Below are 55725 nucleotides of genomic sequence, written 5' to 3'. Positions count from 1 at the left end.
GATGTAGATGCGATTATTGGTACTAATCCAAACACTGGTGAAGAGGAATCTCGTAAGCCAAATGTTGATTCTCCTTTTTCGTCTTTAGCTTTTAAAATTGCAACAGATCCTTTTGTTGGTCGTTTAGCATTTTTTAGAACTTATTCAGGTAGTTTAGAGGCTGGTTCTTATGTTTTAAATAATCGTTCTGGTAAAAAAGAGCGTATTTCTAGAATGTATCAGATGCACTCTAATAAGCAGGAGCCTATAGATAGAATTGAAGCTGGAGATATTGGAGCTGCAGTTGGTTTTAAAGATATTAAAACTGGAGATACTTTAACAGATTTAGATCATCCTATTGTTTTAGAGTCAATGTCTTTCCCTGCACCGGTAATCGGGGTAGCGGTTGAGCCAAAAACTAAAGCAGATGTAGATAAGATGGGTATGGCTTTAGCTAAATTAGCAGAAGAAGATCCAACTTTCCAAGTTAAGACAGATGAAGTTTCAGGACAGACTATTATTTCTGGAATGGGAGAGCTTCATATTGAAATCTTGGTAGATCGTCTAAAGAGAGAATTTAAAGTAGAGGTGAACGAAGGTGAGCCTCAAGTAGAATATAAAGAGGCTGTTACTAAAACTGCTCAACATAGAGAAGTTTATAAAAAGCAATCTGGTGGACGTGGTAAGTTTGCTGATATTGTTTTTGAGATGGGGCCTGTAGATGAAGATTTTGAAGGTGAAGGTCTTCAGTTTGTTGATGAGATTAAAGGGGGTAGAATTCCAAAAGAATTTGTTCCTTCTGTTCAGAAAGGTTTCGAAGAAGCTATGAAGAATGGTCCATTAGCAGGATTTAAAGTAGATACACTTAAGGTTGTTTTGAAAGATGGGTCATTTCACCCGGTAGATTCAGATCAATTATCTTTTGAGTTGGCTGCAAAAATGGGATTCAAGTCTGCTGCTAAAGCTGCTGGAGCAATTATCCTAGAGCCTATTATGAAGAATGAAGTGGTTACTCCTGAAGAAAATATGGGTGACGTTGTTGGTGATTTAAATAGAAGAAGAGGTCAAGTAAGTGGTATGTCGGATAGATCTGGTGCTAAAGTTGTTAAGTCTGAAGTGCCATTATCAGAAATGTTTGGTTATGTTACTACATTAAGAACATTATCTTCTGGTAGAGCAACATCTACAATGGAATTTTCTCATTATGCTGAAACTCCTTCTAACATTGCGGCAGAAGTGATTAAAGCATCTAAAGGGGCAGCTAACGAATAAAATAAGGAAAATGAGTCAAAAAATTAGAATAAAATTAAAGTCTTACGATCATAATTTAGTAGACAAGTCTGCTGAGAAGATTGTAAAAACTGTAAAGACTACTGGAGCAGTGGTTACGGGTCCAATTCCATTACCAACTCATAAAAAGATTTTTACAGTACTTCGTTCTCCTCACGTTAACAAAAAGTCTAGAGAGCAATTTCAGTTAAGTTCTTATAAAAGATTACTTGATATTTATAGCTCATCATCAAAGACTATTGATGCGTTAATGAAGCTTGAATTACCAAGTGGAGTAGAGGTAGAGATAAAGGTTTAAGTATATCTTCTAAGAAAATTTCTTAGAAAAACATGTCCTGAGCTTCGAGCGAGGGAAAAATGGAAAGTATATTCAGGGCAGGATGTATTTTCGTGCCCTGAATTTTTTAAATAAATTTTTAATTAATAATTATTATGTCTGGGTTAATAGGAAAAAAAATCGGAATGACCAGCATTTTCGACGAGAACGGGAAAAACATCCCTTGTACCGTTATTCAAGCTGGGCCATGCGTAGTTACCCAAGTCAGAACCAAAGAGGTTGACGGGTATGAAGCAATTCAACTTGGTTTCGATGACAAGACAGAAAAGAGTACTACTAGTGCCGAAAAAGGTCACTTTAAAAAAGCTGGTACTGTTGGAAAGCGTCGTGTTGTTGAATTTCAAGGATTTAAAACAGAATTGAAATTAGGAGATGAAGTTACTGCTGAGCATTTTCAAGAAGGTGAATTTGTAGATGTTTCAGGTACTTCTAAAGGTAAGGGTTTTCAGGGAGTTGTAAAAAGACACGGCTTTGGTGGTGTTGGTCAAGCAACTCACGGTCAACATAACCGTTTAAGAGCTCCTGGTTCAATTGGTGCGGCATCTTACCCTGCAAGAGTATTCAAAGGAATGCGTATGGCAGGAAGAATGGGTGGCGATAAAGTAAAAGTACAAAACCTTAAAGTGTTAAAAGTAGTAGCAGATAAAAATCTACTTGTGGTTAAAGGATGTGTTCCTGGCCATAAAAACGCTTATGTAATCATTCAGAAGTAATGGAAGTAGCAGTATTAGATATTAAAGGAAAAGAAACAGGTAGAAAGGTTACTCTTTCTGATTCTGTTTTTGGAGTAGAGCCTAATGAGCATGCTATTTATTTAGATGTTAAACAATATTTAGCTAATCAGCGTCAAGGTACTCACAAGGCTAAAGAGCGTGCAGAAATTACTGGAAGTACTCGTAAGATTAAAAAGCAAAAGGGTACAGGTACAGCTCGTGCAGGTAGTATTAAATCTCCTATTTTTAAAGGTGGAGGTAGAGTTTTTGGTCCAAGACCAAGAAACTACAGCTTTAAATTAAATAAAGGTTTAAAGAGGCTTGCAAGAAAATCTGCACTAAGTCAAAAAGCAAAAAACAGTGAAATTTTAGTAGTAGATAGTTTAAATTTCGACTCTGCAAAAACTAAAAATTTCATCACATTATTGCAAGACCTTGGTATTGAGGGGAAAAAATCTCTATTTGTGTTGGGAGAGTCAAATAATAATGTATATTTGTCATCACGTAATTTAAAGGCTGCTGAAGTGGTAACATCTTCAGAATTAAGTACTTATAAAATTCTTAATGCGAATAATATAGTATTTTTAGAGAGCTCTTTAGAAGGAATTGAATCGAACTTGAGTAAATAAACGTTATGAGTATCTTAATAAAACCTATTATTACAGAAAAAGCTACTAACGATAGTGAGGTAAATAATCGTTATTCGTTTGTAGTGAATAATAAGTCGAACAAGATTGAAATTAAAGATGCAGTTGAGTCTGCTTATGGCGTTTCAGTACAGAAAGTTCGCACGATGAATGTCCGTCCAGATCGAAGAACTCGTTATACAAAAACGGGAATCGTAACTGGTAAAACAAGTGCTTTTAAAAAGGCAATTGTACAGTTGGCGGAAGGTGAAACAATTGATTTATATGCTAATCTTTAAGATTAAAAAATGTCAGTAAGAAAATTAAAACCAATCACACCTGGTCAGCGTTTTAGAGTTGTTAATGGTTATGACGCTATTACAACTGATAAGCCGGAGAAGAGTTTATTAGCTCCGAAAAAACGATCTGGTGGTAGAAACAGTCAGGGTAAAATGACTATGCGCTACTTAGGTGGTGGTCATAAGAAACGTTACCGTATTATCGATTTTAAAAGAGATAAGCAGGGTGTTCCTGGAACAGTGGCTAGTATTGAGTATGATCCAAACCGTACAGCTTTTATTGCTTTATTGAATTATCAAGATGGTGAGAAAAGATATGTGGTTGCGCAAAATGGATTACAAGTTGGGCAGAATTTGGTTTCTGGAACTTCAAATGTTCCTACGGAAATAGGTAATGCAATGCCTTTATCTCAGATACCTTTAGGTACAGTTATTTCTTGTATAGAATTGCGTCCAGGTCAAGGTGCTGTTATGGCTCGTAGTGCTGGTGCTTTTGCTCAGTTAATGGCTAGAGAGGGTAAGTATGCAACTGTGAAGCTTCCTTCTGGAGAAACTAGAATGATTCTTGCAGATTGTATGGCTACTATCGGTGCTATTTCTAATAGTGATCATCAATTACTTGTGTCTGGTAAAGCAGGTAGAAGTCGTTGGTTAGGTAGAAGGCCAAGAACAAGACCAGTAGTAATGAACCCGGTTGATCACCCTATGGGAGGTGGTGAAGGTCGTTCTTCTGGAGGTCATCCAAGATCAAGAAAAGGTCTTCCTGCTAAAGGATTTAGAACCCGTTCTAAGACTAAGTCGAGTAATAAGTATATTGTAGAACGTAGAAAGAAATAATAAGATATGGCACGTTCATTAAAAAAAGGACCTTACGTTCACTATAAATTAGAGAAGAAAGTTGCTCAAAATGTTGAGTCTGGTAAGAAAACTGTGATCAAAACTTGGTCTCGCGCTTCTATGATTACTCCAGATTTTGTTGGGCAAACTATAGGAGTTCATAATGGGAAACAATTTATTCCTGTTTATGTTACTGAGAATATGGTAGGTCATAAATTAGGAGAATTTTCACCAACTCGTTCTTTTAGAGGGCATGCTGGTGCTAAAAATAAAGGTAAAAGATAATTGAAGCTATGGGAGTTCGTAAAAGAGAAAGAGCAGAGCAAATAAAAGAAGCTAAGAAGCAAGTGGCTTTTGCCAAGCTGAATAACTGCCCTACTTCGCCAAGAAAAATGCGTTTAGTTGCAGATTTAGTTCGTGGTGAAGGTGTAGAGAAAGCGCTTCAGATTCTTAAGTTTAATAATAAAGAAGCTTCTTTGAGATTAGAAAAACTTCTTCTTTCAGCAATTGCTAACTGGCAAGTGAAGAATGAAGATGCTAGTGTTGAAGATGCAGAGTTATTTGTTAAGGAAATCCGTGTGGATGGAGGTGCAATGCTTAAGAGATTGAGACCTGCTCCGCAAGGTAGAGCACACAGGATAAGAAAAAGATCTAACCATGTTACATTGGTTTTAGGGTCTAAAAATAATACACAAAGCTAGAAAGTAGTATGGGACAAAAAACAAATCCAATCGGAAATAGACTTGGTATCATTAGAGGATGGGAATCTAACTGGTACGGAGGTAACGACTACGGTGATAAATTAGCCGAAGACGATAAGATTAGAAAGTATATCCATGCTCGTCTTTCAAAAGCGAGTGTATCTAGAGTAATTATTGAGCGTACTCTTAAACTTGTAACCGTTACTATCACCACTGCAAGACCAGGTATTATAATTGGTAAAGGCGGTCAGGAGGTAGACAAGTTAAAAGAAGAGCTTAAGAAAATTACAGGTAAAGAAGTTCAGGTTAATATTTTTGAAATTAAAAGACCTGAATTGGATGCTCATTTAGTAGGTGCAAGTGTTGCTAGACAAATTGAGAATAGAATCTCTTACCGTCGTGCAATTAAGATGGCTATTGCAGCTGCTATGCGTATGAATGCTGAAGGAATTAAAATTCAGATTTCAGGTCGTTTAAATGGCGCTGAAATGGCACGTTCAGAAGCTTATAAAGATGGTAGAATCCCTTTATCTACATTTAGAGCTGATATTGATTATGCTTTAGTTGAGGCACATACTACTTATGGTAGATTAGGTGTTAAAGTTTGGATCATGAAAGGTGAAGTTTATGGAAAAAGAGAATTATCTCCGCTAGTTGGTTTATCTAAAAAGCAGGGAGGAAAATCTGGATCTGGACGAGGTGGTAACAAATCACGTCGTAGAAAGTAATTTTTTAAAGAAAGAGAAATGTTACAGCCTAAAAGAACAAAATATAGAAAACAGCAAAAGGGACGTATGAAAGGTCTTGCTCAAAGAGGGCATAGATTATCTAACGGTACTTTTGGAATCAAATCTTTAGATTCAAGTTTTGTTACAGCGAGACAAATTGAAGCCGCTCGTATTGCTGCTACTCGTTATATGAAGAGGGAAGGATCTCTTTGGATCAAAATCTTCCCAGACAAACCTATTACTAAAAAACCTCTTGAGGTTCGTATGGGTAAAGGTAAGGGTAATGTAGAATATTGGGCAGCAGTAGTGAAGCCGGGAAGAATTCTTTTTGAATTAGGTGGTGTGCCATTGGCAACTGCTAAAGAAGCGTTGCGTTTAGCAGCTCAGAAACTTCCGGTAAGAACTAAATTTATCGTTGCAAGGGATTATCAAGAATAATTTGGAAATTATGAAACAATCAGAAGTAGAAAAATTATCAGTAGCTGAATTACAAGAAGAGTTAGCTAACGCATCTAAATCTTTAACAGATTTAAGAATGGCTCACGTAATTACGCCTTTAGATAACCCTGCGCAGTTAAGAACTGTAAGAAGGACTATTGCGCGTTTAGCGACAGAATCGAGAAAAAGAGAATTACACAATAATTCTGCTGAGTAAGGATGGAAAAAAGAAACTTAAGAAAAGAGCGTATAGGTGTAGTAACTAGTAACAAAATGGAGAAATCTATTGTCGTTTCAGAAGTTAAGAAAATTAAACACCCTATGTATGGTAAATTCGTTTTAAAAACGAAAAAGTATGTAGCGCACGACGAGAAAAATGACTGCAACGAAGGTGATACTGTAAAGATCATGGAGACTAGACCTTTAAGTAAAACTAAAAGTTGGAGATTAGTAGAAATAATTGAAAGAGCGAAGTAATTATGGTACAACAAGAATCTAGATTAAGAGTAGCTGATAATACTGGTGCTAAAGAAGTTTTAGCAATTAGAGTATTAGGTGGTACAAAGAAGAGATATGCTTCTGTAGGTGACAAAATTGTTGTTAGTGTAAAAGAAGCAACTCCTAATGGAAACATTAAAAAAGGAGCTGTTTCTACTGCAGTTGTAGTTCGTACCAAAAAAGAAGTTCGCAGACCTGACGGTTCTTATATTCGTTTCGATGATAATGCTTGTGTTTTATTGAACCCAGCAGGAGAAATGAGAGGAACTCGTGTTTTTGGTCCTGTAGCTCGTGAGCTTCGTGATAGACAATTTATGAAAATTGTATCATTAGCACCAGAGGTGCTTTAATACACAAAAGATGGCAAAGCTTAAAATAAAATCAGGAGATACTGTAAAGGTAATCGCTGGAGACCATAAAGGTCAAGAAGGTAAGGTGAAGACAGTATTTATTGAAAAGAATAAAGCAATTGTTGAGGGTGTGAACATGATTTCTAAACATGAGAAGCCAAGTGCAGCCAACCCTCAAGGAGGAATTGTGAAAAAAGAAGCTCCAATACATATATCTAACCTTAGTTTGTTAACTAAGGATGGGCAGACTACTAGAGTAGGTCTTAAAATGGATGGAGATAAAAAAGTGAGATTTTCTAAAAAATCTAATGAAGTAATCTAATTATGAGTTACGTACCAAGACTTAGACAAGAGTATAAAGACAAGGTCATTTCTGCTCTTACCGAAGAATTTAGTTACGAGAATGTGATGCAAGTACCAAAACTTACTAAAATAGTTTTGAGTAGAGGTGTAGGTGCAGCTGTAGCTGATAAAAAACTTATTGATCACGCTGTAGATGAATTAACTACAATTACTGGTCAAAAAGCGGTATCAACTATCTCTAAAAAAGATGTTGCTTCATTTAAATTACGTAAAGGGATGCCAATTGGTGCAAAAGTTACGTTAAGAGGAGATCGCATGTATGAATTTTTAGACCGTTTAATCACTGCTTCACTTCCTCGTGTTCGTGATTTTAACGGGATTAAAGCTACTGGATTTGATGGTAGAGGAAATTATAACTTAGGTATAACTGAGCAAATAATTTTTCCTGAAATTAATATCGATAAGGTGAACAAAATCTCTGGAATGGATATTACTTTTGTTACTACTGCAGAAACAGATAAAGAAGCAAAATCATTGTTAACAGAACTAGGATTACCTTTTAAAAAGAATTAATTATGGCTAAAGAATCAATGAAAGCCCGTGAGGTAAAAAGAGAAAAATTGGTAGAAAAGTATGCTGCGAAGAGAGAAGCTTTAAAAGAAGCTGGAGACTACGAAGCATTACAAAAATTGCCAAAAAACTCTTCTCCTGTACGTTTACATAACAGATGTAAATTAACAGGTAGACCAAAAGGGTATATGAGACAATTTGGTCTTTCTCGTGTAATGTTTAGAGAAATGGCTAATAAAGGATTAATTCCAGGAGTTAAAAAAGCTAGTTGGTAAAAATTTTAATCGGTTGAAGGTTCTTTAATTATAGAAAACCACAACCACAAACAAAAATAGATGAATACAGATCCTATTGCAGATTATTTAACTAGAATTAGAAACGCGGTGGCTGCAAGTCACCGTGTGGTAGAAATACCATCTTCTAATTTAAAAAAGCAAATCACTAAAATATTATTCGATCAAGGATATATTCTTAGTTATAAATTTGATGATGAGGGTACAAGAGGTACTATCAAAATAGCTCTTAAGTATGATAAAGATACTAAAGACTCTGTTATCAAAGAGATACAAAGAATAAGTAAGCCTGGACTTCGAAAGTATGCTGGTGCAGGTGAATTACCGCGTGTATTAAATGGTCTTGGAGTTGCTATTATCTCTACTTCTCACGGAGTAATGACTGATAAGCAAGCTAGAAAAGAAAATGTAGGTGGTGAAGTTCTTTGCTACGTTTACTAAAATTTAAAAGACGAAAACATGTCAAGAATAGGTAAAAGTCCAGTATCAATTCCAGAAGGCGTAACCGTTACTATTAAGGATGGGATCGTTACTGTAAAAGGAAAATTAGGAGAATTAACTCAAGAGTTTAGCGATATCGAGATTAAGATTGAAGATAACGAAGTAATTCTTGAAAGACCTTCTGATAAAAAAGCTTTCAAAGCCAAGCATGGTTTATATAGAGCGTTGATTCAAAATATGGTTGAGGGAGTATCAAATGGTTTTACTAAAGAGCTAGAATTAGTAGGTGTGGGTTACCGTGCAACTAATCAAGGTCAGAAGTTAGATTTAGCTATTGGTTTTTCTCACAATATTGTAATAGATTTGGCACCAGAAGTTAAAATTGAAACAGTTTCAGAAAAAGGGAAAAACCCAATTATTAAACTGACTTCATTTGACAAGCAATTAGTAGGTCAGGTTGCAGCAAAGATTAGATCTTTCCGTAGACCAGAACCATACAAAGGAAAAGGTATCAAATTCGTAGGTGAGCAAATTAGAAGAAAAGCAGGTAAGTCTGCTTAATAAAGTGTAATTATGGCATTTTCAAAAGTAAAAAGAAGAGATAAAATTAGAAGAAGGATTCGTAAGACAATTACGGGTACATCAAGCAGACCACGTCTTTCTGTTTTCAGAAGTAATAAAGAAATTTATGCTCAGTTAATAGATGATGTTAGTGGTAAAACAATCGCTGCTTCTTCTTCTAGAGAAGTTACCGATAAAGGAACTAAAAGCGAGGTAGCTGTTGCTGTAGGTAAAGCTATCGCTGAAAAAGCAAAAGAAGCCGGAGTAGAAGTTATTTCGTTCGACAGAAGCGGATATTTATATCACGGAAGAGTTAAATCATTAGCAGACGGTGCTCGCGAAGGAGGGCTAAAATTCTAAAAGATTATGTATCAAGATTATAAAAATGTAGAGCTTGTTAAACCAAGTGGATTAGATTTAAAAGATCGTTTAGTTGGAGTACAACGTGTAACAAAAGTTACTAAAGGTGGTAGAGCATTTGGTTTTTCTGCTATTGTTGTAGTTGGAGATGAAAACGGTGTTGTAGGTCACGGTTTAGGTAAGTCAAAAGAGGTAGCTGAAGCAATTGCTAAAGCTGTAGAAGATGCAAAAAAGAATTTAGTTAGAATTCCTTTAAATAAAGGAACTTTACCTCACGAGCAAAAAGGTAAATATGGTGGTGCAAGAGTATTATTGTTACCAGCAGCAACAGGTACAGGGGTAATTGCCGGTGGTGCAATACGTGCTGTATTAGAAGCTGTAGGGGTGCATGATGTACTATCTAAGAACCAAGGTTCTTCAAACCCTCATAATGTGGTAAAAGCTACTTTTGATGCATTATTGCAATTAAGAAGTGCAGAGACCGTTGCTAAACAACGTGGTGTTTCATTAGACAAGGTATTTAACGGATAATAATTCAGGGAAATGGGAAAGATTAAAGTTACTAAGGTAAAAAGTGCTATCAATCGCACCAAAAGCCAGAAGCTTACATTGGAAGCTTTAGGCTTAAGAAAAATGGGTCAAACCGTTGAACATGATGATTCTCCAAATATCCTTGGAATGGTAAATAAAGTAAAACATTTAGTTTCTGTTGAAGAAACAAAATAAACGATACGATGGAATTAAATAACTTAAAACCTGCAAAAGGTTCAGTTCGAGCTAACAGCAAACGTATTGGTAGAGGTCAAGGATCTGGTAAAGGTGGTACTTCTACACGTGGGCATAAAGGGGCTAAATCTCGTTCAGGATATTCTAAGAAAATCGGATTTGAAGGTGGACAAATGCCACTTCAAAGAAGAGTTCCTAAATTTGGTTTCAATAACAGAAATCGTAAGGAATATCAAGCAGTAAACCTAGATACTCTTCAAAAGTTAGTAGATAACGGTAAAATTTCTGATACTGTAGACTTTCAAACTTTAGTAGATAATAGATTAGCTACAAAGACAGAATTGGTTAAAATTTTAGGAAGAGGAGAGCTTAAAGCTAAGCTTAAAGTTACTGCTCACAAGTTCACTGCATCTGCTAAAGCAGCTATTGAAGCTGCTGGTGGGGAAGCTGTAACCTTATAATATTCTATAATGAAATTTATTGAAACAATAAAAAACGTTTGGAAAATAGAAGAGCTAAAGAATCGTATATTGATTACTTTAGGTCTTCTATTGGTATATCGTTTTGGTACTCAGATAGTACTTCCGGGTATTGATGCATCACAATTATCAAGTTTAGCAAACCAGACTGAAGATGGTCTATTAGGTTTGCTAAACGCATTTACAGGGGGTGCTTTCTCTAATGCCTCAATTTTTGCATTAGGAATAATGCCTTATATTTCTGCATCTATTGTAGTGCAGTTAATGGGTATTGCTGTTCCATATCTTCAAAAACTTCAAAAAGAAGGGGAAAGTGGTAGAAAGAAAATTAACCAAATTACAAGATGGTTAACTATTGCTATTACTTTAGTTCAGGGTCCTGGTTATATTTATAACCTTTACGGAACCTTACCGGATAGTGCTTTTCTTTTAGGAGATTCAATAAGTTTTGTGGCTTCTTCAGTAATCATTTTAACTACAGGGTGTATTTTCGCTATGTGGTTAGGTGAAAGAATTACAGAAAAAGGTATAGGTAATGGTATTTCTTTATTAATTATGGTAGGGATTATTGCTAGACTTCCTCAGTCATTTGTTCAAGAATGGATATCAAGAGTATCTGGAGCTGATGCAAACGGTGGTCTTATTATGATTCTTATTGAATTATTTATCTGGTTTGCTATTATTTTTGCTTCTGTTATGTTAGTAATGGCAGTAAGACAAATACCTGTTCAGTATGCAAGAAGAAATGCTACTGGAGGTTATGAGAAAAATGTGTTTGGTGGTGCTAGGCAATTTATTCCATTAAAGCTTAATGCTTCTGGGGTAATGCCAATCATTTTTGCGCAAGCTATTATGTTTATTCCTTCTGCAGTTGCAGGTCTTTCAGATTCTGAAACCGCACAGGGTATAACAGCAGAATTTAATAATATATTCGGATTTTGGTATAACCTTGTTTTCGGATTGTTAATTATTATATTTACTTATTTCTATACCGCAATTACGGTTCCTACTAATAAGATGGCAGATGATTTAAAAAGAAGCGGTGGTTTTATTCCAGGTATTAGACCAGGAAGTGAAACTGCTGAGTATTTAGATAGAATTATGTCTCAAATAACTCTACCTGGATCTGTATTTTTAGCATTGATTGCTGTTTTTCCAGCAATAGTTGTTTCCATAGGTGTTCAGCAAGGTTGGGCATTGTTTTTTGGAGGAACTTCTTTAATAATTATGGTAGGGGTAGCAATTGATACCATGCAGCAGATTAATTCTTATTTATTGAATAAGCATTATGATGGCTTAATGAAATCAGGAAGAAATAGAAAAACAGTAGCATAATTATGGCAAAGCAACCAGCAATAGAGCAAGACGGAACGATTATAGAGGCATTGTCTAACGCAATGTTTAGAGTGGAATTAGAGAATGGACATGTAGTAACCGCTCATATCTCTGGTAAAATGAGAATGCACTATATTAAACTTTTACCTGGAGATAAGGTGAAGTTAGAGATGAGTCCTTATGACTTAACTAAGGCTAGAATAACCTATAGATACTAATAAATCTAATAAGTGTAGATTATTCAAAATTTTTTATTACTTTTGCAGTCTGAAAAATTTTGATAAAGTTCTATATTACAGAAACTTTACACTTATCAGAAAAAATAATTAGAGATGAAAGTAAGAGCATCAATAAAAAAGAGAAGTGCCGACTGTAAGATTGTACGCAGAAAAGGGCGCCTTTACGTTATTAATAAAAAGAATCCTAGATTTAAACAAAGACAAGGCTAATTATGGCGAGAATTGCAGGGGTAGATATACCTAAACAAAAGCGAGGAGTTATAGCTTTAACCTATATCTTCGGAATTGGTAAAAGTAGAGCTCAGAAGATTCTAGAAGTTGCCAAAGTAGATGAAAGTACTAAGGTTTCAGATTGGACTGATGAAGAAATTGGAAAAATTCGTGAAGCTGTAGGGCAATATACTATTGAAGGTGAGCTAAGATCAGAAGTTCAACTTAGTATTAAACGTTTAATGGATATCGGGTGTTACCGTGGTATTCGTCATAGGGTAAGTCTTCCGTTGAGAGGTCAGCGTACTAAGAATAACTCTAGAACACGTAAAGGAAAGAGAAAAACAGTTGCTAATAAGAAAAAAGCAACCAAATAATAAGTAGTTATGGCAAAGTCAACAACTAAAAAACGTAAAGTAATCGTTGAGTCATTTGGTGAGGCGCATATCACAGCATCTTTCAATAACATCAATATTTCTTTAACAAATAAAAAAGGAGATGTGATTTCTTGGTCTACTGCCGGTAAAATGGGATTTAGAGGATCTAAGAAAAATACTCCTTACGCTGCTCAATTAGCTGCAGAAGATGCATGTAAAGTTGCTCATGAAGCAGGATTGAGAAAGGTGAAGGTTTATGTTAAAGGACCTGGTAATGGTAGAGAGTCTGCAATACGTTCAGTACATAATGCAGGAATCGAAGTTACAGAAATTATTGATATTACTCCAATACCACACAACGGTTGTCGTCCTCCAAAAAGACGTAGAGTTTAATAAAATTATAGTATAAACAAAGAGAGTATTACGATTATCGAAGGATTAATATTAAGACCTTAATTCATAATCACTCTTTTTAAAAATTAAGAAATGGCAAGATATACTGGTCCAAAGACTAAAATAGCTCGTAAATTTGGTGAAGCTATTTTCGGAGATGATAAATCTTTCGAAAAAAGAAATTACCCTCCAGGGCAACACGGTAACAATAGACGTCGTGGTAAAAAATCTGAATATGCTATCCAATTAATGGAGAAGCAAAAAGCTAAATATACTTATGGTGTATTAGAGCGTCAGTTTAGAAATATGTTTAAAAAAGCAACTAGTGCACAAGGTATTACTGGTGAAGTATTACTTCAATTGTGTGAGTCTCGTTTAGATAATGTTGTTTACAGAATGGGGGTTTCTCCATCAAGAAGTGGAGCTAGACAGTTAGTTTCTCATAGACATATTACAGTAAATGGCGAAATAGTTAATATACCATCTTACCAACTTAAAGCTGGTGATGTTGTAGGTGTTAGAGAAAAGTCAAAATCTTTAACTGCTATTCAATCATCATTAGAGAATAGTAGTAATGTTTACGAATGGATTACTTGGAACTCTGAGAAAAAGGAAGGTACTTACGTATCTGTTCCTTCAAGACTTCAAATTCCAGAAAACATTAACGAACAATTTATCGTCGAGTTGTACTCGAAATAATTTTTAACAGACAGAACTCATAATATGGCCATACTAAATTTTCAGAAGCCCGATAAAGTTATCATGATTGACTCAACTGAGTTCGAGGGCAAGTTTGAATTTCGCCCTTTAGAACCAGGATATGGATTAACAGTAGGTAACGCTCTTAGAAGAGTACTATTGTCATCTTTAGAAGGTTTCGCAATAACTTCATTGAGAATAGAAGGTGTAGATCATGAGTTTTCTACCATTGCTGGAGTTGTAGAAGACGTTACTGAAATTATCTTAAATTTAAAACAAGTTCGTTTTAAAAGACAGATAGAAGAAATTGATAACGAAACAGTAACCATTTCATTTTCGGGTAAAGAACAGTTGACTGCAGGAGATTTTCAGAAATTTATTTCAGGATTCCAAGTACTAAATCCAGATTTAGTTATTTGTAATATGGAAGATAGTGTTAATCTTAATATCGAATTAACAATCGATAAAGGTCGTGGTTATGTGCCTGCTGAAGAGAATAAAAAAGCTAACGCGCCTTTAGGTACTATTTTTACAGATTCTATTTATACTCCAATTAAAAATGTGAAGTATAGTATAGAAAACTATCGTGTAGAACAAAAAACTGATTACGAAAAGTTAGTTTTTGAAATTTCTTCAGATGGTTCAATTCATCCAAAAGATGCATTGACTGAAGCTGCTAAAATCTTAATTCACCACTTTATGTTATTCTCTGATGAGAGAATTACTTTAGAGGCAGACGAGATTGCTCAAACAGAAACTTATGATGAAGAATCTCTTCACATGAGACAATTATTGAAGTCTAAATTAGTAGATTTAGATCTTTCAGTAAGAGCATTAAACTGTTTGAAAGCTGCAGAAGTAGATACTTTAGGAGATTTAGTTTCTTACAATAAAAATGATTTGATGAAGTTCCGTAATTTCGGAAAAAAATCTTTAACAGAACTAGAAGAATTAGTAAATGTTAAAGGTCTTAATTTCGGTATGGATCTATCAAAATATAAATTAGATAAAGATTAATACGTCATATTTTGCTCCTCTATTTTTTGAGTTTAGTAGCAAGATGATGATTAAACCACAAATGTCATGAGACACGGAAAAAAAATAAATCATTTAGGAAGAAAGACAGCTCACCGTAAAGCAATGCTTGCGAATATGGCTTGTTCTTTAATCGAACACAAAAGAATCAACACTACTGTTGCTAAAGCAAAAGCTTTAAAACAATTTGTTGAGCCATTAGTAACTAAATCTAAAGAAGATACTACGCATAACAGAAGATTAGTTTTTTCTAAACTTCGTAATAAATATGCAGTAACAGAATTGTTTAGAGAAGTAGCTGCTAAGGTTGGTGATCGTCCAGGTGGATACACAAGAATTATTAAACTTGGTAATCGTCTTGGAGATAACGCTGATATGGCACTTATCGAGTTAGTAGATTTTAATGAAATTTACAATCCTAAAGGTGATTCAGCTAAGAAAACTACTCGTCGTAGTAGAAGAGGTGGTAAGGGAAAAGCTACAGAAACTGCAGCTACAGAAAACACTGCTCCTAAGGCTGATGAGAAAGCATCTAATGAAGAAGAATAAAATGATTTTTCTTATTCAATAAATTCAAAAGGATAAACTTTAGCGGTTTATCCTTTTTTTTTAACTTAAACCTAAATTATTACTTATATAATGAAATATAACGTTCGTAAAAAAGCAATTTTATTATTGGAAGACGGTACAATTTTTCACGGGAAGGTTGTAGGAGAGAAAGAAGGCACTTCATTTGGTGAAGTTTGTTTTAACACTGGAATGACAGGTTACCAAGAGATTTTTACAGACCCTTCTTATTTTGGTCAGTTAATGATTACTACCAATGCACACATTGGTAATTATGGTACTTATTCTGAAGAAATAGAATCAGAAGATATCAAAATAGCAGGTTTAATTTGTAAAAATTTTAGCTACAATTATTCTAGAGATAAATCTGATCTTTCTTTAGAAGAGTTTTTAAATAATAATAATCTTTTGGCAATTTCAGATGTAGATACCCGTGCACTTGTAGCATACATTAGAGATAATGGAGCTATGAATGCTGTAATTTCTACTAGAGTGGATGAGATAGATGCTCTTAAAAAAGAATTAGCAAATACACCTTCTATGGAAGGTTTAGAGTTAGCCTCTAAAGTTTCTACAAAAGAAGCATATTTTGTAGGTGATGAGTCTGCAGAATTTAAAGTAGCGGCATTAGATATTGGTATCAAGAAAAATATACTTAGAAACCTAGCTAAAAGAGGTTGTTATATAAAAGTTTTTCCTTTTGATAGTACTTTTGAAGAAATGGAATCTTGGAATCCTAATGGTTACTTCTTATCTAATGGTCCTGGAGATCCATCTCCTTTAAGTAATGCAATAGAGGTTGCTAAAAGTATAATCGCAAAAGATCTACCGTTATTTGGTATTTGTCTTGGTCATCAAGTAATTGCTTTAGCAAATAATATTTCTACTTACAAAATGCATCATGGTCACAGAGGTATTAATCACCCAGTAAAAAATATAATTACTGGTAAAGGTGAAATTACTTCACAAAATCATGGTTTTGCAGTTAGCAAAGAAGAGCTAGAAGCAAATTCTGAATTAGAAATTACTCACTTGCATTTAAATGACAATACAGTAGCTGGATTGAGAATGAAAAATAAAAATGTTTTTTCTGTACAATATCACCCAGAAGCAGGTCCTGGTCCAAACGATGCTGACTATCTTTTTGATCAGTTCATTGAGAATATGAAAAAATAAAAGCTTATAATTTTAAACCCTTGAATTTTTCAAGGGTTTTTTGTTAACAATAACGTTTTCGCAGCAATTAAAAATGCATATTTCTTAATTCTTGATAATTATTTAAAGCTGTAAAATACATTAATTCGTATCTTGCAAATAATTTTTTAATCAAATAAAAACTATGAGCTTAATTATTGAAATTCACGCTAGACAAATATTTGATTCCAGAGGGAATCCAACAGTAGAAGTAGATGTTATCACAGAAAATGGAGTGCTAGGTAGAGCCGCAGTCCCTTCTGGAGCTTCTACAGGAGAACATGAAGCTGTTGAGTTAAGAGATGGTGGTGATGATTATATGGGGAAAGGCGTTAAAAAAGCTGTAGAAAATGTAAATACTACTATTGCAGAGAATCTAATTGGTTTTGAAGTTTTTGAACAAGAAGCAATAGATAAAGCTATGATTGATTTAGATGGAACACCAAATAAATCTAAATTAGGAGCTAATGCTATTTTAGGAGTTTCATTAGCAGTAGCAAAAGCAGCTGCAAATGAATTAAATTTACCTTTATATAGATATGTTGGTGGGGTAAGTGCTAAAACACTTCCGGTACCAATGATGAATATCATTAACGGTGGTTCTCACTCAGATGCTCCTATTGCATTTCAAGAATTTATGGTAATGCCAGTAAAGGCTAAAACTTTTTCTCACGCTATTCAAATGGGAACAGAAATTTTTCATAATCTAAAAAAAGTACTTCACGATAGAGGTTTAAGTACAGCAGTAGGAGATGAAGGTGGTTTTGCTCCAAATCTAGAAGGAGGTACAGAAGATGCTTTAGATACTATAGCAAAAGCTGTTGCTAATGCAGGTTACAAACTAGGTGATGATGTAATGATTGCTTTAGATTGTGCTGCTGCAGAATTTTTTGTAGATGGTAAGTATGACTATACTAAGTTTGAAGGAGATAAAGGTGTTATTAGAACTTCTGAAGAGCAAGCACAATATTTAGCTGATTTAGCTGCTAAATACCCGATTATCTCTATTGAAGACGGTATGGATGAAAATGACTGGGATGGTTGGAAGTCTTTAACAGATAAAATTGGAGATAAAGTTCAATTAGTAGGAGATGATTTATACGTTACCAATGTAGAGCGTTTATCTCGTGGTATTAAAGAGGGAATTGCTAACTCTATTTTAATTAAAGTAAACCAAATAGGTACATTAACAGAAACTATCGCAGCCGTTAATATGGCACACAATGCAGGTTATACTTCTGTTATGTCTCACCGATCTGGAGAAACTGAAGATAATACTATTGCAGATTTAGCAGTAGCATTAAACACAGGACAAATAAAAACAGGTTCAGCATCAAGAAGTGACCGTATGGCAAAATACAATCAATTACTTAGAATTGAAGAAGAATTAGGTGAGGTAGCTTATTACCCTCAAACTAATGCTTTTAAAATTTAATTTTATCTTGTAAAGTTGTAAAAGTCCTGTTGAAAAACAGGACTTTTTTTGTGCCCAAATAGTTCAGAAAACACATTATCACTAAAACCTTTTCGTGAATAATAAAAATCTATGGTTGAGATTAAAATTATAAGGCATTCTTAACGTCTATTTAATACTAAATTTTGTAAATTAGCGACACTTTAAAATAAAATTCAATAATAAATAATATGTCAAAAACAGCTACGATAGAACTTGACGGAAAAAAATACGAATTTCCGGTTACAGAAGGTACAGAAGGCGAAAAAGCGATTCAAATTAAATCTTTAAGAGGAGATACAGGAGGACTTATTACTTTAGATCCTGGTTTTAAAAACACAGGTTCTTGTGAAAGTGCTATTACTTTTTTAAATGGTGAAGAAGGTATCTTGAGGTATAGAGGTTATTCTATAGAAGATTTAGCAGAAAAAGCAAGTTTTTTAGAAGTAGCATATTTATTAATTTTTGGAGAATTACCAAGTGAAAAAGAATTAGAGAAATTTCACGCAGATATAAAAGAAGAATCTCACGTAGATGAAGAGATGAAGAAAATCTTAGATGGTTTTCCTAAATCTGCTCACCCAATGGGAGTACTTTCTTCGCTTACCAGCGCATTAATTGCATTTAACCCTAGCTCTGTAAATGTAGAGTCTGAAGAAGAAATGTATAGCGCAATAGTAAAGTTATTAGCTAAGTTTCCTGTGTTAGTAGCTTGGACGTTAAGAAAGAAAAATAGTCAACCATTAGACTACGGCGATAGCTCATTAAGTTATGTAGATAACATCTTAAAAATGATGTTTAAAAAACCTAATGAAGATTATAAAGGAAGCAAAGTAGTTTCTGAAGCCTTGAATAAATTATTAATTCTTCACGCAGATCACGAGCAAAACTGTTCTACATCTACGGTAAGAATTGTAGGTTCTTCTCACGCTGGTTTATTTGCTTCTATTTCAGCTGGTATTTCTGCACTTTGGGGGCCACTTCACGGTGGGGCTAACCAAGCGGTAATAGAAATGTTAGAAGGTATTAAAGAAGACGGTGGAGACACTAAAAAATACATGGCAAAAGCTAAAGATAAAGAAGATCCGTTTAGATTAATGGGCTTTGGTCACCGTGTATATAAAAACTTTGATCCACGTGCAAAAATCATCAAAAAATCTGCAGACGAAGTTCTAGGTGACTTAGGTGTTAAAGATCCAGTATTAGATATTGCAAAAGGATTAGAAAAAGAAGCTTTAGAAGATGATTATTTCGTAAAAAGAAAGCTTTATCCAAACGTAGATTTCTACTCAGGAATTATCTACAGAGCTTTAGGTATACCTACAGAAATGTTTACTGTAATGTTTGCTTTAGGTAGATTACCAGGTTGGATTGCACAATGGAAAGAAATGAGACAAAGAAAAGAACCAATTGGTCGTCCACGTCAAGTTTATATCGGAGAAAATCTAAGAGAGTTTAAAGATATTAATAATAGATAATTCTTAAATTATCATATTTGTAAAAGCTTCATAGAAATATGAAGCTTTTTTTATATTTGCTAAAAAAGTAAAAATGCTTTCACTAAAGATTACAAACGAAACCAATAAACTTAAAGCTGTAGTTTTAGGTCTTGCTAAAAATATAGGAAATAAACCTACTATAGAAGATACTTACGATCCTAAATCTTTAGAACATTTAAAAGCTGGCACCTATCCAGAAGAGCAGGATATGGTAAAAGAAATTAAAGCGGTAGAAGAGGTTTTAAAAAAATATGATGTTGAAGTCTATCGCCCAAAAGTAATAGAAAATTATAACCAAATTTTTGCACGTGATATTGGTTTTGTAATTGAAGATAAATTTGTTATCGCGAATATCTTACCAGATAGGGAGCGTGAGATTGAAGCAATTCAGCACATAATAGATTTAATACCTAAAGAAAATGTAGTGCGTTTTCCAGAAGAAGCACACGTAGAAGGTGGCGATGTAATGCCGCATGGCGACTATATTTTTATAGGTACATATAGAGGAGAAGATTACCCAGATTTTATCACGGCAAGAACCAATACCAAAGCAGTAAGCGCATTAGAAGAATTATTTCCTGGTAAGACAGTGAAATCGTTTAACCTTAGAAAATCTAATACAGATGCCAAAAATAATGCATTACATTTAGACTGTTGTTTTCAACCAGTAGGTAAAAACAAAGCTATTATTCATAAAAACGGATTTTTAGAAGAAGAAGAATACGAGTGGTTGGTAAATTACTTCGGAAAAGAAAATGTATTTGAAATTACAGCAGAAGAAATGTACCATATGAATAGCAATATTTTTTCTATTTCTCCAGAAGTGGTTATTTCTGAAAAGAATTTTACAAGATTAAATACTTGGCTGCGTGAACAAGGTATCACGGTTGAAGAAGTGCCTTACGCAGAAATTGCAAAGCAAGAAGGATTGTTGCGCTGCTCTACCTTACCTTTAATAAGAGAATAATTGCGTTAAGGATTGAGCGGTGTGTTTGAGCTCTTTTTTGTTTTCTTGAGCGGAGCGAAAAGGTAACAAAATAAGCGAGTAGCGAAAGCCAGCCCGAACGCCATAAATAAAAGTTGTTTCAGTAAAATTAATGAATGCAAAAAAAGAAAAATGAAACAGATTACAGATAGTATTTTAATGATTAGACCTGTTGCCTTCAGAATGAATGAAGAGACGGCGGTGAATAATTATTTTCAGAAAAATATAGATGGAGCAGTTGATGAAATAACACAAAAAGCACAGCAAGAGTTTGATGATTTTGTATCGAAACTTCGCAAAGTTGGAGTAAATGTGGTGGTGGTAGATGATATTGCAGAAAATAATACGCCAGATTCTATTTTCCCAAATAATTGGGTCTCTTTTCATGAAAATGGAGATGTTGCATTATACCCAATGTTTGCAGAAAATAGACGTAGAGAACGTCGCGAAGATATTTTACAGCGTTTAGAAGAAGAAGGTTTTAAAATAAATAATATAGTTGATTATACTGCTGCAGAAGAGGAAGATGTTTTTTTAGAAGGTACAGGAAGTTTATTGTTAGACCGTGTAAATGAAAAAGCATATTGTGCAATTTCTGCTCGTGCCGATGAGAGTTTGTTAATTGAATTTTGTGAAGATTTTGAATATACGCCTGTAGTTTTTGATGCAAATCAAACCGTGAATGGAGAACGCAAAGCTATTTACCATACCAACGTAATGATGTGTCTGGCAGAAGAGTTTGCAGTTATTTGTTTAGATACGATAGATGATAAAAAACAGCGCAAAGCAGTAATTAGTAGTTTAAAAGAAGATGGAAAAGAAATAATTTCTATTTCTGAAGAACAAATGCATCAGTTTGCGGGTAATATGTTACAAGTACAAGGTGCATTTAATAAAAAATATTTGGTAATGAGTGAGCGTGCTCACCAAAGTTTAACGGCAGACCAAGTTGCTAAAATTGAAAAACATTGCGAGATTTTAAGTAGTAGCTTACAAACTATTGAGACTCTTGGTGGTGGTAGCGCGCGTTGTATGTTAGCTGAAGTTTTCTTACCAAAAGCTGAAAAATAAAATTTTTTAAAAAAAGTGTCATGCTGAACTTGATTCAGCATCGCATCCCGATAAACAAAACCTCACAGGCTTTATAATCTGTGAGGTTTTTTGTTGTTTAAGATTTTAAATTTCTAAAATCTTTCACTAAACGGATACCTATAAGAACACTTAAAAATGCAAAGGGTAGAGAAGTGATAATTAATAATTTTTGCATTGCCGTAAGTACATTAATTTCTGTATTAAAACTACCCAATACTAAAATTGCTTCTGTGAAAACTAACATTAAAATAGCCCAAACTAAACGATGTGTTTTTTTAGGATGTTGATTCCCTCTATCTGTAAACATACTTAATACATAAATAGCAGAATCTACCGAGGTAATTAAAAAACCAACCAATAAAATAATAGTGAGTATAGATGTTGCAGTAGAAAATGGATGTGCTTGTAAGAAAACAAAAACAGAAGTGAAAACATTATCAAATTCTCCTTGGTAATTACTCATTTTTTCTATTAGCTGAAAAGACGAAGTGCCAAAAACACTAAACCAAAAGAAACTACCTAAAGACGGAATTAAAATAGCGCCTAAAATCATTTGTCTAATAGTTCTTCCTTTAGAAATTCTAGCAATAAAAATACCTGTAAAAGGTGCCCAAGCTAACCAAAATGCCCAATAATAAAGAGTCCAATCGGTAAGAAATTGTTTTCCGGGATTATAGTTTCCTAAAGCTAAACTTAGCGGAACAAAGTCAATTATGTATTGATAGGTAGCAATTCCGAAGTTTTTCAGAATTAAAAGCATATCATTTTGTAAGAAAATAAATAGCAATAGTAAAGAGGTAAGCGCAATATTCCAATTAGATAATTTCTGGATTCCGTTACTTATCCCACGATAAGCAGAGATAAAACCTAGTAAAAAAATTACAAATGTAAAGAGGTATGCAAAATAATAATTATGGTTGGGGTCAAGTAAAAAAGTAAGTCCGCCTTCAATTTGCTTAGTTCCTAATCCAATGGCGGCTACAATTCCTATAACCGTGGTAAGTACAGTTAGTAAATCTACTCCTTTAATTAATTTACTACTTTCATATTGAGGGAAAGCATTGCTAAGCAGCATGCTTTTATTTTTTACAAATAAATAGTACCCCATTACCAATGCAAAAAACACGTAAAAAGCCCAAGCAGTAAATCCCCATTGGTAAAATGTATATTCTAGTGCAATTATTTCTGAAGTATTATCACTAACAATTGGCGGATTTTGTTGCATAAATACAGGCTCTTGTACTGCACGTAACAAGATGCCAGCACCCATACCTGCGCTGTAAAGCATAGCAACCCAAGATAATGTTTTGTATTCTGGTTTTTTACCGCCCAATCTTATCTTGCCAAATGGAGTAAAGGCTAAAACTAAAAGAAAAACTACACAAGCTAAGCCTAACCATAAATAAAAACTCCCAAAAAGGTTTCTAACAATTAAGGAGTATTCTTCAATAAGTTGATAAAAGCTTTCTGGAGAAATAAAAATAAAACTGGAGAATACTAGAATAAAGACAACAGAAAATGCTAAAAGTAAATTGTTTTTTAAATAATGAAGTAAAGTTTTAATCACTTGGCAGAGGCAATTTCATTCAACATTCCTTTAAAAATAAAAAAATGAAAAGGTAACATACTGTACCAATATGCTCTACCAGCAAGGCCCTTTGGTCTAAAAGTAGCAGTTTGGTGTACCACTCCGCTTTCATCTATACAAAATTCTAACCAAGCCTCTCCGGGCACTTTCATCTCTGCAAATAATAACAAACGTTTTTGTTCTTTATCGGCCAAGAGTACGCGCCAAAAATCTAAAGAATCTCCTGTGTTTATTTTGTGTAGGTGAGTTCTTCCGCGACGTAAACCTACTCCTCCAAAAAGTTTATCTAGGTAACCTCTAAATTTCCATAAAGTATCTGCGTAGTACCAACCACTTTGTCCTCCAATACTCCAGATTTTCTCTAAAGCCGCTTCAGGGTTTTCTGCTTTTTGTTGCTGACTGTCTTTTAAACAACCGTGTTTAGGTACTTGTATGTATTTGTTAAGGTCTTTTTGTTTGTATCTTCCGCTAGATTTTGAATCTTTCCAGCTAGAGATAACTTGATTTTGTTCAATTTTATCAAAAGCTACTTTTATAGCTTCATCATAAGTTAAAGGATTAATGTTGAGCATATCTTGTAGTCTCTTGTCTTTAGAGATTACTTCTACCGTCATACTATCTACTAAATTTACAGCAAGTTTATAAGAAGTTGAGGTAACAAAATATAACCAATAAGAAGATAGGCGTGGCGTCATAAAGGGAACGCCAACAATATGTAAACGTAAGCCTCTTATTTTAGAATACTGCAGCATCATTTTTTTGTAGGTTAGCACTTCTGGGCCGCCAATATCAAAAGCTTCATCATAACATTTCTCGTTACCTAAAACGCCAGTAAGAAATTCTAGTACATTTCTAATAGCAATGGGTTGTGTTTTGGTGTTTACCCACCGTGGAGTAATCATAAACGGAAGTTTTTCACATAAATCTCTAATAATTTCAAAAGAAGAGCTCCCAGAACCTACTACAATACCTGCTTGTAAACATGTAAGGTGAAAATTACCTTCTTGTAAAATTTCGCCTACTTTTTGTCTAGAACTTAAATGCTTAGAGCTTTCTTTTTCATTTGTCATTCCGGTTAAAAAAATAACCTGTTTAACGTTAAGTGGTGCAAGGTATTTATTAAAATTTTCTGCGGCTTGCGCTTCTTTTTCGTCAAAATCTTTAGTAGAAGTAGTCATAGAATGGATGAGGTAATACGCCGCATCTATATCTGTAGGTAAGATATTTTGTTTTACTTCTTCTAAAAAATCAATTTCTACAATTTCAATTTCTTTTTTAACCTCAGGGTCTACAGAAAGTCGCTCTGCACTTCTTACTGCACAAACAACTTTATGACCTTGCTCTAATAGCAGAGGTAATAACCGCATTCCTATATAACCATTTGCACCTGTAAGAAGAATTTTCATTGCTTAATTTTAGTAGAAATTTACAATTTAATACTTAACTTTCGATGCTATTTAAGAAGGGTTTATAAAATGAAAAATACGTTGAAGTTTGTATTGCTAATTCTAGGAGCAATTTTAATTGGTTACGGAATCTATACTTTGTTTTTTCCGCACATTTCTTTAGAAAATGGAACCGAAAAAGTATTGGCAGAGAGTGATAGCACTCAGTCTTTTGCAATGATTTGCTTAGGAGTACTTTCTTTAGTATGCGGAATAGCTTTTAGAAAAAAATAATTTCTCTAAAAGCTATAAGGTGAAAAAAGTGCATTGTTTATCTAAAAACAATACCTAAAACCGTCATTACAGAAGAGCTAATATATTCTATCCCAATTGCAATTACTATAAAACCTATAATTCTTGAAATTGCATTAATACCAGAGGCGCCTAACCATTTTACTATAAAAGGAGCACTTTTAAGCACTAAAAAAGTAGCCAGACAAACCGTTAAAATAGAAAGTACAATAATTACTTGGTCTAGAAGAATGCTGTATTCTTCATTTAAACCAATTAAAAACGAAATAGACCCAGGGCCAGCAAGCATAGGGATTGCCAAGGGTGTAAGTGCAACGCCTTCTCTCTGGTAAGCATCGTTCTGCACTTTTTCTCTGTCCATACCTTTATGCTTATTAAAGGTTCCTGTAAGTAATGCAAAACCAGAAGAAACAATGATGAGTCCGCCAGCAATACGTAGAGATTCAATACTAATTCCGAAGAAATTTAAAATGTATTTTCCTGTAAAAAAGGAAATTACCAATATCACAAAAATATTGACTGCGGTTAGTATAGAGGTTTTAGACCTTTCTGCATTAGAGTCTTCTTTTGTTAAACCTACAAAAATAGGTACCGTGCCTAACGGGTTAATTACCGAGAATAAAGCGGCAAATGCATAGATAAATAAATCCATTTTTTTTTGCTGCAAATGTGATTTTAAAAATCTATTTGTATGTAAGTAATTGTTTAAAAGAGTGTTTGCTTAATGTTAAAGATGCTCTTTTAAAGTTAAGAGCAGGTTTGCTTTTGTGAGGTTTTTATAGTGAATTATTCAAGAAAGGAAGAAGAGCTCCAGTGCTTAGCTTTATAATCAAGTATTTTTTTCATAAATAGATGTACAGCTTTCTCATTTGCTTTTACTTTGATAAAGAAATGATCTCGGTATATAGAGTATTCTTCTGCTTTACCTTTGTAAAGACGAAGTTTGTAATACGGAATTATTAATGCATAAGTTTCTAAAATAGATCTAAACGTAATAATAATACCGTCTGGGCGCATTTCAATATTGCAAGTGTTGATGTATTTATCTAAAATAAGCAGGTTATGTATTTCTATACTTGTAGAAGTAATAAAAAGTTTGCTAGAGCCAACTCCATTCATTTTAATTCGCTCTAAAAGGGTAAAAGGTTTACCTACTTCCGCATTAATTTTTTCTCGAAGTTCTGGTTTATTGTAAGAAACGTTTACAAGCATATAATTAATTTTTTGTATAAACTTTACCTAAATTAATAAGTTGTATAGGGGTTTTGTAGCCAGAAACTCGATTTAAAATTCTGCCGTTGCCACCATCTAAAAACAGTAGAGTAGGGTAACTTTGCAAACCAATACTTTTTGCAATTTTTTGGCCTTCTCCTTTTTCTGCATTTAAGGCTATGCTTATAAATTCATCATTATAAAAATTACCAACTTCTTTATCTTTTAGCGTATTTTTTTTGAGTGATTTACAAACACCACACCAATCTGCATAAAGGTAAACAAAGACTAGTTTTTTTTCAGAACTAGCTTTTTCTAGAGCTTCTTGGTAACTGCCGTGATAAAAATTAATTCCTTTTTTAGCAGTTAAGTTGTTTGCAGAAAAAATACCAAAACAAATAAATAGACTTATAAATGAAAATTTATGAAGTATGAAATAAGAAAGTAAGCGCATAAAGTAAAAGAATAATACTTAAAATTAAGTTTTAAATTATAGTAATACAAATAGTTAAGAAATATTTGTTAGCTGTTTAAGGCAGATTTTAATAGAAATAAGTAAGCAGGAAAGCTGTTAACAATATTAGTAGGCTTTAAATTTTAAATTATCTTTGCCTTTCAAAAATTTTTTGAGAAAAATGACAATTCAAGACACATTAGCACAAAAGGTAAAAGAAGCAGTACAACACCTTCATCAAGTAGAATTAGAAAATATAGAGTTTCAAGCTACACGTAAAGAGTTTGAAGGAGATGTAACCGTGGTAGTTTTTCCTATGTTAAGGCAAGTAAAAACAAATCCTGTTCAATTAGGAGAAGCTATAGGAAAATATTTAGAAGAAAATGTAGAAGAAGTTTCTGGCTTTAATGTGGTAAAAGGTTTTTTGAATATTGTATTAAGTGATAGCTATTTCTTGAAGTTTTTCAATTTAATGAAAGACAATGAGCAGTATGGCAAGGTTACTACAGATGAGAAATCTCCTAAGTTAATGGTAGAGTACTCTTCGCCTAACACAAATAAACCACTGCATTTAGGGCACGTACGTAATAACTTATTGGGTTATTCTGTTTCAGAAATTTTAAAAGCAGCAGGAAATACGGTTTACAAAACTCAAATTATTAACGACCGTGGTATACATATTTGTAAAAGTATGTTGGCTTGGCAAAAATTTGGAGAGGGAGAAACTCCAGAGTCTACTGGCTTAAAAGGAGATAAGTTAGTTGGTAATTACTACGTAAAGTTTGATAAAGAATATAAAACTCAAATTGCAGAGTTACAAAAACAAGGCTTAACAGAAGAAGAAGCTAAAAAAGAAGCTCCATTATTATTAGAAGCTCAAAAAATGCTTTTACAATGGGAAGCAGGAGATGAAGAGGTAGTTGCGCTTTGGAAAAAAATGAACCAATGGGTGTACGATGGTTTTGAAAAAACCTATACTGCACTTGGTGTAGATTTTGATAAAAATTATTACGAGAGCAATACTTACTTATTAGGAAAAGAAGTGGTAAACGATGGACTTGAAAAAGGAGTTTTTTACCGTAAAGAAGATGGTAGCGTTTGGATAGATTTGACAGACGAAGGTTTAGATGAAAAAATTGTGTTACGATCAGACGGGACTGCGGTTTATATGACGCAAGATATCGGGACAGCCATTCAGCGTGTAGAAGATTATGCCATTAACGGAATGGTTTATACCGTTGGTAACGAGCAAGACTACCATTTTAAAGTGTTGTTTTTAATCTTGAAAAAATTAGGCTTTGAGTGGGCAAATCACTTATATCACTTAAGTTACGGAATGGTAGATTTACCTAGCGGAAAAATGAAAAGCCGTGAAGGTACCGTAGTAGATGCAGATGATTTGATTGCAGAGATGGCTAAAACAGCCCAAACAATTTCTGAAGATTTAGGGAAATTAGACGGTTATACAGAAGAAGAAAAGCAAGAACTTTACAATACCATAGGTTTAGGCGCTTTAAAATATTACATTTTAAAAGTAGACCCTAAAAAGAGAATATTATTTAACCCAGAAGAGTCGGTAGATTTTCAAGGAAATACAGGTCCGTTTATACAATATACCTACGCACGTATTCAATCTATTTTAAGAAAAGCAGATTTTAATTATTCGGAAGATTTAGAGGAATATGCGTTAAATGAAAAAGAACGTGAGGTAATAAAATTACTTCAGCAATACCCAGAAGTAATACAATTAGCAGCAGAGCAACACAGCCCAGCGTTAATTGCTAATTATACGTATGATTTGGTAAAAGAGTTTAATTCTTTTTATCAAAATGTAATTATTTTAGGAGCAGAAGTAGAAGCTCAAAAAATATTTAGAGTACAACTATCTCAAGCAGTAGCAAAAACCATTAAAAGTGCTTTTACATTATTAGGTATTAACGTACCAGAACGTATGTAATATAATTTAGAACTTAACCCTAAACACAAAGTTTGGGGTTAAGCCTAAAGCTTTTTGTTCTACTAAATAAATTTGATTATTGTCATCTTGCTGGTAATAGGCATTAATGATGTTTTTGTGGTCTAAAATATTCCAAATAGAAATACCAGCATAAGCTTGTAGTTTTTTCTGAATTTTAAATTTTTGGCTAGCAGAAATATCAACTCTAAAATAATCTTTTAAATTACTAGAGTTAGTCGCTTCATAATCAAATTGATTATTGGTAAGTCCCGTTTCAGAGATGGGAGTGAAGGGTTTACCAGACCTCCAGGTTAAACCAGAAGAAATTTCAAAATCTTTATAACTATAAGAAGTTGCTAGGGTAAACGAATTTGTTATTTCAAAATTATTAGGAATTGCATTAGCAGATAAATCTTCAAAATAGTAATTATTGTCTGTAATAGAGTAGCTTACTCTAGTATTAAATCTGTTTATCTTTTTACTGATTAGAAAATCAATTCCTTTAGCTTCATAATCACCAATAATTCTAGCATATTCATATTGGTTTTGAAAACCTTGACTTTGGGAGGTAATACCATTTACACGTTTTATATAACTTTCTATACTAGCAAGCCATTTATTTTTTTGGTAATGAATGCCTAACGATAATTGTTTACTTCTTAGTACCGGAATGTTTTCTTGATCTGCAAGCTGCCATTTTCTGTTTTCAATTCCCAAAAAGTCATTCTGAAAATCTACAATTTGTGTGGTGTATTGGCTTTTTAATTCGCCTAAAGCAATTGCAGAAAAATCTTTTAAAAATTTTTGGTTGAAGCTTATTCTAGGTTCTGCTAAAAATAAATTGAACTTATTAAAGTAATTGGCTCTTATGCCAATTTCTGCAACCGTATTTTTAGACGGACTGGTATATTTGGCAGAAGAAAATAAGCTATTAGTATTGAGGTTTTCTGAGTGAATATTTTCTTCTGTAATTTCTCCAGAAGCTTCTCCATCTTTTATGTTAGTAGAGGTAAACTCATAACCTGAGTTAAGTTGAAAGTTAGAATGAAATTTATATATCGTGTTTATTTTAAAACTATTTTCATTCAATTTATTTTCTTGATTTATCTCTTCTTCACTTAAGTTATTTTCATTACTAGAGGTTAAGTTGTAATTAGTATGATAGATTTGAAAGGAAGAGGAGAATTTTTCTGTCCAATTTCTTTTATAAAAAGCTCCCATTCCTAAATTTTTTTGTCCAAGAGTACTTCTTCTAACGTAAATATTATTTTGGTTAAACTCATTAGCAGTAAACTCTAACTCATTAGTGATGTAGAAGTAATTTATTCTCAATACATCTTTTTCAGATAATTGATAAAGCCACCTAAAGCTAATGTCAGAAAATTTAAAATCTTCTTCAGTCTTAATTAGGTTAGACGAGTTTTCGGTAATTTCTGTTTCTTGAAAAGCTCTGTCGTAATATTGTAAATAAGTAGGAGTTATAAAAGCATTGTTAATAGAAGATCTAGCAGAAAATTGTATAGAAGACTTATCGTCTAGTGGTGTGTCTAAATAAGCATCTATACTTAAAAAAGTTATTCCTGCTTCTGCTGTAAATGTTTTATTTACTTCTTGGTCTGATGATAGTTTAATAACGCTAGAAACGCTATTGCCGTAATTAGTAGGCGTGCCGTTTTTGTAGAGTTTAACTGTTTTATTTTGGTGCGGATTAATGGCAGAAATCAATCCGAAAAAGTGGCCAGTTTGGTAAACTCTAATTCCGTCCCATAAAATTAAATTTTGATCGTTAGTACCGCCTCTTACATTTATATTAGAAACAGTTTCATTAACACTTTCTACACCAGGTAATGCTTGTAGTGTTTGTAAAACATCTGGTTCAATTAAACCTGGTAAAATGTTTAATGTATTATAATCTATCTCTAAACTACCATCTTTTTGCTTGGTAATACCGGGAGCAATAAAGTTAGTTAGTACCACCTCGTCTAGTTTTTCTATAAGTATTTTTTCTTTGGAAGATAGGTTTACTGCTTTTACTTTTACAGCAATTTGCTCATTGTTAATAATTGTAAACTCAATACCGGTTTCTTTTTTTAAAAAAGCAATAGTTTCTGTAAAAGATAGTATGTTAGGTGGTTCTGGTACTTTTATGTTTTTTAAATCTTCATTTGCATAAGAAAAACTATAAGAAGAGTGTTTTTCTAAAATTTCTAGAAGCTCAATTAAAGGCAAAGAGTGTTTACTTTTTTCTTGAGAGAAAAGTTGACAAAAAAATAGAGAACATATAATTAAAAAAAGATATTTTTTTTTATTCACTCTTTATAATAGTTACAGATCTATCATCAATTTTATAAGTAAGATTAAAAGGAATGGTAATTGCCTTTAAAGCTTCTTCTAAATGGTGATGTACAAAACTTCCAGTGTAATTTTGATCTGTATCAAAAGTAAGGTTTTTTAGGTTAACCTTAATGTTGTATTGTCTTTCAAGTTCGTTTAAAACTTCTTTTAACGGGATGTTACTAAAACTTGTTTTACCAACCGTCCAAGATGGTTTTTGTAAGTTAATATCTTTAAAAGTAGAGCTGTTTTGTACATAGCTATACTCGTTACCTGCAGCAACTAATAAAGTGTCTTTGGCATTAATAACTTCTACCAAACCTTCGTAACAAGTTACAATAAATAAATTGTCACGTTGCTTAACGTTAAATTGAGTTCCTTTTACGCTAACTTGTCCATTAGGAGTTTTAACGGTAAATTTTTGACCTTTTGCTACTTTAAAAAATGCTTCTCCATTTAAAGTGACATTTCTGTTTTCTTGCCAAGAGTTTTCGTTAAAAGATAAATAAGAATCTGCATTTAACTCTACTGAAGAATTATCTGGTAAAATTATATGCTCTGTGGTAGCTAACTGAGTATTAAATTCTTGATTATTGGTATTCTTAAAAAATACGGTGTAACTTAAAAACCCAATAATTAAAACAGCTGCAATTTTACTAATTGTAGCAATCCATTTTTTAGAAGAGCTAGATTGTTTTTTCTGCTCTTGAATTTGCTTGTAAATTTTTTCTGATTCAAACTGAGGAGCCTTAAAATAGGGAACGCTAGCAATTATTTTTTGATAGTCTTTAAAACCATCAAGTTTCTCTAGCTCTTCTCTTTCTGTAAGAGAAAGCTCGTTATCTAGCCATTTTTTTATAAGTTCTTCTTTATTCATTTATCAGTATTCTACAATTAAAACAACTGAAACTAAATTTCTCCTACCTCTATTTTTAAATTTCTTTTAAATCTTCTCGTAATTTTTTTAAAGCAGAGTAAATTCTTTTTTCTACTGCTTTAGTAGAGACCCCTAAAATATCTGCTATTTCTTTGTGTTTTTTACCTTCGGTTCTATTCATCATAAAAGCAACTCTTTGTGATTCTGTTAGTTTAGAAAGCGCATGCTGAAATTTAATAAGGTATTCTTTTTCTTCAATTAAAAACTGCGGGTCTTGGTTGTTAATTTTAGAAGTATGTACCTCTTGGTATTTCAAAACTATTTTTTGGTGCTTAAACTCATTCAGCATTAAATTATTGGCAACCGTAAAAAGAAAAGATTTAGCTTTAGAGGGAGGTACTTCTTTACATTTTTTCCACAGTTTAATAAAAGCTTCTTGTACTTTATCTTGTGGTTGTAATTGGTCACCAAACTTGTAGTATAAAAAATTATATAAATGGGTAGCATAATCTTTGTAAATTTTACCAAAAAGGCGCTCTTCACAAACATTTTCTTTTAAAGATTTTCCCATTTATAATTATTTTAGGCAATAAATTTAGAAATTTTTAAGAGATTAAATAAATGAAAAATTTCTTACAACTATAAATAACCTGATGTTTATTTTGTGAAAGTACTTACAATTAAAAGTTTTTAAAATACGTTTAGACGTTTAAAATTTAAAACTAAATTATTTTAGTAAAATTCTGTCAAAGCTTTATTTTATAGGTATTTAAAGTAATTATTTTTATTATTGAATAGATGTTTTTGTGAAGAATTAAGAGAGTAATACAGTAAGAAAATATATAATTTAAAAAGAGCATTATTTTTAAGAATGATTTTTTAATGTTAAACTTCAAATCATTAACTTTGCAAATCTCAAAATTGACTGAAAGACTATGTTTGATAATTTAAGTGATAAGTTAGATAAGGCGTTACACGTATTAAAAGGGCACGGACAAATTACAGAGGTTAATGTTGCTGAAACATTAAAAGAAGTAAGAAGAGCTTTAGTAGATGCCGATGTAAACTTTAAAACAGCCAAAAACTTCACCAATGTTGTAAAAGAAAAAGCACTTGGGCAAAATGTACTTACTGCATTAAAACCAGGGCAGCTTATGGTTAAGCTTGTAAAAGATGAGCTTACAGAGTTAATGGGTGGTGATGCAGAAGGGATTAATCTTTCAGGAAATCCTAGTGTGATTTTAATGTCTGGTTTACAGGGTAGTGGTAAAACTACTTTTTCTGGTAAATTGGCTAATTTCTTGAAAACTAAAAAAACTAAAAAACCTTTATTGGTTGCCTGTGATGTTTATCGTCCTGCAGCAATAGATCAATTACATGTAGTAGGAGATCAAATAGGAGTTGAGGTATTTTCAGACAGAGAAGAGAAAAATCCAGTAGCAATTTCAGAAAAAGGTATTGCTTACGCTAAAGCTAATGGGTTTAATGTAGTGATTATTGATACCGCTGGTCGTTTAGCTGTAGATGAGGTGATGATGAATGAAATATCAGACATCCATAAAGCTATAAAACCACAAGAAACCTTATTTGTAGTAGATGCAATGACGGGGCAAGATGCTGTAAATACAGCAAAAGCCTTTAATGATACTTTAAATTTTGACGGGGTAATTCTTACCAAGTTAGATGGGGATACTCGAGGTGGAGCTGCTATCTCAATTAAATCTGTAGTAAATAAACCTATTAAGTTTATTGGTACAGGAGAAAAGATGGAAGCTATAGACATCTTTTACCCTGCACGTATGGCAGAGCGTATTCTTGGAATGGGAGATGTTGTTTCTTTAGTAGAAAGAGCTCAAGAACAATATGATGAAGAAGAAGCAAGAAAACTTCAGAAAAAAATTGCAAAAAATCAATTTGGTTTTGACGATTTCTTAAACCAAATTCAGCAGGTAAAGAAAATGGGGAACATGAAAGACCTTATTGGAATGATACCTGGTGCAGGAAAAGCAATGAAAGATATAGATATAGATGATGATGCTTTTAAACATATAGAAGCAATTATTCATTCTATGACACCAGAAGAAAGATCTACACCTACACTTATTAATGCTAGTAGAAAGAAAAGAATAGGGAAAGGTTCTGGTACTTCTGTAACACAAGTAAATCAATTGCTAAAACAGTTTGACCAAATGAGCAAAATGATGAAAATGATGCAAGGCGGTGGCGGCAAACGAATGATGCAAATGATGAAAGGAATGAAGTAATAAAGAAAGGTGAGCGTAAAATGCTGACCTTTTTTAATTGATATAATTTAATAGTTACCCCCACACAGATTCAAATAAATAAAGATGATCTTATTAGACGGTAAAAAAGTTAGTAACGATATAAAAAATGAAATTGCTGCAGAAGTAAATAAAATGAAGGAGCGTAAAGAAAAAGTTCCGCATTTAGCAGCAATAATTGTAGGTAATGACGGTGCTAGTCTTACTTACGTAAATAGTAAAGTAAAGTCTTGTAAACGAGTAGGTTTTGAGTCTAGTTTAGTAAGCTTATCTGGTACAACTAGTGAAGTAGAATTACTAAACAAAATAGAAGAATTAAATAATAACGACGATATAGATGGTTTTATCGTACAGTTACCATTGCCACCTCAAATAGATACGCAAAAAGTATTAATGGCAGTAGATCCAGATAAAGATGTAGATGGTTTTCACCCTACTAACTTTGGGAAAATGTCTTTAGATATGACTTCTTTTATACCTGCAACACCTTTTGGTATTTTAGAGCTTTTAGAGCGTTATAACATACCAACTAAAGGTAAACATACGGTTGTAATTGGTAGAAGCCATATTGTTGGAAGACCAATGAGTATATTAATGGGAAGAAGTGGTTTTCCAGGAAACTCTACAGTAACTCTAACTCATAAGTACACAAAAAACATCACGCAAATTACCTCACAGGCAGATATTATTATTATTGCCGTGGGTATTCCTCATTTTTTAAAGGCAGAAATGATTAAAGATGATGCAGTAGTTATTGACGTGGGAATTACAAGAGTACCAGACGAATCTACAGAGAAAGGATATAAAATTGTGGGAGATGTAGATTTTGATAATGTAAAGAAAAAGGCTTCTCATATTACTCCAGTACCTGGAGGGGTAGGGCCAATGACCATTGCAATGCTTTTAAAGAATACGTTATTAGCAAGAGAGCGTCACCGCCAAAGAGAAAATAAATAGATTAAAAAAGGAAGCTAATTTAGCTTCCTTTTTTATTACTCTGTTTCTTCTAATTTCCAGTCCATATATTTATGCAAATCTGTTTCTATAAACTTTAAAGCTAGAGTAAAAACACTCATATCGTCAATATATCCAAATCCTGGAATAAAATCTGGTATTAAATCTAATGGATTTAGTACATATAATAATGCAAAAACAATAGAAGCTATGGTAAACCAAGGTACTTCGCCATAAGTTCCTTTTTTATAGTCTTTCAGCATATTAATCATAAGTTTACCCAACTCTGCATATTTTTCTAAAAAACTTGTATTAGACATTTTTTTATCAATTTCTTCTTGATTGTCTAATGTATGTGTAATATCTTTTTTTCTAGTCTTTTTTGCACCCTCTTTAACGTAGTCTTCGTTAATTTTATCTTTTATCTTATCAAACATCATATTACAGTTTTTTTGATTTATTTTCTTCTATCAAGTCTTTTTGTTTTATTTCTTCAGTATCTGTAGTGTCTATATTTTCTTTGGCTTTTCCGTATTCTTTCTTGTAAATTATTACAATTAACAGAAATAATGAAACTAATAACGGACCAAAAATTAAACCTATAAAACCAAATAAAGGAACACCTACTACCACTCCTATTAAGGTAATAAGTGGGTGTACATCTGATAATCTTTTTAATACATATAATCTAACAATATTATCAGAAGAACCAACCACTACAATTCCGTAAATTAATATAGCAACAGCTTGCCAGTTGTAGCCTTGAGCAAACATAAGTATAGTAACTGGTATAATACCAATTGCTGTCCCTACAAACGGAATCATAGAACCAATAGTGGTCACTACAAACCAGAAAAACGGATCTGGAACCCCAAATATTATAAAACCTATAAGAGCAATAATACCTTGTACTAATGCTACTAACGGAATACCAATAGCATTGGCTTTTACCATATCACCACTTTCATTACCAATCAAGATTAAATTTTCGTGGTTTATTGGGATATATTCATCTAAAGATTCTTTAATTTTTTTTCTATACGTTAGCATATAATAAAGCAAAAAGTACATAATACCAATTGCTATAAAAGCATTAAAAGTACCACCTGCTAAATCTTGTAAATTGGTAGAAATCCAGCTGGTAATTTCATTAGTATCAATTTGACTACTAATGTTGTAGCCTAAAGAATGCTCCCAACTATCTACTTGTTCTTTAAATGCCTGAACTACTTTTTCTGAATTATTTACTGCTTTCCCAATTTTAGAAGTAAGTAATAACACAATACCGGTAATAGGTACTAATATGCCTATAAAAGATGCTAGCATTAAAACGCTAGCTGCAAGGCCTGCATTCCAGCCTCTATTTACTAATTTTTTCATCCAGCCTTGTAGTAGAAAAAATAAAGTAATTGCTCCCAAAACACCTGAAAGGTAGGGAGTCATTTCTTTAAAAATAAGAAACCCTAAAAATATAATAAGCAATAAAATAAAAATTTGCCTAACTAAAGCTGGTTGAAGTTTTTTCATATATTATTTAGCAAATAATTGAGATTGATTTTTAAAAGCTTTAAATTCTAGTGCGTTGCCGCACGGATCATAAAAAAACATAGTGGCTTGCTCTCCAGGTTTGTCTTTAAACCTGAGGTAAGGCTCAATCTCAAATGAGACGTTTTTTTGATGAAGCATTTCTGCTAAATTATGAAAGTGCTCCCAAGTTAAAACTACTCCAAAATGTGGAATAGGAACGTCTTTTCCGTCAACAGGATTGGTGTTTCTTATTGTAGAAGATTCTTTTTTTTCTTTAAAATGAATAACTAATTGGTGACCAAAAAAATTAAAGTCTACCCACTGTTTATCACTTCTTCCTTCAGGTAATTCTAACGTGTCTCTATAAAATTGTCTAGCAAGTTCTAAATTATCTACCGGAATAGCTAAATGAAATGGTTGTATTTGCATATTAGTTATTTCTTAGCGCTTTAATCAATTCATCTTTAGACATTGTAGAACGCCCCTCAATACCTACTTTTTGAGCTTGTTGGTACAGTTCTTCTTTTGTTCGCTCTTCATATTTTTCACTATGTCCACCTTTTTTGCCAGAATTTTTTGTGTTGGCAATTCTAGCAGACTTCTCTTTACTATAGCCTTTATCTCTTAAAGCTTCGTATTGCTCTTCGTTTTTAATTCTTGGTCTTTCCATTTTTTCTTTAAAGTTACCAAGAAATAGAATGTGGGCTACTTAAAGAAATGTTACTTTTTTATAGATTACCTTCTACTTTTAGGTTTAAATTTTGGAATTTCTTTTTTTACAACTTTGGTAGGTGTAGGTAAAGACGCTTCTTCTGTTTTGCTAGAATCACTAATAAGACTGTTTAATTGGTTAAGTTCATCTTCTGTTAACTCTCTATATTTGCCAATTGGTAAGTCTAATTCAATATTCATAATTCTTATTCTTTTAAGTTTTACAACTTCAAAGCCTAGATACTCACACATACGTCTAATTTGTCTATTTAAACCTTGTGTTAGGGTAATTTTAAAATCGTGACTCCCTACTTTTTCAACGTGACATTTTTTTGTAATTGTATCTAATATAGGTACGCCATTACTCATTCTGTTTAAAAAGTCATTGTTTATAGGTCTGTCTACTTTTACAACATATTCTTTTTCGTGATTATTTCTAGCTCTAAGAATTTTGTTTACTATATCACCATCATCGGTTAGTAAAATAAGGCCTTCACTAGGTTTATCTAACCTACCAATAGGAAATATTCTAGTAGGGTAATTAATGTAATCTATAATATTGTCTTTCTCTACTTTAGTATCTGTAGTACAAACTATACCAACGGGTTTATTAAATGCTAAGTAGACTTGCTTTTTTTTCGTGTCTTTTATAAGTTCACCATTTACTCTTACTTCATCATCATTAGAAATTTTAGTTCCCATTTCAGGAACTTGACCGTTAATTGTTACTCTACCTTCATCAATTAGTTGGTCTGCTTTTCTTCTAGAACAATAACCAACTTCACTTAGGTATTTGTTTATTCTTTTTAATTTCTTCTCTTCCACAAAAATGATTTTTTAGTTATTCAAAAACTGAATAATTTCTCCATGAATATAGTCATTATTTAAAGAGTGACCAGCGCCCTCTGTTTCTATAAATTTTGAGTTCTCGTAATTTTCATGAATACTTTTTGAAGCGCTTACAGGGGCAATTTTATCATAAGTGTCATGTATAATTAAACCTGGTTGTTTAATGTTACTAGCAAATTTTGCAATAGAAAACTCATGAAAATTATAGCCCAATTGTTCTTTAAAGTAAATATCTAAATCACGCATTACCCTAGGTTTGAAGTTAAGAATTTTCTGGTAATCATCCATAATTTCTGTAATTTCTGATGGTGGGCCTAATAATACCAGTTTTTTAATTGCAGGATTAGGGTAGCTGTATTGATGAAAAACGGTTGTCATACCGCCAATGCTATGGCCAATTACGTAATCTGGTGAGTATTTTTTTACTATTGCTTCTACACATTTTGTATATAGCGGAACATGCAAGAAATTACCTGTAGAGTTACCGTGTGCAGGAGCATCAAAAGCGATAATGTTATAATTTTCTGCTTTTAATTTTTCAATTAAACTCATCCAACGAAATGTGTTACTTTCCCAACCGTGAATTAGAAGAATAGTTTTTCCGTTATTTTTCCAATTATAAGTTTGTAAAGCAAGATTTTCTACTTCTACAATTTCATGTTTTGCTTTATTTAAAAAGTCCATTTGCTCTGGCTTAACCTTACCTCGTCTAGGAATGCAAAAAAGAGAAAATGCTTTTTTTACTGCTTTTTTAGGTTTTACCAAGTGTAAACCGTTAAGTTGAATACCTATCATTTTAGGTAAATACTTATTTATTGTCTTTTTCATACACAAAAATAGATTGTTGCGAGTTTAGAATTGGTTTTTTGTTGTTTGTAATATTATGGGTTAGGTAATCTCCATTTTTCAATTTCACTCATTGCGGCTTGTTCACCTGTCCAACGTTTTAATTGAATTTCATCATTTAAATCGTAAAATTTAAACCAATCACCTATCATTTTTCTTATTTCAGGATAATTTTCAGAAAACTCATGAAAATTGGTAGCTTTAATAATTCGCTTGTTTTCTTCAGCAGGAATAGCAATAATTTTATTGTCAGACTCTTCGTTGTCTAAAAGCTCAATCATCCCAATAGGGATAATCTCGACAACGCTTCCTGTGGTAATATTTTCGCCTAAAATTAAAACATCTAAAGCATCACCATCACCACCATTTTCTGGATCGCTATAAGTAGAAGGAATAAAACCGTAATTACCTAAATAGGGTAAAAAGTCTATAATTCTGTCTTTTCCGTTAAGCGTGTCGTTAATAAATTTTTTTTCTATTTTATTATATTCAATTTTGTGATTGGTTCCTGCTGGTATTTCTACCACAGCCTGAATGTTTTTATTTTTAGAATAGGTAGGTAAGTGGTAGTAGTCTATTTCTTTTTTATTTTCTTGTTGGCAACTAGTTAGTACTAAAATAGAAAGTAGACCTGCACAAAAATTTAATATATTCATACTACTCCCAACCAATCCAAAAGTTTTTAATCTTAGCATTATCAGGAATTTGATTTGATTCAATAGGGATGTTTGTATTGTATTTAGCATCTCCAGAAATATTCTCTTTATCTATTGCTATATATACATTAATATCGTCTAAGAATATAATTACATTATTTAGTGTATTTTCTATTCTAGAAATTTTGTAATTACTTTCAATATCTTTAAAAGTGCTAGAGATACTTAAACCTTTTTCAGTTTTAAATCTACTATCTTTTAATTGAATGGTAGAGATTGTACTGGTACTATCAAAAACTTGTACAGGGTCTAATAATAAAAGCTCTTTACCAGCTTTATCAAAAATGGTAATTTGTGTAGATGTTCTAAATTGGTTTTTGTTTATAGAAACAATAGAATCATTAGCATATACAGAGTCTAAATCTTTAACCTGAATGTTTTTAGTAAGTAAGCCTACTTGCTGGTTTGTTATTAAAAAAGGATTGTGTTTTTCTTCTTTAGTACAGGCAAGTAAGAGAAGGATAGAAAAAAGGGCTATAAATTTTTTCATGAGTAGTTTATTTTAAGTGGTAAAAGTAGTAATAGTAATTTGCTCTTAGAAATTATTATAGAGATATCTTATATAGAATTTGAATTTAAAATGAGTAAAAAATGTATGTTCCTTTGTTAATCACTATCTTTGCACTCTTATGAAAAAAGAAGAAATAGAGCAGTTGGTAGAACAAGGTAAAATGCTTCCTTTAATGGAAGAGTTTTATACCATTCAAGGGGAAGGTTACCATAAAGGTACAGCCGCATATTTTATAAGAATAGGTGGTTGTGATGTTGGTTGCCACTGGTGTGATGTGAAAGAAAGTTGGGATGCAGAAAAGCACCCGCCTACAGCTACAGAAACCATTGTAGAAAATGCTATAAAATACAGCAAAACTATTGTGGTAACAGGAGGTGAACCATTAACTTGGGATATGACAGAGCTAACTAATCAATTAAAAGATAAGGGGGCACAAACTCATATTGAAACTTCTGGTGCATACGAGTTAACAGGTATTTGGGATTGGATTTGTTTATCTCCTAAAAAATTAAAATTACCCACTCAAAAAGTGTACGATCAAGCAAATGAGTTAAAAGTAATTGTTTTTAATAAACACGATTTAAAATTTGCAGAAGAGCAGGCGACTAAAGTAAATAAAGACTGTATACTTTACCTGCAGCCAGAATGGAGTGTAAGAGATAAGGTAGTGCCAATGATTGTAGATTATGTTATGCAAAACCCACAGTGGAAAGTATCTCTACAAACCCATAAATATTTAAATATTCCATAAAGATTTTAATTCTTTCAAAGAAATGAGTCAAACATATAAAGGCTTTTATTTTAACGTAGAGCCATTACAACCAGGAACAGAAATTTTAATTGCTGAATTAGGTGAAGCAGGTTTTGAAAGTTTTGTAGAAACAGAAAGTGGAGTACAAGCTTACATACAAACCAAAGAATATCATGAAGAGATATTAAAAAATATTCAGATTTTAGACTCTACAGAGTTTAAGATTACCTATACTTCTGAAGATATTGAACAAGTAAATTGGAATGAAGAGTGGGAGAAAAACTTCTCTCCAATTGTAGTAGATGAGCTTTGCCAAGTAAGAGCACCTTTTCACCCTAAATTAGAAACAGAATTTGATATAGTTATTGAGCCAAAAATGAGTTTTGGTACAGGTCATCACGCCACCACGCATATGATGATTCAGCATATATTAAAAGAAGATTGGGGAAATCTAAAAGTGTTAGATATGGGCTGTGGTACTGGAGTTTTAGCAATTCTTGCAGAAATGAAAGGTGCTAAACCTCTAGATGCTATAGATATTGATAATTGGTGTTATTTAAATACGGTTGAAAATATAGAAAGAAATAACTGTCATCACATCACAGCCTATGAGGGAGATGCAAGCTTATTAAATAATAAAACATACGATGCAATAATTGCAAACATTAATCGTAACATTTTATTAAATGATATGGCAACCTACGTAAACTGTTTAAATAATGGCGGTAAATTATTTTTAAGTGGTTTTTACCAAGAAGATTTGCCTATAATTAAAGAAAGTTGTGAAAATTTAGGTTTAAACTATCAAACTCACTTAGTAAGAGACAATTGGGTGGCTGTAAAGTTTGTTAAATAATTTAATTTTTGAAGATTGTTTATTAAATTTACATGTTAAAATTTTAAATATGAGTGTACAAGAAGAAGTTTTAGAGGAGTTACTCACAGATAAACAAGAAACAAGACAAAACGAAATTGTTGTTTTTAATGATGATGTAAACACATTTGATTATGTGATAGATATGTTGATGAATGCTTGTGACCATGATCCTTTACAAGCAGAACAATGTACTATGCTAATACATTACAAAGGAAAATGTACTGTGAAAACTGGCGATTATGACGATTTAGAACCGCGTTGTAGCGCTTTATTACAAGCAGGGCTGAGTGCAGAAATTCAATAGTTTTTATACTATGCTTGTTTAAGTATAAGTTTGAAGTAATAAAAAATCCTTTTTAGTTATTCTGAAAAGGATTTTTTATTTCCTACACGTAATAACACGGGGAAAGTAACTTCTCTTTTTTTATCTTCCCAATAATTCTTTAACTCATGTTCTATAAGCTTAAGCGGATTCCTTTTTTTAATGCTTATAAAATGTTTTACAGCAGACCAAGTATATAGGTAATTTAAAAAATCTTCTGCGGTCCAACAGTAAGTAATTTTAAATTTAGGAGCTGCCACCTCTTTAAAAGGAAACGGAATGGTTTGGTAATTTTCTTCTATATATTTACGTTCGTCATCCCAATATTTACCTAAAATATCATTGTAAAAATAATTAATTAAGTTATTTATTTTAGGGGTAACGCTTGCTAAACCATACCCAATCACTACTAAATACCCGTTAGGTTTTAAGGTACGATTTACTTCTGCATAAAATTCATTGAAATTAAACCAATGTATAGCTTGAGAAACGGTAATTAAATCAAATTGATGATTTTTAAAATTTGTTTTTTCTGCTAATTGCACAGAGTAATCTATATTGTTTAGTGGTGTAGCGTTTTTTAATTGAGAAGCACTTAAATCTGTAGCTTTAACAAGCGTAAATTTTTCAGCTAATTTTGTGGCTACTTGGCCATTTCCTGTAGCACAATCCCAAGCAATATTTTTATTTTCTACTAAACTAAAAATATAGTCAAATACTACGGCCGGATAGGTAGGTCGGTATTTTGCGTAGAGTTGAGAATCTTTAGAGAAGTTGTCTTTCATCTTTTAAATGTAATAAAAAAAGCTTAGCAAGATGCTAAGCTTTTACGCCTTTGATTGATGAATGAGAACAATTTTTAACTAATTAAATTTCGGCGTTTTTTAATATTGGCTTTCCATTATAAGACGCTATAAATTTTATTTTGTTACAAGATGAAAGTATAATTTTTTAAAAAAATTATATACGCTATCTTTTTATAAATACTTCTCGCTTAAATACTTCCAATATCGTTTAGGTACGTGCTGTTGGTGTAGTTTAGTATTTTTTCTAGATTTAATATTGGTGCTGTCAAAATAGTTTTTCCATAAATGTTGAAACTGAATTTCTTCCGTAGTAAAAAAATCTGTTGAAGTTTCTAAAATAGAAGTAGGCAAATCAAGCTGTATAATTTCTACTTTCTCTAGATCATAAAAAATTCCGTAGTTTCTTTTTAAATCGTAAATGCACCATTTTTGATCGGCATACCTATTTTTAAAGTGTTTAATATTGAGAGGTAAAACATTAAAATCTGGTTCTACGGTAGCAAAATAAATATCATCTTTAGTTTTTCTAAATCTTACAAAAGCATCCATTCGGTGTTTTTCTCGACCTACTTGTTTTACAGTTTGTGCAACCTTTAACACAGCAGGATTGGCATAATCTTTTGTAATATTTTTGGTTGAAGATAAGGCGTGTTGAATGTATAGAAAAAGTGTATTTTCAATTTCATTTAACTCACTAAGAAAGGCCCAGTAAATTTGTTGACTTCCGCGAGAACCACATTTTTCTTTAACTTTTAACCAAACTCGTTTAGATTTTTCTTCGGAAGTAATTACCTCTTCCACTTCTTCAAAAAAATCACCTAAAAACTTTTCTCTCTTCACAATTTTTGGTTGCTTACATTTATACTCATAAGCCATAAAAACCGCCGAAAGAAAACCTTCAAAAGATGAATCGTAAATAAATACCATTTTTTACTTTACTTTTAATGTCGTCATGCTGAACTTGTTTCAGCACCCCACCCTAATTTTAAAATTAGTTGAAGTTGATCAAGGTTTAATACTGAATTAACGCATCTTGTTTATCAAATAAATTAAGTTGATTGTTATATGTATTTCTAAATTTACTCTTTGAATTTTGAAGAATTAAATTTTTAATACTCATTGCTGAAAGATCTTTTTTCTCCCATTCTTGAGAGTTACAAACCATAAAATATTTAGCACGATTTAGTGCTACTCCAATTTTTTTGAGGTGTTCCCAGTTGAGGTTTCGGTATTTTCTTGCTCCTAAAATTTTATAGACAGATTTCATACCAAGACCAGGTATTCTTGCAAGCATTTGTTTATCTGCTTTATTTACATCTACCGGAAATAAATGTAAATTACGTAATGCCCAACTTAGTTTTGGGTCTACATCGCTGTCGAGATTGGGATGTTCTTTGTTTAGTAATTCTTCAATAGAAAATCCGTAAAAACGCATGAGCCAATCTGCTTGATACAACCTGTTTTCTCTTAATAACGGAACATCTGTACCAATAGAGGGTAACCTAGCGTCGTAACTAATAGGAATATAGCCAGAATAATATACCCGTTTCATTTGGTATTTTTTATAAAAATAGGCAGCGGTATACATTACCTGTGCATCAGTTTCATTAGTAGCGCCAACAATCATTTGTGTGCTTTGCCCAGCTGGAGCAAATTTGGGAGTACTTTTTATAATTTTCTTTTCAGATTTATACCGAATAATTTCATTTTTTACTTTGTTCATGGGTTGTAAAAAATCTTTTCGGTCTTTATCTGGTGCTAAAAGCTTTAAACCTTCTCTTGTGGGTATTTCTATATTTACAGAAAGCCTATCTGCATATAAACCTGCTTCGTGCATTAACTCGTCATTCGCACCAGGTATTGATTTTAAATGAATGTATCCATTAAAATTTTCTTCTAACCGAAGTTTTTTTGCCACCTGTACCAAACGCTCCATCGTAGTATCTGGACTTTTAAAAATACCTGAACTTAAAAATAAGCCTTCAATATAATTTCTTCGATAAAAATTAATGGTTAAGTCAACCACTTCTTGTACTTTAAAAGCAGCTCGTTTAATGTCGTTACTTTTTCTAGTTACGCAATACGCACAATCAAAAATGCAATGGTTAGTGAGTAATATTTTAAGCAAAGAAACGCAACGTCCATCTTCTGTATAACTATGGCAAATACCCATTCCGCTAGAATCGCCAAGGCCTTTATTTTGGTTTTGACGTTTACTCCCGCTACTAGAGCAAGACACATCATATTTGGCCGCATCGGCAAGAATATTCAATTTTTCTTTTATTCGATCAAAATTCATACAACAAGATAGGATTTTGTACAAAATTATGGAATAAATCCTTTTATTGAAATTCTTATTTGTTAAAGTATCATAAGTTTAAAAACTAGTACAAAAACAAGATTTAATTTTGAGGTTTTTAAAGAAAGCACTGGCTAAAATTCTAACCAATGTTTCTTAAAGTCTTATCTATATATTCTCATGCATTTACAGAAAGCAACCGAGAGCCAAAAAAAACTGGCTACGATTATTACCTTTTTTACTATTCCTCTTTCTGGATTTATGACAGATGTTTATCTGCCCTCTTTCCCTGCTATGTCTAAAGATTTATTAGTTTCAGAAAAGAGTATTCAGTTAACGTTAACCTGCTTTTTTTTAAGTTATGGTGTAGCACAATTATTTGTAGGGAGTATATTAGATAGTATTGGGCGCTATAAACCTCTTTTAATTTCGTTAGCAGTTTTATTAGTTAGTAGTTTGGCAGTAACATTTACAGAAGAAGTGTGGCTAATTTGTTTTTGGCGAATAGTACAAGGTATTGGTACTGCATTTGTAGTGGTTGCTAAACGAGCTTATTTTGTAGATGTTTATGAAACAGAAAGGAGAAAACATTATTTAAGCTTTTTTACTATAGTTTGGTCTTGCGGACCTATAATAGCTCCTTTTCTTGGCGGATATCTAGAAGATGTATTTAATTGGCAAGCTAATTTTTACTTTTTAGCCATTTATGCAGCAATTTTATTGGTAGCAGAAATTTTGTTTAGTGGTGAAACTATACGGGTAACAAAGAAATTTAATCTAAAGAAAACCGTAATACTGTATAGCATTATGCTTAGAAATAAACCTTTTATACTTGGTATTTTAATTTTAGGTTTAGCATATTCTGTAGTAATGGTATTTAATGTGTCAGGTCCTTTTGTAGTAGAACACCATTTTAATTTTAACTCTGTAGTGATAGGTTATTGTACTTTAATTCTAGGAGTTTCTTGGATGGTTGGTGGTATATTGAGTAAACGTTTTAATGCTAAAGCATTTGTTTTAAAAAATAAAAGGGCTGTTATTGTTCAATTGGTGCTAATTGCAATGTTAATAGGTATAAGCCTGCAATACGATAGTTTATATCTTTTAATCGCTTTTGCTTTTGTTATTCATATTTGTTCAGGCTTTATATTTACCAATTACTTTACCAATAATATGTTGTACTTCCCTAGCTATGCTGGGATTGCTGGCGGACTTATAGGTGGTTTATTATATATAATTATCTCTTTTTCTAGCTTTGTAATTTCTTCTTCTGGAAGTGTAATTAATAGTTTAGATATGGCGTTGAGGTATTTAATGATTTCTTTGCCTTTAATGTTGGTAATTTATTACGCTTTATCTTTTAAATACCTGAAGCGAAAATTAAAAACTCAATAATTTCACGGAAAATTTCCTTTTTTATTTTTGGATTATTTCCTTATTCTGTATCTTTACCATATGGAATTAGGAGTAGAAATTAAGCGTTTTAAAGAAATAAGAGACGAAAACCAGTTTACACAAGCTGAATTTGCTGAGCGTCTAGGAGTAAAAAATACTACTGCAGATATTGAACGCGGTCGTACAAAACTTTCTGGAACGGTGGTAATGGAGTTATTGAAACAATTCAATATTAACCCACTTTGGTTATATGGGCAAAGCCATCAAAAGCATTTGCCTTTGCATCAGATAGATACGATGCCAAAAGTAATTACGGTAGATAGTGAAGATAACGAAAATATTACCATGGTTAATCAGAAAGCAGCTGCAGGTTATCCTCACAATATTCAAGACGTAGATTGGTATAGACAATTACCTGCTTTTGATTTTCCTTTACCGCAATACAGAAATGCAACTTATCGAGGTTTTCAGGTAGAAGGAGATAGTATGATGCCAAATTTAAGACCTGAAGATTGGGTGTTGGCCAAAGCTATACCAAGTTTATCTGATGCAAGTGATCATAAGATTTACGTGGTGGTAATGTACGATACCGTAGTGGTTAAAAAACTACATAAATTAACAGACCCTTCAAAAATTAGATTGGTTTCTTTAAATGAAGAATATGCTCCTTTTGAAGTAAAAGTATCTGATATACAAGAGCTTTGGCAAGTAACAAGTAAGTTAACTTTTAGCTTAGATGCCAATTCTGAAAACAGTATGCTTAGGCAATTACAAACTTCTATGGAAGAACTAAAAGCTCAATTAAATTCTTTTAAAAAATAATGATATATTAAAGGTTTATTTGCTTTTGGTTACTTAAAATCATAGATGAAGACAAATTACCTTATTATATTATTTATTTTTCTTGTTCACTATTCTTTTTCACAGAGCAGAGAAGAATGTGAAGATGTTATAAAACAAGCGGTAGAAGATATTTTTGAACGTCAGAATTATGCGTCGGCAATTCCTAAGCTAGAAAGCGTAAGAAGTATAGCAGAAAAAAAAGAATATTATAAAGAGCAATTTTTAGCTACAAATAATTTAGGAGCCGCATATTACCAAATGTTAGATTATGGTAATGCTATTAAACATTACTTAGAGGCTTACAATCTTGCCATACAAAAAAATGCTTCTAAAGATGAGATGACGGTGCTTAACAATATTGCAATTGTTTATGCTGCAGAAAACAATTTAGAAAAAGCAAAAGAGTACTTTAAAAAGTCTTTTGATATTGCTGTTTCAGAAAATATTGATCTCAAAATAAAGCTTTACGCATCTAATTTAGCAAAAATTAATTTTGAGCTTAAAAATATAACGCAAGCAAATTATTACATAAATAAGGTATTAGACTTTAATAATGTAGATAGTGATGCAGTAAATTTAAATGCTCTTACAACTAAAAACCATATACTTCTCTATGAAAAAAAATATGAAGAAGTAATTAAAGCAGCAAATATTGTAATTGAGAAAGCAAGAGGCAATAATTTAAAAGAAGCTATTTCTGAAAATCAGTTAATTTTAGCTGAAGCTTATTTAGCAAGCAAAAATTTTGATAAATCTCAAGCGACAATTTCTTCCGGAATTTTAGAAGCTGTAAATAATAATTATAAACTCAACTTTTATGAGTTAAAATCTCTTTTGGCTCTTAAAACAGGAAATATAGATGCTATTTATACTGCAAAAGATAGTATAGTTTATTTAAGTCAATTAATTAATGACACTCAAAATAAAGAAGTTCTGGAAAATTCTCAGCTCAAATTTGAGTTAGCAGAATCTAACCATCATCTAATTATAAGTAAAGAAAAATCTTTAAATCAAAGAAATATTTATTTAATTATAACCTTAGTGTTAGTTTGTGTTATCATTATCTTAGGTTGGGTGTTTTACAAAAGAAACTTAATAAATAAGCATAACAGAGAACTTGTAAATAGAAATCTTAAAATAGCAGATTTAGAATTAGAGAAAGAAAGAAATAAAGTAAAACTTTTACACCAGCAGCGTAGGGAAGAAGAATTAAAAAATGCCTTAGAAAAGAAGAAATTAGAAAACGAAATACAACAACGCAATAAACAACTTTCAGATAAAATTTTATTTCAAACTACAAGAAATGAAATGATAGAAGATGTAATTAATAAAATTGCTAAGCTTCCAGAAATTACAGAAAACAATTCAACTAAAACTTATATAAAAGAGTTAAAAACCTATCTTAAAGAAGATATGAAATGGGAAGAGTTTAATGCAAAATTTAATCATCTAAATCCTAAATTTCTTATTCAATTAAAGAAAACTCATCCTAACTTAACAGCTAACGATATTCGTTTTTTGTCTTTTATATATTTAAACCTTTCTTATAATGAGATAGCTTCATTATTAAATATTTCTGTAGAAAGCTGTAGAAAACGTAAAGAAAGAGTTTCTAAAAAACTTAATTTATCTTCTGGTAAAATACTCTTTGAGTATCTGTCAACACTGTAATGTCACAAAATGTCACGCTAATTGTCACATCATGTAGCGGTGTAATCATAAGCTAACTTATAAGTAATTAAGATATTAGCAATACTTATTATTAACCCAAATCTCAATTACTTATGAAAACAAAATTATTTTCATTTTTACTTTTTTTAAGTTTCTTTAATCTTTTTAGTCAAACCAATCCAACAATAGCTGGAGATGTAATGCTTTGTCCTAATTCTAATGGTACAGCTTCTGTAACTAACGGCGAAACTTATGACACTTACCAATGGCAATTTAAATATTGGTTTTTAAGTGATAATTTTCAAGATATTGCTGGGGCAAATAGTAATAGTTTTACTTACGATTGGTATACTTATGATCAAGCTTTACTTAAAGTAGTGGTGACTAAAAATGGTACAACTTATGAGTCTAACGAAATTCAAATAGATTCTTATGCATTTGCCAGTTTATCTATTTCACTCACTCCTAGTGCTAATGTAGAGTTAGATCCAATGAATGGAGAATATTTAATTTGTGACGGAGATTTTATTGATTGTACGGTGCAAACACCATATACTAATGTACAATGGTATAAAGATGGGCAATTAATAGCTGGAGCTAACCAAATAAATTATACCATTACATCTTCTGGAGCTTATACAGTAGAAGGTTCTCCAGATACTTGTCCTAATTTTGTTCAAAATTCTTTTCCAATAATTATAAGAGATAATACAGATTGTACATTGAGTCTTCAACAAAAGAATTTAGAAGAATTGGTATTGTTAGAAAATCCTGTAAAAAATGTTTTAAAATTAAAAAATTCAGGAAATAATGAGCTTACAGAAGTATCAATTTACAGTCTTAACGGAAAACAAGTTGTAAAGAAAACCTCTAACAACTTAACAGAAATAAATGTAGAAAATTTATCTAGCGGAGTTTATATATTAAAAGTAGAAAGTAATAATTCTTTTAAACACATTAAGTTTATAAAAGAATAAACCAAGCAATAAAAATTAAAAAGGCTTTCAAGTTTCTGAAAGCCTTTTTTTAATTTATAAACAGTTAATTATATAATTGTTGCTTGCCCAAGGCTAAGGTTATCTCCGTTTAGTTTTAGATCTTCATCTAAAATTAATCCTTCAATAAAAGTTCCTACCTTTTCGGTAGAGTAGGTACTTTTCTTATTAATATCACTAGTACAAATATTCATTTCTAAGCTTTTATCTACCGCAGCTTGTATGGTGGCTGCTTCTTCTAGTAAATTAAAATGCTCTAACAACATTGCTGCAGAAAGAATAGATGCAATTGGGTTGGCAATACCTTTGCCAGTTGCCTGCGGGTAAGAACCGTGAATAGGCTCAAACAAAGAAAATTGTTTACCAACAGAGGCAGAGGCAAGTAAACCAATACTACCACCAATTACACTAGCCTCATCAGAAATAATATCTCCAAACATATTTTCTGTAAGAATTACATCAAACTGTTTTGGGTTAATTATCATTTGCATAGCAGCATTATCTACATATAAAAAATCTAATTCTACTTCTGGGTAACTTTTAGCAATCTCTTTTACCGTTTTACGCCATAGTCTAGAAGTTTCTAACACATTAGCTTTATCTACCAAAGTAACTTTCTTTCTTCTTTTCTGCGCAGCTTCAAAAGCTAAATAGGTCATTCTTTCAATTTCATCAAAAGAATATTCACAAAGGTCAGAAGCATGTTTTAAGTCTTCACTCAATGTTTTTTTACCAAAATAAATACCACCTGTTAATTCTCTATAAATTACCATATCTGCTCCAGCAATTCTTTCTGGTTTTAAAGGGGAGTGTTCTAGCAATTTCTCAAAAGCACGAACTGGTCTAATATTAGCAAATAAACCTAACTCTTTACGTAGTTTAAGTAAACCCTGCTCAGGCCTTACTTTAGCAGCAGGATTGTTATCATATTTAGGGTCTCCAATAGCGCCAAACAAGACTGCATCAGAGATTTTACATAACTCTAAAGTAGCATCTGGTAGAGGATTATTAGTGGCATCTATGGCTGCGGCTCCCACAACTGCTTCTTCAAAAGTAAACTCATGATCAAAACGCTCTGCAATAGCTTTTAAAATTTTTACCGATTGTTGGGTAATTTCTGGTCCAATACCATCTCCTGGTAATACTGCTATGTTTAACTTCATATTTTGTGTTGTTTGGGCGCAACCCTATGGGTCGGGCTTTCCGTTATATCTTTTTTATGTAATTTCTCGACTCCGCTCAAAATGACATAAAAAGGATGCCACTTCAATCCCTTGCGCATTTTATGCAATGTGCTTTTCTTCAAAAGCCTTTATATTTTCTAATTTACTCAATAAAAAATCAATATCATCAAATCCGTTAACTAAACATACTTTTTTATAAGCATCGATATCAAATCTTTCTTCTAGCTGTTTTTCTAAAAGAGTAATTACTTGATTTTCTAAATCAATTTTAATTTCTGTTTTAGGATTTTCTTCAATTGCTTTTAATAATTCTGCTAAAAACTCTGGACTCACTTGCACAGGTAGCAAACCATTATTTAAAGAGTTGCCCTTAAAAATATCTGCAAAATAGCTAGAAACAACTACTTTAAAGCCATATGCTTTTATAGCCCAAGCAGCGTGTTCTCTACTAGAGCCGCAACCAAAATTATCTCCAGCCACTAAAATTTGACCTTGATATTGTTCTTGATTTAATGGAAAATCTTTTTTTATATTTCCTTCGTTATCAAAGCGCCAGTCTCTAAATAAATTTTCTCCAAAACCAGCTTTATCTGTAGCTTTTAAAAAACGAGCCGGAATTATTTGATCGGTATCTATGTTTTCTATCTCTAAGGGTACCGCTGTATCGGTAAGGGTTACAAATTTTTCCATTAGTTTAGGTGTTTTGTAAAATCTACAATTTTTCCTGCAATAGCAGTTGCAGCAGCAGTTAATGGGCTAGCTAAAATGGTTCTAGAGCCTTGCCCTTGTCTACCTTCAAAATTTCTGTTACTGGTAGATACGCAATACTCTCCTGCAGGTATTTTATCATCGTTCATCGCTAAACAAGCCGAGCAGCCTGGTTGCCTTAATTTAAATCCTGCTTCTTCAAAAATAGTATGTAAACCTTCTTCTTCAATTTGAGCAGCTACTTGTCTTGAGCCGGGTACAATTAATGCGTTTACATTGTCTGCCTTTTTCTTTCCTTTAATGTAACTAGCGGCTAGTCTAAAATCTTCTATTCTAGAGTTGGTACAACTACCTATAAAAATATAATTAATAGGGGTGTCTATTAAAGATTTTCCAGCTGTAAAGCCCATATATTCTAGTGCTTTGTCTGAACTTTTATTACTATTTGTAGGGATAGCTTGGGTAATTTTTATACCCATACCTGGATTAGTACCGTAAGTTACCATAGGTTCTATGGCTTCTGCATTAAAAGAATACTCTTGATCAAAAATAGCGTCTTCGTCTGTTTTTAAACTTTCCCAATAGGTTTTTAGTTTTTCAAATGCTTCTCCTTTTGGCGCAAATTCTCTTCCTTCTACATAATCATAAGTGGTTTGGTCTGGCGCTATAAGTCCGCCACGAGCACCCATTTCTATGCTCATATTACAAACGGTCATTCTGCCTTCCATCGACATTTCTTCAAAAACGTTACCTGCGTATTCACAAAAATATCCAGTACCCGAGTTGGTGCCTAATTCACTAATAATATATAAGATAACATCTTTAGGGGTAACTCCTTTTTTTAATTTGCCGTTTACGTTTACTCTAAGTTTTTTGGGTTTTTGCACCAATAAAGATTGACTAGCAAAAACTTGCGCAACTTGGCTAGTACCTATACCAAAAGCAATGGTGCCAAAAGCACCGTGGGTAGAGGTGTGGCTATCACCACAAACCATTGTCATTCCTGGTTGGGTAATACCTAACTCTGGAGCCATAACATGCACAATACCATTGTAGGGATGCCCTAGACCGTAAAGGGTAATATTATTTTCTTCGCAATTTTGAGTAAGTTCTTTAAGTTGTTTTCTTGATAATAAGTCTTTTACAGGTAAATGTTGATTTTCTGTAGGCGTGTTGTGGTCTGCAGTAGCTACAGTTTTATCTGGTCTAAAAACAGGGATATTACGGTCTTTAAGTTCTTGAAAAGCTTGCGGACTAGTAACTTCATGAATTAGATGTTTGTCTATATATAAAATATCTGGACCGTTAGGTATAGACTCTACCACGTGAGCATCCCAGATTTTATCAAAAAGTGTTTTTTTCATTTTGTTTTTTTTAATTGCGCAAGGGATAGAAGCGACATCCTTTTTTGCTTTATAAAAGACTTCTTAAATTAAGCTCAAGTGAGTAGCAAAAAAGATATAGCGAATAGCCCGACCCGGTAGGGTTGCGCCCACATAATTATGCGCTTACACGAGATTTAGATTGATAAATTTCCATAATTTTATGAATGTCGTTGTCTAGAACTTCTTTGCGTGCATCGGCATAATGAAGAAATTCTTTGTACACTACATCTAACTCTAGTTTGGTAAGATTATAACCAACTTTTTTGGCTTTATGAGCTAAGGCAGCACGACCGCTTCTTGCGGTAAGAATAATGGCAGACTCGGTTACACCTACATCTGCTGGGTTGATAATTTCGTAAGTTTCTCTGTTTTTAATTACTCCGTCTTGGTGAATACCAGAACTATGAGCAAAGGCGTTGGCACCAACAATTGCTTTGTTGGGTTGTACGTACATTCCCATTTCTTGAGAAACCATTTTGCTGGTATCGTACAATAATTGCGAGTGGATATCTGTATGTAAGTTTAATGCTGGGTGTTGGCGCAAAATCATTACTATTTCTTCTAAAGCAGTGTTTCCTGCACGTTCGCCAATACCATTTATAGTACATTCTATTTGGCGAGCGCCATTGGTGATTCCGGCAATAGAGTTGGCGGTAGCCATCCCTAAATCGTTGTGGCAATGACAAGAAATGATCACGTTTTCTATGCCTACTACATTATCTTTTAAGTATTTTATTTTTTTACCATATTCTTCGGGCAAACAATAACCTGTGGTGTCTGGTATATTTAAAACAGTTGCGCCAGCTTTGACGGCTTCTGTACAAACAGTTGCCAAAAACTCATTATCTGTTCTACCAGCATCTTCTGCATAAAACTCTACGTCGTCTACAAAACTTTTGGCATAAGCTACCGCTTCTCCCGCACGTTCTATAATTTCTTGTGGTGTAGATTTAAATTTGTATTTAATATGAGATTCTGAAGTACCAATACCAGTATGTATTCTTGGTTTTTTGGCATGTTTTAAAGCTTGTGCAGCTACTTCAATATCGTTTTTTACAGCTCTAGTTAGGCCGCAAACGGTGGCATTTTTTACGAGTTTGGCAATTTCTGAAACAGATTGAAAGTCTTGTGGGCTAGATACAGGAAATCCTGCTTCTATAACATCTACCCCTAATTCATCTAATCTTTTGGCAATTTTTAATTTTTGGGTGGTGTTTAACTTGCACCCAGGTACTTGCTCTCCATCTCTCAACGTGGTATCAAAAATTTCTACCTTTTCTGTACTCATAAACGCTTGTTTTTAGTTTATCTTTAATTTTAAAAGTAATAAGGTTTATAGAGCCTTAGAATCAAATTTTAAAAATACTTACGATTTCTAAGCGGCTACTTTTATTATTAAGTATTTGTTTTTTAAGTGTTTGTGTTAAATGATTTTACGATGTTAAAAGATTATTCTGACCCTTTATTTTCTTTAATTAAAACGCTTTCTGCATCTGAAAAGCGACAATTTTCATTGTATGCGGGAAGAATGGGAGGGAAATCTGAGCGTAAATTTGAACATTTATTTAAAATTTTATCGAAACAAAAAAGTTATGATGAGTTAGAAATTTTATCTAAAACTTCAATAACAAAGCAACAATTATCTAATGTAAAAGCCCATTTGTACAAACAGATATTGGTGAGTTTACGTTTAAACCCTTCTCAACAAAATATACCTTTACAACTAAGAGAGCAGCTTGATTTTGCTTATATTTTATATAGAAAAGGACTCTATAAACAGGCGTTAAAGTTGTTAGATAAAACTAAAATTAGTGCGATTGAGTATGAAGAAAAAAATATTGCTTTTGAAGTTTTAGATCTAGAGAAAATTATAGAATCTCAATACATTACCAGAAGTTTAGAACACAGAGCAGACGATTTGGTAAACCAAACCGAAGAACTTTCTGTTTTAAACGTTATAGCGGGCAAACTTTCTAATTTATCACTGCAGCTTTATAACATTTTTTTAAAAATGGGGTATGCAAGAACAGAAGAAGAAGCCCAAGAGATTACCAGTTTTTTTGAAGAAAATTTGCCAGTGTACAATTATAAGCAATTAAGTTTTCGAGAAAAATTATGGTTATATCAGTCTTACTTGTGGTATAGTTTTATAACACAAGACTTTTTATCTTGTTATCGGTATGCCTCTAAATGGGTAGATCTTTTTCAGCAAAATCCAACTTTAATAAAAGTACATCCTGTTTTTTATATAAAAGGAAATCATTATTTGTTAGAGGCTCTTTTCTATTTAAATAGTGTAAGTTTATTTGAGCGAGTATTAGCAGATTTTGAAAAAAATATACAAGATAAACGTATACCTAAAGATGA

At 32.5% G+C, this 55725-nt stretch carries 70 protein-coding genes (2 of these 70 cut by a window edge); 47 read left to right on the top strand and 23 right to left on the bottom strand.

The window, feature by feature from the left end; genetic code table 11:
- The 35 genes from fusA to ctlX form a co-directional block, all read left to right on the top strand.
- Positions 1-1251: the 3' portion of an elongation factor G gene (fusA, locus tag BUC03_RS02520; RefSeq protein ID WP_073147889.1), read on the top strand. 861 nt of this gene lie to the left of the window's left edge; the window shows 1251 of its 2112 coding nt (coding positions 862-2112); its start codon lies off the left edge, out of view; its stop codon occupies positions 1249-1251.
- Positions 1252-1261: 10 nt separating this feature from the next.
- A complete protein-coding gene (rpsJ, locus tag BUC03_RS02515; RefSeq protein WP_007094989.1) occupies positions 1262-1567 on the top strand; it encodes a 30S ribosomal protein S10 in 306 nt (101 codons plus the stop codon).
- A gap of 134 nt (positions 1568-1701) precedes the next feature.
- Positions 1702-2319 carry a 50S ribosomal protein L3 gene (gene rplC, locus BUC03_RS02510; RefSeq protein WP_073147887.1) on the top strand — a complete coding sequence of 206 codons (618 nt, stop codon included), beginning with the start codon at positions 1702-1704 and terminating at the stop codon, positions 2317-2319.
- Entirely contained in the window at positions 2319-2948 is a 630-nt protein-coding gene (rplD, locus tag BUC03_RS02505; protein WP_073147885.1) for a 50S ribosomal protein L4, read from the top strand. The genes rplC and rplD overlap by 1 nt, the downstream gene beginning before the upstream one ends.
- A 5-nt stretch (positions 2949-2953) precedes the next feature.
- Positions 2954-3244 carry a 50S ribosomal protein L23 gene (gene rplW, locus BUC03_RS02500; protein WP_073147883.1) on the top strand — a complete coding sequence of 97 codons (291 nt, stop codon included), beginning with the start codon at positions 2954-2956 and terminating at the stop codon, positions 3242-3244.
- Positions 3245-3253: 9 nt separating this feature from the next.
- Positions 3254-4081: a 50S ribosomal protein L2 gene (rplB, locus tag BUC03_RS02495; RefSeq protein ID WP_073147881.1), complete on the top strand. Its 828-nt coding sequence runs from the start codon at positions 3254-3256 to the stop codon at positions 4079-4081.
- Between the two features lie 6 nt (positions 4082-4087).
- Complete coding sequence (gene rpsS / locus BUC03_RS02490) at positions 4088-4366, top strand: 30S ribosomal protein S19 (protein WP_073147879.1); 279 nt, start codon at positions 4088-4090, stop codon at positions 4364-4366.
- 8 nt (positions 4367-4374) lie between these two features.
- Positions 4375-4782, top strand: a complete 408-nt coding sequence (gene rplV, locus BUC03_RS02485; protein ID WP_073147877.1) for a 50S ribosomal protein L22 — start codon at positions 4375-4377, stop codon at positions 4780-4782.
- Between the two features lie 8 nt (positions 4783-4790).
- Entirely contained in the window at positions 4791-5510 is a 720-nt protein-coding gene (rpsC, locus tag BUC03_RS02480; protein ID WP_073147875.1) for a 30S ribosomal protein S3, read from the top strand.
- 18 nt (positions 5511-5528) lie between these two features.
- Positions 5529-5948: a 50S ribosomal protein L16 gene (rplP, locus tag BUC03_RS02475; RefSeq protein ID WP_073147873.1), complete on the top strand. Its 420-nt coding sequence runs from the start codon at positions 5529-5531 to the stop codon at positions 5946-5948.
- A 10-nt stretch (positions 5949-5958) separates the two neighbouring features.
- Positions 5959-6165: a 50S ribosomal protein L29 gene (gene rpmC, locus BUC03_RS02470; RefSeq protein ID WP_073148020.1), complete on the top strand. Its 207-nt coding sequence runs from the start codon at positions 5959-5961 to the stop codon at positions 6163-6165.
- 2 nt (positions 6166-6167) lie between these two features.
- Positions 6168-6425 (top strand): 30S ribosomal protein S17, encoded by a 258-nt coding sequence (gene rpsQ, locus BUC03_RS02465; RefSeq protein ID WP_073147871.1) that lies wholly within the window; start codon positions 6168-6170, stop codon positions 6423-6425.
- Between the two features lie 2 nt (positions 6426-6427).
- Entirely contained in the window at positions 6428-6796 is a 369-nt protein-coding gene (gene rplN / locus BUC03_RS02460) for a 50S ribosomal protein L14 (RefSeq protein WP_027885332.1), read from the top strand.
- 10 nt (positions 6797-6806) lie between these two features.
- The gene (gene rplX, locus BUC03_RS02455; RefSeq protein WP_073147869.1) at positions 6807-7118 is read left to right on the top strand and encodes a 50S ribosomal protein L24; all 312 of its coding nucleotides are present in this window, start codon (positions 6807-6809) and stop codon (positions 7116-7118) included.
- Between the two features lie 2 nt (positions 7119-7120).
- On the top strand, positions 7121-7672 hold the full coding sequence (gene rplE, locus BUC03_RS02450) for a 50S ribosomal protein L5 (protein ID WP_073147868.1): 552 nt from the start codon (positions 7121-7123) through the stop codon (positions 7670-7672).
- A 2-nt stretch (positions 7673-7674) separates the two neighbouring features.
- Positions 7675-7944: a 30S ribosomal protein S14 gene (gene rpsN / locus BUC03_RS02445; protein WP_073147866.1), complete on the top strand. Its 270-nt coding sequence runs from the start codon at positions 7675-7677 to the stop codon at positions 7942-7944.
- Positions 7945-8004: 60 nt separating this feature from the next.
- On the top strand, positions 8005-8403 hold the full coding sequence (gene rpsH, locus BUC03_RS02440; RefSeq protein ID WP_073147864.1) for a 30S ribosomal protein S8: 399 nt from the start codon (positions 8005-8007) through the stop codon (positions 8401-8403).
- A gap of 18 nt (positions 8404-8421) precedes the next feature.
- Positions 8422-8964 carry a 50S ribosomal protein L6 gene (gene rplF / locus BUC03_RS02435; RefSeq protein WP_073147862.1) on the top strand — a complete coding sequence of 181 codons (543 nt, stop codon included), beginning with the start codon at positions 8422-8424 and terminating at the stop codon, positions 8962-8964.
- Positions 8965-8976: 12 nt separating this feature from the next.
- Complete coding sequence (rplR, locus tag BUC03_RS02430) at positions 8977-9324, top strand: 50S ribosomal protein L18 (RefSeq protein WP_073147860.1); 348 nt, start codon at positions 8977-8979, stop codon at positions 9322-9324.
- A 6-nt stretch (positions 9325-9330) separates the two neighbouring features.
- Positions 9331-9855: a 30S ribosomal protein S5 gene (gene rpsE, locus BUC03_RS02425; protein WP_073147858.1), complete on the top strand. Its 525-nt coding sequence runs from the start codon at positions 9331-9333 to the stop codon at positions 9853-9855.
- 12 nt (positions 9856-9867) lie between these two features.
- Positions 9868-10050: a 50S ribosomal protein L30 gene (rpmD, locus tag BUC03_RS02420; RefSeq protein ID WP_073147856.1), complete on the top strand. Its 183-nt coding sequence runs from the start codon at positions 9868-9870 to the stop codon at positions 10048-10050.
- An 8-nt stretch (positions 10051-10058) separates the two neighbouring features.
- Entirely contained in the window at positions 10059-10511 is a 453-nt protein-coding gene (gene rplO, locus BUC03_RS02415; protein WP_073147854.1) for a 50S ribosomal protein L15, read from the top strand.
- Between the two features lie 9 nt (positions 10512-10520).
- Positions 10521-11864, top strand: coding sequence for a preprotein translocase subunit SecY (gene secY, locus BUC03_RS02410; protein ID WP_073147852.1), 1344 nt, complete (start codon positions 10521-10523; stop codon positions 11862-11864).
- 2 nt (positions 11865-11866) lie between these two features.
- Entirely contained in the window at positions 11867-12082 is a 216-nt protein-coding gene (gene infA, locus BUC03_RS02405; protein WP_014031991.1) for a translation initiation factor IF-1, read from the top strand.
- 114 nt (positions 12083-12196) lie between these two features.
- Positions 12197-12313, top strand: coding sequence for a type B 50S ribosomal protein L36 (gene ykgO / locus BUC03_RS02400; protein WP_010519235.1), 117 nt, complete (start codon positions 12197-12199; stop codon positions 12311-12313).
- 2 nt (positions 12314-12315) lie between these two features.
- On the top strand, positions 12316-12690 hold the full coding sequence (rpsM, locus tag BUC03_RS02395; protein ID WP_073147850.1) for a 30S ribosomal protein S13: 375 nt from the start codon (positions 12316-12318) through the stop codon (positions 12688-12690).
- Between the two features lie 9 nt (positions 12691-12699).
- Entirely contained in the window at positions 12700-13083 is a 384-nt protein-coding gene (rpsK, locus tag BUC03_RS02390) for a 30S ribosomal protein S11 (RefSeq protein WP_073147848.1), read from the top strand.
- Between the two features lie 93 nt (positions 13084-13176).
- A complete protein-coding gene (rpsD, locus tag BUC03_RS02385; protein ID WP_073147846.1) occupies positions 13177-13782 on the top strand; it encodes a 30S ribosomal protein S4 in 606 nt (201 codons plus the stop codon).
- Positions 13783-13806: 24 nt separating this feature from the next.
- On the top strand, positions 13807-14799 hold the full coding sequence (locus tag BUC03_RS02380; RefSeq protein WP_073147844.1) for a DNA-directed RNA polymerase subunit alpha: 993 nt from the start codon (positions 13807-13809) through the stop codon (positions 14797-14799).
- Between the two features lie 66 nt (positions 14800-14865).
- Complete coding sequence (gene rplQ, locus BUC03_RS02375; protein ID WP_073147842.1) at positions 14866-15366, top strand: 50S ribosomal protein L17; 501 nt, start codon at positions 14866-14868, stop codon at positions 15364-15366.
- Between the two features lie 90 nt (positions 15367-15456).
- The gene (gene carA / locus BUC03_RS02370) at positions 15457-16560 is read left to right on the top strand and encodes a glutamine-hydrolyzing carbamoyl-phosphate synthase small subunit (RefSeq protein ID WP_073147840.1); all 1104 of its coding nucleotides are present in this window, start codon (positions 15457-15459) and stop codon (positions 16558-16560) included.
- Positions 16561-16723: 163 nt separating this feature from the next.
- Positions 16724-18013 (top strand): phosphopyruvate hydratase, encoded by a 1290-nt coding sequence (gene eno, locus BUC03_RS02365; RefSeq protein WP_073147838.1) that lies wholly within the window; start codon positions 16724-16726, stop codon positions 18011-18013.
- Positions 18014-18222: 209 nt separating this feature from the next.
- Positions 18223-19509, top strand: coding sequence for a citrate synthase (locus BUC03_RS02360; protein ID WP_073147836.1), 1287 nt, complete (start codon positions 18223-18225; stop codon positions 19507-19509).
- 73 nt (positions 19510-19582) lie between these two features.
- On the top strand, positions 19583-20497 hold the full coding sequence (locus tag BUC03_RS02355) for a dimethylarginine dimethylaminohydrolase family protein (RefSeq protein ID WP_073147834.1): 915 nt from the start codon (positions 19583-19585) through the stop codon (positions 20495-20497).
- Positions 20498-20647: 150 nt separating this feature from the next.
- Positions 20648-21586 (top strand): citrulline utilization hydrolase CtlX, encoded by a 939-nt coding sequence (ctlX, locus tag BUC03_RS02350; protein ID WP_073147832.1) that lies wholly within the window; start codon positions 20648-20650, stop codon positions 21584-21586.
- 97 nt (positions 21587-21683) lie between these two features.
- On the opposite strand, the gene BUC03_RS02345 is transcribed toward ctlX, so the two are convergent.
- Both BUC03_RS02345 and BUC03_RS02340 read right to left on the bottom strand, forming a co-directional pair.
- Positions 21684-23174, bottom strand: a complete 1491-nt coding sequence (locus BUC03_RS02345; protein WP_234971590.1) for a BCCT family transporter — start codon at positions 23172-23174, stop codon at positions 21684-21686.
- Positions 23171-24601: an SDR family oxidoreductase gene (locus BUC03_RS02340; protein WP_073147830.1), complete on the bottom strand. Its 1431-nt coding sequence runs from the start codon at positions 24599-24601 to the stop codon at positions 23171-23173. Before BUC03_RS02340 ends, BUC03_RS02345 begins: the two co-directional genes overlap by 4 nt.
- Positions 24602-24670: 69 nt before the next feature.
- Here BUC03_RS02340 and BUC03_RS02335 point away from each other — a divergent pair, with 69 nt between their 5' ends.
- The gene (locus BUC03_RS02335) at positions 24671-24874 is read left to right on the top strand and encodes a DUF3185 family protein (RefSeq protein WP_073147828.1); all 204 of its coding nucleotides are present in this window, start codon (positions 24671-24673) and stop codon (positions 24872-24874) included.
- 37 nt (positions 24875-24911) lie between these two features.
- Here BUC03_RS02335 and BUC03_RS02330 read toward each other — a convergent pair whose 3' ends face one another.
- The 3 genes from BUC03_RS02330 to BUC03_RS02320 form a co-directional block, all read right to left on the bottom strand.
- Positions 24912-25544: a MarC family protein gene (locus tag BUC03_RS02330; RefSeq protein WP_073147826.1), complete on the bottom strand. Its 633-nt coding sequence runs from the start codon at positions 25542-25544 to the stop codon at positions 24912-24914.
- A gap of 134 nt (positions 25545-25678) precedes the next feature.
- Entirely contained in the window at positions 25679-26104 is a 426-nt protein-coding gene (locus BUC03_RS02325) for a hypothetical protein (RefSeq protein ID WP_073147824.1), read from the bottom strand.
- 4 nt (positions 26105-26108) lie between these two features.
- On the bottom strand, positions 26109-26558 hold the full coding sequence (locus BUC03_RS02320; protein WP_073147822.1) for a thioredoxin family protein: 450 nt from the start codon (positions 26556-26558) through the stop codon (positions 26109-26111).
- Positions 26559-26739: 181 nt separating this feature from the next.
- Between BUC03_RS02320 and argS the strand changes: the two genes are divergently transcribed.
- On the top strand, positions 26740-28515 hold the full coding sequence (gene argS, locus BUC03_RS02315; protein WP_073147820.1) for an arginine--tRNA ligase: 1776 nt from the start codon (positions 26740-26742) through the stop codon (positions 28513-28515).
- A gap of 6 nt (positions 28516-28521) precedes the next feature.
- Here the strand turns inward: argS and BUC03_RS02310 are convergent, their stop codons facing one another.
- The 3 genes from BUC03_RS02310 to BUC03_RS02300 all read right to left on the bottom strand — a co-directional run bounded on the left by BUC03_RS02310 (position 28522) and on the right by BUC03_RS02300 (position 32297).
- On the bottom strand, positions 28522-30744 hold the full coding sequence (locus tag BUC03_RS02310) for a TonB-dependent receptor plug domain-containing protein (protein WP_159432688.1): 2223 nt from the start codon (positions 30742-30744) through the stop codon (positions 28522-28524).
- 76 nt (positions 30745-30820) lie between these two features.
- Positions 30821-31726: a FecR family protein gene (locus BUC03_RS02305; protein WP_073147817.1), complete on the bottom strand. Its 906-nt coding sequence runs from the start codon at positions 31724-31726 to the stop codon at positions 30821-30823.
- Between the two features lie 55 nt (positions 31727-31781).
- Positions 31782-32297, bottom strand: coding sequence for an RNA polymerase sigma factor (locus BUC03_RS02300; RefSeq protein ID WP_073147815.1), 516 nt, complete (start codon positions 32295-32297; stop codon positions 31782-31784).
- 364 nt (positions 32298-32661) lie between these two features.
- Here BUC03_RS02300 and ffh point away from each other — a divergent pair, with 364 nt between their 5' ends.
- Together ffh and BUC03_RS02290 are read left to right on the top strand one after the other, a co-directional pair.
- Positions 32662-33990 (top strand): signal recognition particle protein, encoded by a 1329-nt coding sequence (gene ffh, locus BUC03_RS02295; RefSeq protein ID WP_073147813.1) that lies wholly within the window; start codon positions 32662-32664, stop codon positions 33988-33990.
- Positions 33991-34074: 84 nt separating this feature from the next.
- On the top strand, positions 34075-34965 hold the full coding sequence (locus tag BUC03_RS02290; protein ID WP_073147811.1) for a bifunctional 5,10-methylenetetrahydrofolate dehydrogenase/5,10-methenyltetrahydrofolate cyclohydrolase: 891 nt from the start codon (positions 34075-34077) through the stop codon (positions 34963-34965).
- Positions 34966-35000: 35 nt separating this feature from the next.
- Here BUC03_RS02290 and BUC03_RS02285 read toward each other — a convergent pair whose 3' ends face one another.
- The 8 genes from BUC03_RS02285 to BUC03_RS02250 form a co-directional block, all read right to left on the bottom strand.
- Positions 35001-35402: a YkvA family protein gene (locus BUC03_RS02285; protein ID WP_317041136.1), complete on the bottom strand. Its 402-nt coding sequence runs from the start codon at positions 35400-35402 to the stop codon at positions 35001-35003.
- 1 nt (position 35403) lies between these two features.
- A complete protein-coding gene (locus BUC03_RS02280; RefSeq protein ID WP_073147809.1) occupies positions 35404-36489 on the bottom strand; it encodes an AI-2E family transporter in 1086 nt (361 codons plus the stop codon).
- Positions 36490-36492: 3 nt separating this feature from the next.
- A complete protein-coding gene (locus BUC03_RS02275; protein WP_073147807.1) occupies positions 36493-36918 on the bottom strand; it encodes a VOC family protein in 426 nt (141 codons plus the stop codon).
- Position 36919: 1 nt separating this feature from the next.
- Positions 36920-37159: a DUF7218 family protein gene (locus BUC03_RS02270; protein ID WP_073147805.1), complete on the bottom strand. Its 240-nt coding sequence runs from the start codon at positions 37157-37159 to the stop codon at positions 36920-36922.
- A 65-nt stretch (positions 37160-37224) separates the two neighbouring features.
- The gene (gene rluF, locus BUC03_RS02265) at positions 37225-38025 is read right to left on the bottom strand and encodes a 23S rRNA pseudouridine(2604) synthase RluF (protein ID WP_073147803.1); all 801 of its coding nucleotides are present in this window, start codon (positions 38023-38025) and stop codon (positions 37225-37227) included.
- Positions 38026-38037: 12 nt separating this feature from the next.
- Positions 38038-38877 carry an alpha/beta hydrolase gene (locus BUC03_RS02260; RefSeq protein WP_073147801.1) on the bottom strand — a complete coding sequence of 280 codons (840 nt, stop codon included), beginning with the start codon at positions 38875-38877 and terminating at the stop codon, positions 38038-38040.
- Between the two features lie 53 nt (positions 38878-38930).
- Entirely contained in the window at positions 38931-39590 is a 660-nt protein-coding gene (locus BUC03_RS02255) for an inorganic diphosphatase (protein ID WP_200799120.1), read from the bottom strand.
- The gene (locus BUC03_RS02250; protein WP_073147797.1) at positions 39553-40101 is read right to left on the bottom strand and encodes a hypothetical protein; all 549 of its coding nucleotides are present in this window, start codon (positions 40099-40101) and stop codon (positions 39553-39555) included. The genes BUC03_RS02255 and BUC03_RS02250 overlap by 38 nt, the downstream gene beginning before the upstream one ends.
- A gap of 139 nt (positions 40102-40240) precedes the next feature.
- On the opposite strand from BUC03_RS02250, the gene BUC03_RS02245 reads away from it, so the two are divergent.
- Genes BUC03_RS02245 through BUC03_RS02235 form a run of 3 tightly spaced genes read left to right on the top strand, consistent with a single transcriptional unit; the run spans position 40241 to position 42054 of the window.
- Positions 40241-40873, top strand: a complete 633-nt coding sequence (locus BUC03_RS02245; protein WP_073147795.1) for a 7-carboxy-7-deazaguanine synthase QueE — start codon at positions 40241-40243, stop codon at positions 40871-40873.
- Between the two features lie 22 nt (positions 40874-40895).
- Entirely contained in the window at positions 40896-41729 is an 834-nt protein-coding gene (gene prmA / locus BUC03_RS02240; protein WP_073147793.1) for a 50S ribosomal protein L11 methyltransferase, read from the top strand.
- Between the two features lie 49 nt (positions 41730-41778).
- A complete protein-coding gene (locus tag BUC03_RS02235) occupies positions 41779-42054 on the top strand; it encodes an ATP-dependent Clp protease adaptor ClpS (protein ID WP_073148012.1) in 276 nt (91 codons plus the stop codon).
- Between the two features lie 56 nt (positions 42055-42110).
- On the opposite strand, the gene BUC03_RS02230 is transcribed toward BUC03_RS02235, so the two are convergent.
- From BUC03_RS02230 to BUC03_RS02220, 3 genes are all read right to left on the bottom strand, one after another.
- Entirely contained in the window at positions 42111-42857 is a 747-nt protein-coding gene (locus BUC03_RS02230; protein ID WP_073147791.1) for a class I SAM-dependent methyltransferase, read from the bottom strand.
- Between the two features lie 192 nt (positions 42858-43049).
- Positions 43050-43805, bottom strand: coding sequence for a TIGR03915 family putative DNA repair protein (locus tag BUC03_RS02225; RefSeq protein ID WP_073147789.1), 756 nt, complete (start codon positions 43803-43805; stop codon positions 43050-43052).
- Positions 43806-43890: 85 nt separating this feature from the next.
- Complete coding sequence (locus BUC03_RS02220; protein WP_073147787.1) at positions 43891-45177, bottom strand: putative DNA modification/repair radical SAM protein; 1287 nt, start codon at positions 45175-45177, stop codon at positions 43891-43893.
- A 180-nt stretch (positions 45178-45357) separates the two neighbouring features.
- On the opposite strand from BUC03_RS02220, the gene BUC03_RS02215 reads away from it, so the two are divergent.
- From BUC03_RS02215 to BUC03_RS02200, 4 genes are all read left to right on the top strand, one after another.
- Entirely contained in the window at positions 45358-46572 is a 1215-nt protein-coding gene (locus tag BUC03_RS02215) for an MFS transporter (RefSeq protein ID WP_073147785.1), read from the top strand.
- Positions 46573-46632: 60 nt separating this feature from the next.
- On the top strand, positions 46633-47394 hold the full coding sequence (locus BUC03_RS02210; RefSeq protein ID WP_073147783.1) for a LexA family transcriptional regulator: 762 nt from the start codon (positions 46633-46635) through the stop codon (positions 47392-47394).
- 45 nt (positions 47395-47439) lie between these two features.
- Entirely contained in the window at positions 47440-49086 is a 1647-nt protein-coding gene (locus BUC03_RS02205; protein ID WP_073147781.1) for a tetratricopeptide repeat protein, read from the top strand.
- Positions 49087-49199: 113 nt separating this feature from the next.
- Positions 49200-50063: a T9SS type A sorting domain-containing protein gene (locus BUC03_RS02200; RefSeq protein ID WP_073147779.1), complete on the top strand. Its 864-nt coding sequence runs from the start codon at positions 49200-49202 to the stop codon at positions 50061-50063.
- Between the two features lie 68 nt (positions 50064-50131).
- Here BUC03_RS02200 and leuB read toward each other — a convergent pair whose 3' ends face one another.
- The 4 genes from leuB to BUC03_RS02180 form a co-directional block, all read right to left on the bottom strand.
- Positions 50132-51244 (bottom strand): 3-isopropylmalate dehydrogenase, encoded by a 1113-nt coding sequence (leuB, locus tag BUC03_RS02195; protein WP_073147777.1) that lies wholly within the window; start codon positions 51242-51244, stop codon positions 50132-50134.
- Between the two features lie 120 nt (positions 51245-51364).
- Positions 51365-51955 carry a 3-isopropylmalate dehydratase small subunit gene (leuD, locus tag BUC03_RS02190; RefSeq protein WP_073147775.1) on the bottom strand — a complete coding sequence of 197 codons (591 nt, stop codon included), beginning with the start codon at positions 51953-51955 and terminating at the stop codon, positions 51365-51367.
- Positions 51955-53337 (bottom strand): 3-isopropylmalate dehydratase large subunit, encoded by a 1383-nt coding sequence (leuC, locus tag BUC03_RS02185; RefSeq protein WP_073147773.1) that lies wholly within the window; start codon positions 53335-53337, stop codon positions 51955-51957. The genes leuD and leuC overlap by 1 nt, the downstream gene beginning before the upstream one ends.
- A 136-nt stretch (positions 53338-53473) precedes the next feature.
- The gene (locus BUC03_RS02180) at positions 53474-54646 is read right to left on the bottom strand and encodes a 2-isopropylmalate synthase (RefSeq protein ID WP_073147771.1); all 1173 of its coding nucleotides are present in this window, start codon (positions 54644-54646) and stop codon (positions 53474-53476) included.
- 150 nt (positions 54647-54796) lie between these two features.
- Between BUC03_RS02180 and BUC03_RS02175 the strand changes: the two genes are divergently transcribed.
- A protein-coding gene (locus BUC03_RS02175) for a hypothetical protein (protein WP_073147769.1) crosses the window boundary here: on the top strand, positions 54797-55725 show its 5' portion. Its footprint extends 607 nt past the window's final position; only the first 929 of its 1536 coding nucleotides appear in the window; its start codon is at positions 54797-54799; its stop codon lies beyond the right edge, outside the window.

It is taken from the genome of Mesonia phycicola, from assembly GCF_900141885.1.
Classification (GTDB): Bacteria; Bacteroidota; Bacteroidia; order Flavobacteriales; family Flavobacteriaceae; genus Mesonia; species Mesonia phycicola.
This window is presented reverse-complemented; position numbering and strand designations above follow the sequence as displayed.

Coding starts and splice junctions, on each gene's coding strand:
- BUC03_RS02205 (WP_073147781.1), top strand. CDS start 47,440: ATGAAGACAAATTACCTTATTATATTATTTATTTTTCTTGTTCACTAT.
- rpsC (WP_073147875.1), top strand. CDS start 4,791: ATGGGACAAAAAACAAATCCAATCGGAAATAGACTTGGTATCATTAGA.
- carA (WP_073147840.1), top strand. CDS start 15,457: ATGAAATATAACGTTCGTAAAAAAGCAATTTTATTATTGGAAGACGGT.
- ykgO (WP_010519235.1), top strand. CDS start 12,197: ATGAAAGTAAGAGCATCAATAAAAAAGAGAAGTGCCGACTGTAAGATT.
- BUC03_RS02355 (WP_073147834.1), top strand. CDS start 19,583: ATGCTTTCACTAAAGATTACAAACGAAACCAATAAACTTAAAGCTGTA.
- BUC03_RS02340 (WP_073147830.1), bottom strand. CDS start 24,601: ATGAAAATTCTTCTTACAGGTGCAAATGGTTATATAGGAATGCGGTTA.
- BUC03_RS02255 (WP_200799120.1), bottom strand. CDS start 39,590: ATGCTAAGATTAAAAACTTTTGGATTGGTTGGGAGTAGTATGAATATA.
- rpsS (WP_073147879.1), top strand. CDS start 4,088: ATGGCACGTTCATTAAAAAAAGGACCTTACGTTCACTATAAATTAGAG.
- rplN (WP_027885332.1), top strand. CDS start 6,428: ATGGTACAACAAGAATCTAGATTAAGAGTAGCTGATAATACTGGTGCT.
- BUC03_RS02270 (WP_073147805.1), bottom strand. CDS start 37,159: ATGGAAAGACCAAGAATTAAAAACGAAGAGCAATACGAAGCTTTAAGA.
- BUC03_RS02320 (WP_073147822.1), bottom strand. CDS start 26,558: ATGCGCTTACTTTCTTATTTCATACTTCATAAATTTTCATTTATAAGT.
- leuD (WP_073147775.1), bottom strand. CDS start 51,955: ATGGAAAAATTTGTAACCCTTACCGATACAGCGGTACCCTTAGAGATA.
- rplP (WP_073147873.1), top strand. CDS start 5,529: ATGTTACAGCCTAAAAGAACAAAATATAGAAAACAGCAAAAGGGACGT.
- infA (WP_014031991.1), top strand. CDS start 11,867: ATGGCAAAGCAACCAGCAATAGAGCAAGACGGAACGATTATAGAGGCA.
- rpsK (WP_073147848.1), top strand. CDS start 12,700: ATGGCAAAGTCAACAACTAAAAAACGTAAAGTAATCGTTGAGTCATTT.
- rplV (WP_073147877.1), top strand. CDS start 4,375: ATGGGAGTTCGTAAAAGAGAAAGAGCAGAGCAAATAAAAGAAGCTAAG.
- rpsJ (WP_007094989.1), top strand. CDS start 1,262: ATGAGTCAAAAAATTAGAATAAAATTAAAGTCTTACGATCATAATTTA.
- BUC03_RS02325 (WP_073147824.1), bottom strand. CDS start 26,104: ATGCTTGTAAACGTTTCTTACAATAAACCAGAACTTCGAGAAAAAATT.
- BUC03_RS02285 (WP_317041136.1), bottom strand. CDS start 35,402: ATGATGTTTGATAAGATAAAAGATAAAATTAACGAAGACTACGTTAAA.
- BUC03_RS02335 (WP_073147828.1), top strand. CDS start 24,671: ATGAAAAATACGTTGAAGTTTGTATTGCTAATTCTAGGAGCAATTTTA.
- rplB (WP_073147881.1), top strand. CDS start 3,254: ATGTCAGTAAGAAAATTAAAACCAATCACACCTGGTCAGCGTTTTAGA.
- rplX (WP_073147869.1), top strand. CDS start 6,807: ATGGCAAAGCTTAAAATAAAATCAGGAGATACTGTAAAGGTAATCGCT.
- BUC03_RS02225 (WP_073147789.1), bottom strand. CDS start 43,805: ATGGTATTTATTTACGATTCATCTTTTGAAGGTTTTCTTTCGGCGGTT.
- rplF (WP_073147862.1), top strand. CDS start 8,422: ATGTCAAGAATAGGTAAAAGTCCAGTATCAATTCCAGAAGGCGTAACC.
- rpsD (WP_073147846.1), top strand. CDS start 13,177: ATGGCAAGATATACTGGTCCAAAGACTAAAATAGCTCGTAAATTTGGT.
- BUC03_RS02230 (WP_073147791.1), bottom strand. CDS start 42,857: ATGAAAGACAACTTCTCTAAAGATTCTCAACTCTACGCAAAATACCGA.
- BUC03_RS02245 (WP_073147795.1), top strand. CDS start 40,241: ATGAAAAAAGAAGAAATAGAGCAGTTGGTAGAACAAGGTAAAATGCTT.
- eno (WP_073147838.1), top strand. CDS start 16,724: ATGAGCTTAATTATTGAAATTCACGCTAGACAAATATTTGATTCCAGA.
- rplD (WP_073147885.1), top strand. CDS start 2,319: ATGGAAGTAGCAGTATTAGATATTAAAGGAAAAGAAACAGGTAGAAAG.
- BUC03_RS02290 (WP_073147811.1), top strand. CDS start 34,075: ATGATCTTATTAGACGGTAAAAAAGTTAGTAACGATATAAAAAATGAA.
- BUC03_RS02215 (WP_073147785.1), top strand. CDS start 45,358: ATGCATTTACAGAAAGCAACCGAGAGCCAAAAAAAACTGGCTACGATT.
- BUC03_RS02180 (WP_073147771.1), bottom strand. CDS start 54,646: ATGAGTACAGAAAAGGTAGAAATTTTTGATACCACGTTGAGAGATGGA.
- BUC03_RS02235 (WP_073148012.1), top strand. CDS start 41,779: ATGAGTGTACAAGAAGAAGTTTTAGAGGAGTTACTCACAGATAAACAA.
- rplO (WP_073147854.1), top strand. CDS start 10,059: ATGGAATTAAATAACTTAAAACCTGCAAAAGGTTCAGTTCGAGCTAAC.
- rplW (WP_073147883.1), top strand. CDS start 2,954: ATGAGTATCTTAATAAAACCTATTATTACAGAAAAAGCTACTAACGAT.
- rplE (WP_073147868.1), top strand. CDS start 7,121: ATGAGTTACGTACCAAGACTTAGACAAGAGTATAAAGACAAGGTCATT.
- BUC03_RS02380 (WP_073147844.1), top strand. CDS start 13,807: ATGGCCATACTAAATTTTCAGAAGCCCGATAAAGTTATCATGATTGAC.
- BUC03_RS02250 (WP_073147797.1), bottom strand. CDS start 40,101: ATGAAAAAATTTATAGCCCTTTTTTCTATCCTTCTCTTACTTGCCTGT.
- BUC03_RS02275 (WP_073147807.1), bottom strand. CDS start 36,918: ATGCAAATACAACCATTTCATTTAGCTATTCCGGTAGATAATTTAGAA.
- rpmD (WP_073147856.1), top strand. CDS start 9,868: ATGGGAAAGATTAAAGTTACTAAGGTAAAAAGTGCTATCAATCGCACC.
- rpmC (WP_073148020.1), top strand. CDS start 5,959: ATGAAACAATCAGAAGTAGAAAAATTATCAGTAGCTGAATTACAAGAA.
- rplR (WP_073147860.1), top strand. CDS start 8,977: ATGGCATTTTCAAAAGTAAAAAGAAGAGATAAAATTAGAAGAAGGATT.
- rpsM (WP_073147850.1), top strand. CDS start 12,316: ATGGCGAGAATTGCAGGGGTAGATATACCTAAACAAAAGCGAGGAGTT.
- secY (WP_073147852.1), top strand. CDS start 10,521: ATGAAATTTATTGAAACAATAAAAAACGTTTGGAAAATAGAAGAGCTA.
- BUC03_RS02260 (WP_073147801.1), bottom strand. CDS start 38,877: ATGAAAAAGACAATAAATAAGTATTTACCTAAAATGATAGGTATTCAA.
- leuB (WP_073147777.1), bottom strand. CDS start 51,244: ATGAAGTTAAACATAGCAGTATTACCAGGAGATGGTATTGGACCAGAA.
- rpsN (WP_073147866.1), top strand. CDS start 7,675: ATGGCTAAAGAATCAATGAAAGCCCGTGAGGTAAAAAGAGAAAAATTG.
- BUC03_RS02360 (WP_073147836.1), top strand. CDS start 18,223: ATGTCAAAAACAGCTACGATAGAACTTGACGGAAAAAAATACGAATTT.
- rpsH (WP_073147864.1), top strand. CDS start 8,005: ATGAATACAGATCCTATTGCAGATTATTTAACTAGAATTAGAAACGCG.
- rpsE (WP_073147858.1), top strand. CDS start 9,331: ATGTATCAAGATTATAAAAATGTAGAGCTTGTTAAACCAAGTGGATTA.
- BUC03_RS02220 (WP_073147787.1), bottom strand. CDS start 45,177: ATGAATTTTGATCGAATAAAAGAAAAATTGAATATTCTTGCCGATGCG.
- BUC03_RS02210 (WP_073147783.1), top strand. CDS start 46,633: ATGGAATTAGGAGTAGAAATTAAGCGTTTTAAAGAAATAAGAGACGAA.
- prmA (WP_073147793.1), top strand. CDS start 40,896: ATGAGTCAAACATATAAAGGCTTTTATTTTAACGTAGAGCCATTACAA.
- argS (WP_073147820.1), top strand. CDS start 26,740: ATGACAATTCAAGACACATTAGCACAAAAGGTAAAAGAAGCAGTACAA.
- BUC03_RS02330 (WP_073147826.1), bottom strand. CDS start 25,544: ATGGATTTATTTATCTATGCATTTGCCGCTTTATTCTCGGTAATTAAC.
- rpsQ (WP_073147871.1), top strand. CDS start 6,168: ATGGAAAAAAGAAACTTAAGAAAAGAGCGTATAGGTGTAGTAACTAGT.
- BUC03_RS02200 (WP_073147779.1), top strand. CDS start 49,200: ATGAAAACAAAATTATTTTCATTTTTACTTTTTTTAAGTTTCTTTAAT.
- ctlX (WP_073147832.1), top strand. CDS start 20,648: ATGAAACAGATTACAGATAGTATTTTAATGATTAGACCTGTTGCCTTC.
- ffh (WP_073147813.1), top strand. CDS start 32,662: ATGTTTGATAATTTAAGTGATAAGTTAGATAAGGCGTTACACGTATTA.
- rplC (WP_073147887.1), top strand. CDS start 1,702: ATGTCTGGGTTAATAGGAAAAAAAATCGGAATGACCAGCATTTTCGAC.
- BUC03_RS02300 (WP_073147815.1), bottom strand. CDS start 32,297: ATGGGAAAATCTTTAAAAGAAAATGTTTGTGAAGAGCGCCTTTTTGGT.
- rplQ (WP_073147842.1), top strand. CDS start 14,866: ATGAGACACGGAAAAAAAATAAATCATTTAGGAAGAAAGACAGCTCAC.
- BUC03_RS02280 (WP_073147809.1), bottom strand. CDS start 36,489: ATGAAAAAACTTCAACCAGCTTTAGTTAGGCAAATTTTTATTTTATTG.
- leuC (WP_073147773.1), bottom strand. CDS start 53,337: ATGAAAAAAACACTTTTTGATAAAATCTGGGATGCTCACGTGGTAGAG.
- BUC03_RS02305 (WP_073147817.1), bottom strand. CDS start 31,726: ATGAATAAAGAAGAACTTATAAAAAAATGGCTAGATAACGAGCTTTCT.